Genomic DNA, 53,002 nt, shown 5'->3' with positions numbered 1-53,002 from the left:
CTTCTCGCTGGCACCGATACCCACCGTTGAACGCTGGCGCCACATCTCCTCCAGCAGCAGTTCGCCGCGCTGATTGTAGAAGGCCAGCTGACCTTTAAGGTTCAGGGTCGCGGTAATATTGCCGTTGCGCAGCGTCAGGCTTTCCGCTTCGGCGACAATCTCGGCCTGGCAAGGGGTGGCGGGTAACAGTGCCTGTAAGGCGTCATCAAATGCCGGGGAGCAGGTGGCCCTGACGCGAAGACTGTTTTCTCCCCAGGGTTCGATGCGCAGGATCTGGCGTTCAAAACGCCATTCGATACAGTTGGAATGTTGAATCAGCTCACTCATGGATAATGCGTCCTTCTAAACAGGGTGTTTGGCGAGATGGATGGATTGCATTGTGCTGTCGTCGAGCTTGTACCAGCGCAGCGTGGCAAACGCGCAGAGCGACAAGATGCCAGGTACGACGGTGAAGAGGGCGATGATGCAGTACATGGCCGTGGTAGTTTGTTCCGGGGCATTGGCAACATAGCCGCTTAAGCCCAGCGTCCAGCCAACAATCGCGCCGCTGATCGCCATCCCCAGCTTGAGTACGGCGAGGAAGGTGGAGAAGATCACGCCGTCCATGCGTTTGCCCTGTTTCCATTCGCCGTAATCGGCGACATCCGCCATCATCACCCACATTAGCGTGGTGGTGGCCTGGTAAAGGGTGGAGACGATAAACGTCATGGGCACCAGAATAAGCACCGACTTAGGCGCAAAGAACAGGGCGATGCTGAGTACCCCCGCCAGTACGGAACAATATCCAAACATCTGCACTTTGCTGACGTTCTGCGTCAGACGTTTGGCCAGCGCGCTGCCTGCGGCTTTCCCGAGAATATGCGCGCCGAGCATCCACATAAAATAGCTTGCGCTACCGAGATAATAAGTGACGAAATACATCATTGCGCCAAGGCGAATAACGCCAAAACCAATATTGGTTAATACCAGGACGGCGACAACGCGCCATTGGTCGTTTCGTAATAAATCCCGTAGTTCCGCAAGATAATTATTGTGGGTGGCGGGAGCCTTAATACGTTCACGCGTATTGGCGAAGCAGATCCAGAACATGATGACCGCGACGGTCGCCATAATGGCCATCGCCCAGCGGTAGCCCAGTAATTTATCGTCGCCGCCTAAAAACTCTGCCAGCGGCATCATAAAGAATGTCGACAACGCGCCACCCAGCGTGGCAAGGAAAAAGCGATAAGACTGAAGGGAAATTCGCGCATCGTTGTCGGGCGTAATTACCGCGCCCATGGAGCAATAGGGAATATTGATTGCGGTATACATCAGCATCATCAGGGTATAGCTGACGGTGGCGAAAATCATTTTACCGTGCAGGTCGAGCGACGCCGGCACGGCGTAGGTCAGCAGACAGCTTGCGCCAAAGGGCAGCGCCAGCCACAGCATCCAGGGGCGGAATTTTCCCCAGCGGGTATGCGTCCTGTCTGCGATATAGCCCATCGCCGGATCAATTATGGCATCGGCGGTTCTCGCCAGAAGAAACATAGTGCCCACGAATGCGGCAGGTAACCCCACCACGTCCGTATAGTAAAACGTCAGAAAAATAATGACGTTATCCAGCCCAATATGGCTCGCCATATCGCCTAACCCATAACTGATTTTTTCTTTACGGGTAATTATCTCGGTCATTGTATTCACCTTGCCAGTGTAAGGTTTATTTATGAGGTGCTCCGTAAACAAGGTTAACCATCATGAAAAGGTTAACAATTGCGAGATCTGGCATCGGGGTTACGTAAATTTCTTTTCGTGATACCGGTAACAAATAAAGTATTTAAACAGTGACTTTATACGGGGGAGGGGAGTTAACAGCGAATCGTTTCAGCGAAAAATTGTCATTTCGCGGACGCGTCATTGTCATTTAACTGTCATTATGCGGGAGTAAAAAAAAAGGAAATGGGCAAGGCAGAGGGCATCATGAACGATCCTATGTTTGTCGAAACGCTGATTATCTCCTCATCGTTTTTTATCATCGCGATTATTTTGATTGCTTCCGTGCTGCTGCTGGAAAACGGCTGACCGTTAGCCAGCCTCTGTATTTATTGTTTACGGAACGACACCAGTTCAGGACGGGCGATACGCAGATAGTCCTGGGTATCCATAATCACCGATTTTTCCAGCAGACCGGCGTTAAAGGCGATCTCGTCAAAGCGCTCAAACAGCAGCGGATCGGCGACCAGCGTCAGATCCGGGTGAAAGCTGAAGGGGGGAATGGCGCCGAAAACGCAGCCGGTAAGCGCATCCACTTCGGCCGGACTGGCGAGAGATGCCTTAAGCCCTCCGAAATGGCTGGCCAGCAGGCTCAGATCGGCCTGCCGATCGGCGGCGAGGATTGCCAGAATATGTTTCTTAACGCCGTTGCCTTTTACCTTACAGACCAGCGCTTTTGCTCCCTGGCGGAGATCGGTCCCGCGAATTTCACTGACCGCTTCGCATTTCCCTACGGCCTCATGCGCCACCACACGAAAGTGCGCCTCCTGCTCGGTTAATAAGCTGATTAGCTGCTGATGGGTTGTCGTCCCGGTCACGTCATCAGACATAACGATTTCACCTGTGATTAGCCAATACGTAGCTTGCTACATTAGCACGGGAGGGAGAGGGCTGAAAGAAAACAGCCAGCGGGAGCGCTGGCTGTTGATTCATGCGTTGCTGGTGGAAGACTGTTTCTGGAGCAATTCGCTAAAATCTAAGTGACTGAATTTAATTCGTAAAACTCTTTCCCCAAAACATCCCCAAAATAATTCCCCAAAACTTCCTGTTTAAATCACAACTTTTTTCCATTCTAGACCACGATCATCTCCATACATTACGCTCATTGCTTCGGTTTTATGCCCTAAAAGAGTTTTGACATCTATACCCTGAGCTTTGTATGTTCTTGATGAAAGCGAGCGCTGTTCATGAAACGGCGGAAGGGCAGTGCAATCCTTAGGCCAGGTAATATTTGCTTTATCTCTTGCCTCCTTAAAATATCTTGATATTGTTTTTTCGGGAACGTGAGATCCGGCTTTACCGTAAGCGTGATGCTTAACATGGTGGATCAGATAAGGGCTCACTACTCTATCGCGACACTTACTAATAACATCAGCCAGAGTCAACCCGATTGCATCGCACTTTAAATTTAAGGGGATAGCTAACTTCATTCCGGTTTTATTTTGGGTAACATGAAGGTGATTATCCCAAATGTCACTAAACTTCATCTCGACTATGTCACCTATCCTTTGCCCGGTGACTAAAGCCAAAAGCATAGAATTTTGAGCGCAAGGCGGCAAAGAGCCTGCGCTTTCAAAAATCAATTTCCATTGTTCAATGCTAAGTCTGCTTCGTTTCACTTTGGCTATTGGATTTTTTACAGCTAAGGCTGGGTTGTAGCCAGGATCAACCTCGCCAGCATGCTGCGCCTCTTTGAACACGTCGTTTAGTACGCTTCTTATCAGTTGGCCCATTCTGTGCTTTCCCTCTGCCTTATATTCATCAATAATTTTTGCAATGAGCCTTGTATCAACATCCTTCAGGCGAAGGTTTGGCACTCTATCTGCGAGAATCTGAGAACATAATCGTCTGGATTTTACAGTAGGGTTTTTTATCTCACCGTCACGCAACCTTTCCATCTGAATTTCGATGTATTTTTTAATCCACTCAGAAACACGTATACCTTGATCCTTTTTCCCTGAGCTCTTCATTGCCATATCAATCAGAGCATAAGATTGCTGAGTTTCTTGTTCTGCGGTTATACGGTTCATCTCGATTGCAGCAGCTTTTGCCGCTTCATCATCTGTTCCGAATCCAATAAATGAACCTGTTACAGGGTGGCGATATTGCCAATAAATTTTTGAAGTACGCTTATCTAACTTACAGTAAAGGTTGGGTATTTTGACATTATGTTTTCTGGGGCGAGCTGCCATTTATTGCTTTCTCCACTAACTGGCGGGCCTTGTCTGATAATGATGACGAAATATCAACACTGCCAACCATGCCAACAAAACGAGCATCTTCATCTATAACCCAGCGTCGACCTTGCTTTAAGGCTGGCGGATAAGTCTGTTTGGTCTTTGCTATTTTGTTTAATGCTGAGTTGCTTAATGGATATTTGAATCCATTAGGACCAGATGCCCACTCATGAAGTGTTACTAACTGCCCCATGCGTTTCTCTCCACTTAACCGGCTGCACCCGGCTATCTTTTATAGAAAATGCATGATGAGCACCCACCACGGAGGCCATCATTGCAGGTACGACATCTTTTCGTTTCGTTGTTATAAAGCTGGTTGGCCATCTCCTTTGAAATAAGTACTGGCATAGGAACGCGGATAACCAGCTTTTTGAGCCTGTCGATTTCACCGGCAAGCTCCAGCAGGCGGGAGCGGCAATCCTCTGCCTCTTCGCGCCACCAGGCCACGTCTGCTTTAAGGCGGCGCACGCGCCGCTGTTTGAGTTTGCTCACCATATGCCACACCCGGTCACGGATATCAGCTGACAGATAGCTAGCATCACCACTGTGATAACCAATACTTTGGCAGAAGGCATTATTCGTTCCTCTCTCGGCCCAGGTATGAAAGAGCGCTAATCGCCTTTGGCTTAAAATCATCGCCATAAATCAACTCCTTCAGCTTGTCTAAATCAGCCTGTGATTTTATGCGGAAAGTTAATTGAACTATTCCAGCTAATTGAGCATTACCGTTAACTGCGCAGTAGTGGGAAATGTATCTGTTTTCCATCACTTGACCTCCTGCTGCGGTGCTGCTGCTATCATCCTGCGATAGACATCGTAAGTTCCAAACTGCTCATCACCAGCCTCAAGCATTTCATGGGTAGGCTCGACCGGCACCGCCACCCAACCATCCGGAATCACCGGAGAGTCGAGATCATCCCGCTCTGCAAGGATTTTCTCAGCGTCGATTTCAATGCCGGAGTTGCGAATGGTTTCCACCGCATCGCGCAACTTGTAAGCTGTCGTTACAGGTTCGGCACCCTGAAGGATGGCGGCGCGGCAGGCGTCAAACACCGCATTGTTAAACTTCACACCTTCAAACAAGATTTTTCCATTATGCTCAAACCAGAACTCAGCCTTCTCAGCATCAGGTAAGAGCCCTTTCAGCACATCATCAGGCACAGATACCGGCGCTGGCGTGGCGGTGTAAAGCGGCGTTACTTCTCGCAGCGGGTCGGCATAAGCATTGCCACTATCGAAGCTGACGTTGTTTTTTGCGCCGCCGCCTGACAGTAGCCACGCCACAGGCTCCGCTTCGAGCGATGCCAGCGCCAGCTTCATCGCAGCAAGCGCCCGTGCTGCATCTTCGTTTACTGCTCCGGGCGTCGCATCGCGCTCTTCTTCAAGCTCCGCGATTGTCTTCAGTAGCCATTCTTTGGTAAGGGTAATCATGATGCTGCTCCATGACGCTGAACGGCGATAGCTTTGTGCTCGTCGATGATTTCCACGACTTCTGCATGGACCAATCCTTCGAGATAGATAACACCTGTGTCGCTTATACCCGCCAGGCTGATCAGCTCTACAAGGCGACGCGCTTTCTTAATGCTAATTTCTGGCGCTATAACGCTGCGGGTGACTTTCTTCTTACCTTTGGCAGCAGCAGAAGCTTTATCCTTCTGAAGAACCTCACCGGCCTTTTCGCCAAACTCTTTTACTCGGTCAACGGCCACATCTACAGACACGGTCCCGGACTTAACTTCTTTCTGAACGTCGTGATTGGCTGTGCTAAGAAGCAGAAGCTTTTCGACAGTAGGGACAGACTTGTTGATCAGTTTTGCTATCTCGCTGGTGGTCTGGTTGAAGGCGTTATGTAGCTCCTGAATAACAGCTGCCTGTTCCATATCGGATAGCGGGAGCTGGTTGTTACTGGTCATGATGCGCGCCAGGCGCTGAACATCGCTACCGTTGAACGGCATGATGTGGATGCGGTCTACTGGCTTACCAGCTTCTGCACAGCGCGCATAGCAGCGACGCCGACGGTGGCCTTCAACAACCCACACTCCACCTTCATCACGGGCGATAACCTCCAGCGGGGGAACGGATCCACCGTTCATCAGATAGTTGAAGAGGTCATCATCTGCCTGGCGGGTACGTTCATCATCTTCGCGTTTGTTGAAACCTTCACGCACATGGATTTGGTCAAGGCTGATGAACATCCCGGTATCGGTGCGCTTGATGGTCCCGTCACGTGTCATTTGCTTGAATGAGTTAGCCATCAGAGAGCCACCTCGTTATTTTGGGAAATGACGACGGTAGACAGCTCACGCAGTTCTCGCTGGGCTTCCAGTAAATGAATATTGGTTCTGGTCTTCGTGTGGCGTTCAACAATGCGGTCACACTCTTTGGCCCAGCTTGCGACATCTTCACGCAGGGTAGCGTTCTGGGCATCCAGTTCCTTACGCTGAGCCATCGCTTCACAAAGCGCGACGCTGGTATAGTCCAGGCGGTTAGCCAGTTCGGTCATAATGCCGCGATAAGCTGGCGGAAGGAGAGGGGCGGCCTTACGCGCTGCGTCGATCAGCTGCTCCCGGGTCATGCGTGGTTGTAACTCGGTGACGTTCTGTGTGTTCGTCATGGATAGTTTCTCCGTGTTATACGCGCTCTGCACAGCGCTGAATTTTGGTTGCACGAATCCCTCGCCGATTGGCGACAAAAAATAAAGGGGTTTCGTTTTAATAAGCACCCAACCAGGGCACTTAGTGAAACGGGCGGCTGCCACCGCCAGTTAGCTTCTCCACAATTGAGAGCGCGTTCTCCTGAGTTGATTTAACGACTACGGCCTCTCAAGTTGAACGCTGAACGCGCTTTCAGTTGTGTAAAAGGGGCGGTCGACATTAAGGACATTCAAAACTGCCGACCGCCAAGACTACACACAGCAATCAAAACTTTGCCTGTCTTTTCACCACATCAGGCTCGGTGGATCTGGCTATTCCCCAACAACCAGAGTTCAGTTAATCTGGATATCCCCAGCAACCACATGAGTACTTTTCAATGAAAAATTATTCAGATTATGAAGAGCGGCACATGTCTCCTTTTAAGAGACCTGAGCCACCAAAACCCAACGACGAAGACTGAGGTACCGCATGAACCGCGACGATATAATTTTTGATATTCATTATTCGCACTATCTGGAAAAGATGTTTGCCACCCTTACAGGGCGGATTGACCGAATAATTACGTTCATAATTATTTTGTCCGGGTGCGGCGTATTTGTTTCCGTGACTGGCTATTTTATTGTCGGCGCATTGATAGCTGCGTTGTCGATCTGCCAGGTTGTATTTCAGTTCTCCCGGGCGTCAGGTGTTGCGGCAGAGCATGCAAGAAAATACCTGGCATTGATCACAGATGAGCCAGCACTATCGAATGAGGAATTGTTGTCCCGCTTTAAACTTTTGCAGGATTCCGATTCGGAGCCATGGGGATCGCTTAAACCAGCCGCGCATAAACGCGCTTCAATAGTGCTTGGTCGCATTGACAATTCCCGTGCTCTCACTAGCAAAGAGGCTTTTCTCGCGAGGCTTGGGGGAGATCTTCCAGTATAGGATTTCAAGATGATTGAAAGAGCTGGTGGACATAAGCCAACACAACCACGGCCACCTGTCCAACCAAGTCCCCGCCCGCAGGGTTAGGGATATCCAGATTGTTAAAGAGCAAAGCGTCCTATGGGCGCTTTTTTATTTTCTGAATGCATCCTCGTCTCTTCCGAGGTGTCACACCTGATCGCCATGCTGGTGAAACGTCTCTGGCTGTCGTACACAACTGGCTTGCACATTCCGGCTACCCGCTGGATCGGGATACTGCCTAATGAATCCCCGGACCGCTGCGGCACATGTGCCATATGCCGTACTGCAACTGCTGCCTGTCTTTTCACCACATCAGGCTCGGTGGTATTCTTGGAGTTCTCACACAACCAAGAAGGATATTACAAATGGACGAAGTTAAGTTCTCTTGCCCAGAATGCAGTGGCGAACTCTTCGATAGCACCGCGATACCTGAAGGTTCTGACAGTTTTGCGGGAGCTGTCTGTGGAAATTGTGGTCACGTTGTAACTGAAGACGAGAGCTCTCAGTTCGATGATCAGCTTGCCAATGATTACTTCGACAATCTCACCAGGAACCTTTTCGATTAATGGCAAGTAACGCTTGCTGACCGCCTCAACAACCTGCGTTTGAGCTTTCAAGGCGCTGCAATCTACATGCAGCGTCAATTCGACATAGCCACAGCTCTTACACTTATTGCTAATAGGCGCAAAGGTCTCGCCGGCTGGCAACTTAATCGTCTTTCTTTTTGCGCTTGTGCTCATACTGCCTACCCACAATGTTCGCTGCTGATGGATGTAATATTAGACATCTTACATTTACAGTCAAGTCAATTTTGTAAGTTTACTTACTATTATTTTTTGAGCACTAAAAAGCCCGCGCGAACGGCGGGCTTGTAAGGGTTGGGCTTGGTCTAAAGATCAATGATTATTTGCTTAACTATACCAATTAGATTGGTTTCTTGGTTCACCTCAATGGGTTTGAACGCCGGATTTAGTGGAATCAGGTACGAAAAAGGGGGATCTATCGCTAGTTTTTTTAAGGTCGCCTCACCGCCAGAAACCGTTTGAGCCACGACAATTTTACCGTTTGCTTCATCCACGAAGCCGAACTCGGGCTCAACGATTACAATAGAACCTTCAGGAATACTCAACTCCTTACTGGAAGTCATTGAATCCCCTTTAACCCTCAAAGCAAAGGCTGAATCGGAAAGCTTGCGAGTCGTTTTAACTTGCTCATTGCTTGGATTGCCAATTACTTCAGTCCAATTGCCAGCTTGCACCCAGGATATCAGAGGGACCTCTCTGGCAGACATTAAGTTGATGTTAATGCCATTTTCGATATCGCCTGAACCAAAAAACAACCACTCCGGCGAACACTGAAGGCACTTACACACCAGTATCAAGTTTTCACCAGAAAGTTTAGTTAAATCACTTTCCCACTGGGTCACAGCAGACGCGCTTACTCCAGCCCACTCAGCGACATCGCGCTGGGTTAGTTTTTTCTGCTTTCTTCTGAATCTCAGTCTGCTGCCAACGGTATCCATATAATCTCCTCGGAATGCACGTTAGCAATCTTACATTTTATTGACGTAAGTATGCTGTCCATATACGATGTAAGAATGCTAACTAATGAGGATTCAAACCATGCATAAAGGGACAGTCGTCGACTACTACGGCGGCATTTCTAAAACCGCAGTTGCCTTAGGGGTAACCCACAGTGCCGTTTGTCAATGGGGAGAGGTCATTCCAGAAAAACAGGCTCTTTACATCGAAAGAATTACAAACGGGAAGTTGAAATACGACGCCTCTCTCTACAGCAAATTTAACAATTCTCAACACAAGCAGTAACCACAGAAAAGAGGATATGACCGTGGGTAAAGAACCTGAATGGAAAGTTGAGAAGCAGCCCGCATGGCTGGTGGCTGCAATCAGGAAGACAATTGCCGCTTTGCCAGGCGGATACGCTGAAGCGGCGGAGATTCTGGACGAAACCCAGAACTCACTCTTTAACCGCCTTCGTGCTGGTGGCGACCAGATCTTTCCAATGGGCTGGGCAATGGTGCTTCAAAGCGCTGCTGGAGTAAGTTACATCGCTGACGCGTTCTCTCGTGAAACTGATAACGGAATTCACGTTCCCGGCGCCGTGCCTGATGATGAAAACGAAGAGATTGGCCTGAAACTGGCCGAGCTGGTGGGGAGGCTTGGTGAGCTGGTCAATGCTTACCGCCATTACATTGAAGATGGTGTAGTTGACCGGAGCGAGTGGCAAAGTCTTAACGATATCGCATATCAGTTCAGGGTCACCCTCATGACGTTCCTGAACCTTATTTCCCGTGTTTATTGCCTTCCAGAAATGGGTGAGGCCCGCGAGTGTGCAGCTCCGGGCCCCTTGGCGTGTCGTATCAGTGGAGAAACTAACGCATGAACAGTGTAACGGTAAACAACCGTCTCCCGCAACTCCGTGGTATTCCCGTTGTTGGAACCTCGTCGTTTCGGTATGAGCGGATGGTATCAGGCCGCTGGGTTCCATGTAACCACAGCAGGGCTATGGCGATTGTGGGGGTCTGGCGTCGGAAGGGGAGAGCGCTATGCGAGAACTTAACCGGCGTTTCAGAGATCACTATGGCGTCCCGGTGCGGGTCATCAGATGGGAGCCCGAGACCCGACGCGTTATATACCTCCGCGAAGGGTACGATCATGAGTGCTTCAGCCCTCTTGAGCAATTCCAGCGTAAATTTACAGAGTTAAAGGACGACCATGAGCACTAAATTAACCGGTTACGTTTGGGACGCTTGCGCTTCTTCAGGCATGAAGTTGTCCAGCGTTGCCATCATGGCGCGTCTGGCAGACTTCAGCAGTGATGAAGGGGTTAGTTGGCCTTCCATTGCTACCATTGCGCGCCAGATTGGTGCTGGTGAGAGCACGGTACGCACAGCTATTTCTCAGCTGGAAAAAGACGGTTGGCTGACTCGCCAGCAGCGTCGTAAAGGCAACCGCAATGCATCGAATGTTTACCAGCTCAATGTTTCGAAATTACAGGCAGCTGCCTTTTCTCACCTGTCAGAATCTGACGCGTCAAAATCTGATGCATCAAAATCCGACCCGTCAAAATTTGATGCGTCGAAAAACAGTAATAATGGCAGTTTTCACCCGTCAGAATCTGGTGGGGATCCGTCAGTAAAATCAACTACTGATCCATCAGATAAAAAACCTAATTGTCAGGTTGCGTCGCAACCCGACACTGCATGTGTCAATCAGGTTGATTTGATAACTGGTCAGGCAGTCTTAATCCTCAACCATCTCAATGACGTTACTGGTAAGACATTCCGCAAGGGGAAAAGCTCCCTGGATAATATTCGCGCCAGACTTCGTGAGAACTTCACACACGATGAGTTGCTGTTGGTTATTGATTACAAGCACGAGCAGTGGAAAGACACGAAATACTACGAACACATGCAGCCCACAACTTTGTTCAGGCCAACGAAGTTCGAAGGATATTTGCAGAACGCGTTGCGCTGGAATAGCAAAGGCCGACCTAAGCGTGAGGACTGGGATGCAGTCCGCAAACAAGATCCATTGAAATTCGGTCAGCCAGACAAAGTCATCCCAGCAGGTTTCAGAGGAGCGAACTCATGAGTCTTCTGAAAGATATTCAAATTTTCATCGCTGATAATCCTGGTTTAACGAACAAACAGATTGCAGCATCAATGCCCCAGTACGACGTTCACGCTGTTCAGCGCGGTGTATGCCACCTGGTCAAACTAAATCGCGCAACACGCCAGCATAACGGTAAGTGCTACCAGTATTTTGCCAAAGCACCGGGTGGGGAGATTGGCGAGGGGCGTTCTGCACTGAAAATCAACCGGGCTGATAAACCAGCTGTACCAGAACAGGAAGAAGGTCTGAATCCGGCTGTGACCACAATGATGGATAAGGCTCAAGGCCTGTTTGAAAAAGGTCTCTACCAGCGTGCAGCCACGGTTCTGATGGATGCCTTCAATCGCTCTAAGAACGAAGAGCAGCGGATGAAGATACTGATTGAGCGTCAGCGTTGCTTGAGCATGGCGCCGAAAGTGAAAGCACCCTCTGATGCATGGTGTCTGGCTGGCCGAGCGAGGAATGTCTGATGAAATACTCACTGATTTACGCTGACCCAGCCTGGCTTTATGACAACAAAGCCAGTAACGGTGCAGCAGAAGATCACTACGACACGATGAAACTGATCGACATGAAGCGCTTGCCGGTTTGGGACTTGGCTGCCGATGATGCGGTTCTGGCTATGTGGTTCACCGGTACGCACACCCGAGAGGCTATCGAGCTGGCTGAAGCGTGGGGCTTTAAGGTCCGCACGATGAAGGGCTTTACCTGGGTAAAGTTCAACCCACTGGCAGAGAAGCATATCAACAAAGTACTTCAGGCAGGCCGTGTGGAAGATTTTTACGACTTCCTCGACCTGCTGAACGCACAGACACGCATGAACGGCGGGAACTACACCAGAGCCAATACCGAAGACCTGCTAATCGCCACCAGGGGAAATGGACTGGAACGCAAGTGCGCCAGCATCAAGCAGGTTATCTACAGTCCACTCGGTGAGCACAGCCAGAAGCCAGCAGAGGCGCGTTTCCGTCTGGAGAAGCTTTACGGTGATGTTCCACGCATCGAACTATTCAGCCGTTGCGGTGCGCCTGGCTGGGACCACTGGGGAAATCAATCTGAATCACCAGCTGTTGAGCTTATACCGGCAGTTGCCGTTCCCATGAAAAAACTACAGGAGCGCGCTGCATGAAAAAGCTATCTACCGAGCATGAGAACGCTGTGCGTGATGTAGCCCGTCAATGCAACGATGCCATCAAAAAAGCCCTAAAGCAGAATCCAAAGCCAAGCTGGAATGTCGTAGTGCCTCCGATCCTGAAGGAGTACCACGAGAAGGTTAAACCGATGGGCGTAAGCCTGGTGATGTTCAACAGCGTAATCGGACGCCTGAACGGGCGTTATGGAGTCGAGTCATGATCGAATTAACGCCGCGTCAGAATGAAGTGTTCGAAGCTATCAAGGTTCATATCGAAAAGGCTGGCTTCCCACCTACGATGCTGGAACTTGCCGGATTAATTGGCTGCGCATCACCGAACGCTGCTGTAGCGCACGTGAAGTCACTTAAGAAAAAGGGTTACATCACTGTTGCTCCTGGCGCAGCCAGGGGCATTACCGTCGTCAAAACGGAATGGGATGCAGATCCAGTGACGATCATCAAAGACCTGCTATCCGGTGGAGATAAGGCCAGAGATAACGCTGTTGAATGGCTGAAAAAACAGGGAGTGACGTTATGAAACTGGTGCTCCCGTTCCCACCGAGCGTAAACACATACTGGCGAGCCCCGAATAAGGGGCCATTAAAGGGCCGCCATTTGATCAGCGCTAAAGGCAGGGCATATCAAAGCGCGGCCTGTGTCGCCATTGTCGAGCAGCTTCGCTTCCTTCCAAAGCCATCAACAGCCCCGGCTGCCGTCGAAATTATGCTGTACCCACCAGACGAACGCCGCCGCGACATCGACAACTACAACAAGGCTCTGTTTGATGCGCTTACGCACGCTGGAATTTGGGAGGATGACAGCCAGGTGCAGAGAATGCTGGTGGAGTGGGGGCCGAAGGTACCGGGTGGACGTGTAGAAATATCGATCAAGAAACATGAACCTCAGGCGGGTGCAGCCGCCTGATAAGTGGAGAAGAGCATGAATCAGATGAACATCACCGTAACGTGTCCTACGCACCATGCCGCCGCGATAGGTCAGCAGATAACGATGTCCAGTCGTGAAATTGCGAAGCTGGTCGATTCCCGTCACAGCAATGTCTGCGTAACCATTGAGCGACTGATGAAATCCGGCGTTATTGGGGGGTATGCTGCAATGCAGTACACCCATCCTCAGAACCAGCAGACTTACCATTACTACGAAGTTAACAAGCGAGACAGCTATGTGATCGTCGCGCAGCTGTGCCCGGAGTTTACTGCCCGTCTGGTTGATCGCTGGCAGGAACTGGAGAGCGGGGCCGGGATGGTTGTTCCCCAAACACTCCCTGAAGCGCTCCGGCTCGCCGCTGATCTTGCTGAACAGAAGCAACGTCTGAGTGAAGAACTGGCAATTGCCGCACCGAAGGCTGAATTTGTTGATCGCTACGTCAAAGCCACCGGGTCAATGACATTCCGGCAGGTTGCCAAGCTCCTTAACGCCAAAGAACCCGAGTTCGCGATGTTCCTCATTGAGAATGGCATCATGTACCGCCTGAACCGCGTGCTTACTCCGAAGAGTAAACACATCGAAGCAGGCCGATTTGAAGTTAAGACCGGGACCACCAACCAGACAAACTATGCGTTCAATCAGTCTCGTTTCACTGCGAAAGGGGTGCGCTGGATAGGTGGACTTTGGGCAGAGTATGTCGCTAAGGGGCAAAATGCGTGAGAGCCATACTGACGCCTGAAATTGCGCCGATGTCCGGGGTGGTTCTGTTCCGCCCTGGTACCGAACTGCTCTGGCTATTCCGTCAGGGAAGGGTAGTTATTGAGCCACCATCCGAAGCCATCCAGCATCTGCCGTCCGGAATAATCCCTGAAGCCCACCAACCTCTTACTGATGATGCCAATATGCAGGCCATTTTCGTTAACGAGAGGGTTATTCAGCGAGCTGGTGGGCTGAGTAGCCTTGATGCCTGGCTGGAGAGAAAATTTGAATGTCAGTGGCCTCACACTGACTGGCATGCCAGTGACTTTACGGTGATGCGCCACGCTCCGGGGAGCATTCGTCTTTGCTGGTCTTGTGATAACCATTTACGTGAGCAAACCACTGAAAGACTGGCAGGAATTGCCATGCAGAACCTGGTAAAATGGTTACTCGAAAGGGTGAATATTATGCTGGGATTCAGCGAAGACCACACCCTGACACTTCCGGAGTTCTGCTGGTGGATGGTACGTAACGATTTGGCTGACCTTATTCCTGAATCAGTGGCGAGCAAAGCCCTCAGGATTAAGCCTGAATCGCACACTTCCGTAATGCGGGAAAGCGACATTGTTCCGTCATTACCGGCGACTGAAATCCTCCAGGAGAAGGTTAAAAAGATAGTCTCGGTGAAAGTCGATCCTGAATCACCGGAATCTTTCATGCTGAGGCCAAAGCGCCGCCGCTGGGAGAACGATAAGTACACCCGCTGGGTGAAGTCGCAGCAGTGCTGTTGCTGTAATAACCCGGCAGACGACCCCCACCACCTGATAGGCCACGGGCAGGGTGGAATGGGTACCAAAGCGCATGACCTGTTTGTGATACCGCTGTGCAGAGCGCATCACGACGAGTTACACGCTGATCCCGTGGCATTTGAAGCGAAATACGGCGACCAGTTAACGCTGCTGTTTCGGTTTTTAGATCGTGCGCTGGCAATCGGCGTATTAGCATGAAATGTGGAGAAAACATGCGTGATATTCAGATGGTATTAGAGCGTTGGGGGGGCTGGGCCGCGAGCGATAGCTCTGGCGTGGATTACTCGCCAATTGCTGCTGGTTTCAAAGGACTTCTTCCTCAAACAAGTAAACCCCGCCTATCTTGCTCTGATGACGATGCCCTGATTATCGAAGGGTGTTTGGCTCGGCTTCAAAAACGAAAACCCTATGAACATTCGCTTTTAGTTGCGCATTATCTATATGGCATCTCGAAACGGAAAATTGCGAGAGCTAAAAAGAAGGATGAAAGATTAATACGGATTGAAATACAAATGGCCGAGGGGTTTGTTGATGGATGCCTGGCTATGCTTGACATTCGGCTTGAAATGGATATGTAACCAATATTGCCACCATGTAATGGTGGCATTTGATTATTTTTTAATTAGAGGCAAGAATTTTTCAGCACTAACAAATAGTGGTTTATTTAGCGGTTGCAATAACCCCCCATTGCTATAGATGTCAAAAATAAAACGCATCTCTTTTTCATGCTGAAAATCATCTGGTTTAACCATGTGACCTTCTCGTAGCCAATAAACTATATCATTACATTCTTTATAGAGTTTGGCGTTGTCTATAAATATTTTCCTTGGGGTGTACCATATTTTATTGCAATACCATCTGATTTCTAATGGGTGAGTTATATCATTCGTAGTGAAAATTTCCTCACCACTTCGTACTCTTTTTGATATTTCATCAAGTATGGAACTAGCTAGCGAATCACCAAAAAGTTTTGTTCTGTCCTTGGGGAAGTACCAGTAATCATCATATTTTTCGAATATGTTCTTGCAAAGATCTGGTTTATCTAGTTCAGATATGCAAAATATGTATCTGTTAAATTTTATTAGTGAAGTGGTAGCATGATATTTTTCTGCATATATGTAATTTTTAAATAATGGATTTGGTTGAAGTTTAACTTTTTTTAAATTAAAACTACTTTGGCTATGAAATATTCCATTTAAATCATTGAATAATGGTAATGGCATATGAAAGTGATTTAAGTCGAAGGATAAATCTATCATCCCTTCTTCCTTATCAGCTATTTGTTGCTCTTCTGTATCTCTATATTCTGTTAAAGTGCCTACTTTTATAGTCTTTCTTTTCCTGATGTTATCTCTTTTGAAGCAACTCTTCACGAGGTACATGGTTGTCTCCCTATGCAAAAAAAAATTATCACAAATGCTAACGCGGTCCGCAATATGTTTGTTATTGTGTTAAGAGTGGTGTCTTTGCCACGGACTTAAAACGATTCATAAACCTCGCCACGGCGGGGTTTTGTCAATTTTAGAGGCTACCTTCGGGTGGCCTTTTTTGTTTCCCCTCAACCTTCTGAGAGGATCAACAGCAATAAGAGGGGGCTTAATGTCCGATCCATTAACCGGCACCGGCGCAGTTCTCGGCGGCGGCCTGCTGGGTTCAGTCCTGTACGGCGTCTTTACTCATACAGATTTCGGTGTGGTGTTTGGGGCGTTTGGTGGTGCGGTGTTCTACGTCGCAACAGCAACGAACCTGTCTCGTGCACGACTGGCTGGGTATTTTCTGACGTCGTTTATCGTTGGGGTGCTTGGGGCTGGATTTGTTGGCTCACTGCTAAATGCCGCATCGCGATATGAAAAACCGTTGGATGCACTAGGAGCAGTGATTCTGTCTGCCCTGTGTATCAAAATCCTAACTTATCTTAATAACCAGGATCTGAACAGCCTGTTCAGCTTTTTCTCGCGTTTACGCGGAGGAGGGGGAAATGGCAGGTGAGCTGACTGCATTCTTTAATGCATTTATCTGCGCGGTAATTGTTATCGTTCTGATGTTCTACCAGCGACATGGCGCCCGGCATCGTCCTTTCATCTCTATCATGGCGTATGTAACCGTACTGGTTTATGCCGTTATCCCGTTGCAGTTTATCTTCGGTCTCTATCGTGACTCCAGCTGGCTGGTGGTGGTGGCAAACCTCCTTATCTGCGCCGCCGTTATGAGGGCCCGGGGAAATCTGGCACGTCTGGTAGATCATCTGAGGCACTAATGAACCAAACACAATTTGAAAAGGCGGCAGGTATAAGCGCCGGTCTAGCCGTGCGCTGGTTTCACTATATCGATGCTGCAATGAAGGAATTCGGCATAACCGCGCCGCTCGATCAGGCCATGTTTATCGCGCAGATGGGCCATGAGTCCGGCGGTTTCACCCGGCTGGTGGAAAACCTGAACTATGCGGCAGAAAACCTGGTACCTACGTTCGGCAAGCATCGCATTACTGCACAGCAGGCCGCCGCACTTGGCAGAACGGCAACGCAACCGGCAAATCAGAAAGCGATAGCCAATCTGGTTTATGGCGGTGAGTGGGGCAAAAAGAACCTGGGCAACCAGGTTGCTGGTGATGGCTGGAAATATCGCGGTCGCGGCCTGAAGCAAATCACCGGCCTGAGCAACTACCGCAGTTGTGGCCAGGCGTTGAAACTGGACCTTGTTACCCACCCGGACCTGCTTGAACAGGATGAATACGCCGCGCGCTCAGCTGCATGGTTCTATTCGTCTCGCGGTTGCCTGCTCCATTCAGGCGATGTGGAGCGCGTCACGCTGCTTATCAATGGCGGCAGAAACGGACTGGATAAACGCCGCGCGCTGTTTAACCTGGCGAAATCTGTGCTGGTGTGAGGTCACTATGGGATTTGAAACGGTAATTGGGATTGTTGCAGCAGTCATTGCTGCGATCGCCGGCGCTTTCGGCCTGGGCCATATTCGCGGCACCAGCAAGGCGGAAGCCAAAGCTGATAAGCAGCGCACCGAGGAGAACGCAGCGGCGAGCGTTGCGGTAGCAGAACGTAAAGCTGAAGTCACTAAAGAGGCCAGCAATGTCCAGCAGACTGTTAATCACATGCCTGATGACGATGTTGATCGCGAGTTGCGCGAAAACTTCACCCGCCCCGGTGGTGATTGATACGGGCTGCCTGTGGACCCGGATTATCTACGTGACAAACCACGATATTGACGTCCTGGATAAGCAAACCAAGCGCGACATCCTGGCGCATAACAAAGCGTGGCAGGCTAACTGCCAGAAACAAACCAGAGCCTCGCAATAGCGGGGCTTTTTTATGCGCATCGCACGCGCACATTCTACTCAGAACCTTTCAGGATGACCCTTGAGGAACCGGCTGGCGTCGGAGCCTTCTGAGGGCCGGATCTCCTGTGCGACAAGGTTCATCACTAAAAGGTAATTCCGATGAGCGGACATGTTAGAAATGCAGGGAAAACCTGTTCCGTTAATTCATGTAAGCGGCTAGCGCATTGCAAAGGCATGTGCCAGATGCATTATCTGCGACTCTACAAAACCGGCTCCCTTAAAGCAAAATCACCACTCGATAGATTGAGAAGCAAGTATATGGTCGATGAGTCAACCGGATGCTGGAACTGGCTTGCATACATAAATTCAGATGGATATGGAATGTTCAAACACAAAGGGATGATGGCCCTGGCCCACAAAGCCAGTTATGAGCTGCTGGTCAAGAATGTTCCTGATGGTTTTGAACTTGATCACGCCTGTCATAACCGAAAGTGTGTCAACCCAAAACACCTAAGTGTGGTAACGCACAGAGTAAACGTCTGGAACAGAATAAAGCCAGTTAGCTCCACTGGAGTGATGGGTGTATCTCTCAGGGAAAGCGGAAAGTACAGGGCAAGACTGACGAGAAATGGCGATATCATTCTCCAAAAGGAATTTGAGACATTATCCGAAGCAATGGCTGCGGTTGAAAAAGCACGTTGCGAATTTGAGGGCAAATAATGGACGTCATTGTTGATGGGGTTCCTTATATCCGCGCCGATAGCGTTTCTCACAATAAAATCGGGATCGCGATAACTACGCATAACAGGCCGCAGGTACTCGCAAATTCACTTGAGCAACATCGTAAACATTTACCTACCGGCGCTGTGGTATTCGTCATCGATGACGGGTCCAACCCTCCAGCAAAAGTGCCGGATTGGTGCAAGTTAATCCGGCACGATAAGTCACTTGGGATTGTCGCATCGAAAAATGCCAGCCTTGAATGCCTTATGGACTCAGGATGCGAACATTTATTTTTGTGGGATGACGATGCGTATGCCATCGCTGATAACTGGCACCAGCCTTACATCGATTCACCAGAGCCGCACCTGGCTTACCAGTTCCTCGATCTGGCTGGGCCGCGAAAGATTAACGATATGACCGTTCTGTACCGGGATGATAAGCACATCGCTTACACCGGGCAGCGTGGCGTGATGCTCTACTTCCACCGCAGCGCGATAGAGAAGGTAGGCGGTTTTGATACGGTGTACGGCCGCGGCATGTACGAACACAGTGACCTCGCGCTACGTATCCATAACGCTGGCCTGACGACGTGGGCTTACGGTGATGTGGTCGGTTCAGAAAAGCTAATCCATTCTCTCGATGAGCATGAAGCCGTAGAGCGTTCGGTACCGCGCCCCGACCGACAGGCGCTGGTGGAACGTAACGTGAAGATCCACAACGAACGGCGTGATTCCGGGTTTACTGGTTACGTTGAATACCGTCAGCAGCGCGATGTAGTTATCACAACGCTGCTTACCAGTCAGCCTGACCCGCAGCGCGGCACAAAAATGGCGGCCTCGCCTGACATGCTGGCTAACTGGGCCTCATCACTTCGGAATTGTGGCCGCATAGCGCTGGTAGATGAATTACTGACGGCCCCGGCAGGTGTTGAGCTTTATCGCGTTCCTGACGTGAAGATGAATGTCTACTTTCGTCGCTGGTTGCACATCTGGCAGCACTTGCGAGATCACCCTGAATACCGGTTCGTCTGGTGTACCGATGGTACCGATGTCGAAATGCTTCGCGCGCCGTGGGAAGAAATGGAGGCAGGGAAGGTGTACGTCGGTTCTGAACCAAAGACCTACGTCGATTCCTGGGCAAAGCAGAATCATCCGGAGCGCGTCTATCATGAGTTCATTGAAGAGCACCGCAACGATGTGATGCTTAACGCTGGGCTGCTGGGTGGTACCCGCGCCGATGTAATGGCGTTTGCTCACGGCATCATCCGTCTTTACTACCGGATCGAGAGCTATCGTTTCTGGAAGAAAGAACAGGCTGGCGCCGCGGTGGGTGACATGCTGGCGTTCGGTATCGTCGCGCAGTCATTTGCTGACAGGCTGGTCACCGGTCCTCTGGTTCACACGGTATTCAAAACCAACGGTATCGGTAAAGAATTAGCATGGTTCAAACATAAGTAAGAGAGGAAGTTATGGTAAGCAAAACACTAGCTAAGGGTAAAAGCGGCAACAAATCTAGTTGCCGCAACCATGAATTTTTCAGCCTGCCTACCGGTAAGATATTTATATCTTCTGCAAGGATTGAAAAATTAATTTGTTTTTACGGAGTCAAGAATCTTCAGTAAAGCTTCCTTTGCATGAGTGTGAGCCTCAACCATCGATGGATCACTAACAGAAGTTGATTTAATAAAGTTTGCAATAACTTCTTTGTTGTTTGAGCCAACAACAAATGCGCTGAATGTCTGAGCAAGAAGTTCTGTCAGCGCGTAATTTTTGCGTAAAACGTCATCAATCCGTTCAAACTGTTCTGAAACGCTATATCCACTCATTTCCTTTCCTTCTTCAGAGGTAATCAGCCATCCCTCTGCGCATGTGTGCGCCAGTGTCCCACCACTGACGGGCTGAACCACACACTTTACCCAGGGTTAAAGCGAAGCAACACCCTGATATTCAGACAGTAGCCGCCATCGTGCGGCTTTTTTATTGGAGATTCGCTGGTGGCTGAAGAGATTAAGTTTGTGGTGGTCGGCCATCATACCCGCTTAGGGCCTGCACAACGTCTTGCTGCACTGCTGCATGCTCATCTGCTGGTTGATGACGATAACCACGGCGCGAACTGGAATCATCGTCGCGCTATCGAATGGGCTGCTGAGCAACCTTGCCGGGTAGTGGTGTTAGAAGACGACGCGCTGCCGGTTGAGGGATTCACCGAGACGGTAACGGACTGGATAGCGCGCTTTCCTGACGACATGCTGAGCTTTTATCTCGGTACCGGCCGACCGCCGCAGTATCAGAAAGAGATTGCCGGAATGCTGGTGGATGCGGATCGCGTCTGTGGTGACCACATCGTATTAAGCAAGCTGATTCACGGCGTATGTTATAGCCCTCCTCAGGGCAGGTTGGCGCGCATGCTCAGCACATGGAATAAAACGTTGGCAGCTGATTACGCCGTTGGTGAGGCATTCGGTGGCCGAGTAATTTATCCGTGTTACTCGCTGGTGGATCACGCTGACCTCCCGACGGTTGAGCGTCACCCTGACAACGAGCCGAGGACAGAACGCCGCCGCGCATGGAGGCTGGCATAAGCTGTTGTTTATCCCATCCTTCCTCACTTTGAGCACCGTCACGCATGGAGACTGGCATGAACAAAGAGCCTCGCGTATATGGCAGCCGATGGGATAAGGCCCGCCTGCGTTTCCTGCAGCAGCACCCACTATGTGTGATGTGCGAGCAGCAGGGGCGGATTACCCCAGCAACGGTGGTTGACCATATCGAGCCCCACAAACTTAAAGATGCGCTTAAGTCACGTAACCCGCTGGCTATATCGAAAGCACAGCTCCTGTTCTGGAGTAAAGAGAACTGGCAGCCACTGTGCAAAGCTCATCATGACTCAACGAAACAGAGAATGGAGAAGAGCGGCGCGGTAATAGGCTGTGATGCCAACGGCTACCCGCTCGATCCTGCGTCTCACTGGAGCACGTAATGAAAGACCTCATCATTGAATACCGCGACGGTAAGTTTGTTCAGTTGGCAATTGATGGCGTAGCGATGAAGACTGTTACCTCTATCCAGTTCTCTCACATGGTAGGAGAAAACGTGCCGACGCTGACCTTCTCAGGTCATGTGTGGCCCGAGCATGGGAAAGGCGCTCAGAAACTCGAACAAGTTGATAAACAGACCTCCTGGCATGATGAAGTGAAACAGATAATGAAAGAGTGAAATCATTTCAAATGCAATGAAATCAAATGAGAACGAATCGCATCGGGGCAGGGGGGGGATCAAATCTTCAAAACCTTTGCCCCAAATGACCGCCGCCAAAGTTTGAATTTAACGCTAACCCGATTTTTTTAGTTTTAAGGTGTTGACATATGGCAGATAAACGAACCCGTTCCGACAGTTCGGCGGCAGCGGTTCAGGCCATGAAAAATGCAGCTGTGGACACCATCGATCCGCCGTCCCATGCAGGTTTGGAGAAAAAAGCCGAACCATTCTGGCATGACAATATCAGATCGAAAGCTCTGGACAGCTGGACGCCTGCCGACCTGCTGGCCGCCGTAGAACTTGCTAATAATCAGCTCTATATCACCGTTTTACGCAAGGATTTACGCAAAGAAGAGCGTATACGCGGGGAGGAGCGAGACGAAGGCCTTATTAAAGACCTCCGCAAGCAAATTGTTGAGCTACAACGAACTATCCTGGCTCAGCGCCGCGACCTCCAGATCCATTCCCACGCAACCAACGGCGAAAGTCGCGACCAGAAGAAACGTAATCAGAACGATCGTGATGCACGAAATACCAAAAACGAGCATCAGGACCAGGACGACAACCTGATCGCCTTTCCCAAGCACGGATAAAAGACTATGACGCGAGGTGAGCGTGTAATAGCGTTCATTGAGCGCTTCTGCATCGTGCCGGAAGGCAAGCTTATCGGCCAGCCAATGAGGCTGGACACCTTTCAGAAAGAATTCATCCTGGCGGTTTACGACAATCCAGCCGGAACGGATATGGCGATCCTCAGCATCGCCCGAAAAAACGGTAAAACAGGCTTAATCGCTGGAATCCTCCTGGCTCACTTGGTGGGGCCTGAAGCGGTCCAGAACACGCAGATTGTCAGCGGTGCACTTAGCCGGGAACAGGCGGCCATCGTTTTTAACCTCGCGGTGAAGATGGTCAACTTGAACCCTAAGCTGCAGGAGATTGTTCACATTACGCCAAGCGGCAAAAAGCTGATTGGTTTGCCGTGTAACGTCGAATACAAGGCTTTATCAGCAGAAGGTAAGACGACGCACGGCCTTTCCCCCATTCTGGCCATTCTTGATGAAACCGGGCAGGTAAGGGGACCACAGGATGATTTTATCGATGCAATAACTACCGCGCAGGGGGCGCATGAGAACCCGCTGCTGGTTGTTATCAGTACGCAGGCAGCAAATGACGCCGACCTGCTGAGCATCTGGATTGATGATGCAGTCAAATCGAAAGACCCGCACATCGTGTGCCACGTTTATGAAGCGCCAAAAGACGCTGATATCAGTAAACGCGAGTCCTGGCTGGCCGCGAACCCGGCGCTGGGCACATTCAGGTCAGAAAAAGACATGGCGCGCCAGGCTGAGAAAGCTGGCCGAATGCCAAGCTTCGAAAACACCTTCCGAAACCTCAACCTCAATCAGCGCGTTTCTACCGTATCGCCGTTTATTTCCCGCAGCGTGTGGGAGCTTTGCGGAGAGATGCCGATTAACACCCCGAGGAAGTGGTACGCGGGGCTGGATCTGTCAGCCAGGAACGACTTAACGGCGCTGGTTATAGCTGGTGAAGCAGATGATGGTGTCTGGGATGTTTTCCCCTTCTTCTGGACACCGCAAAAGACTCTTGAAGAGCGAACCAAAACGGACCGCGCACCCTATAACGTTTGGGTGAGGGAGGGGCTGCTGCGCACCACGCCAGGCGCTTCGGTGGATTACTCATTCGTCGTTGCGGATATCGCTGAAATTATCGGTGATTTCGACCTTACCTCGATGGCTTTTGACCGTTGGCGCATTGACCAGTTCAGGAAAGATGCCGATGCCATTGGGCTGAACCTCCCGCTGGTCGAGTTCGGACAGGGCTTTAAGGATATGGGGCCAGCTGTAGACACGCTGGAGTCTCTGATGCTTAACGGGCGTGTAAGGCATGGCATGCACCCCGTATTAACGATGTGTGCTGTGAATGCGGTGGTGGTGAAAGATGCTGCTGGTAACCGCAAGCTCGATAAATCCAAAGCAACGGGCCGTATTGATGGCATGGTCGCAATGACAATGTCCGTTGGTGCTGCTAATGGGGAAGTTACCGAACAGGGTGGTGACTTCGACGACTTCATTTTCCGACCGCTGAGCATGTGATGGAAGAACCTAAATACACGATTGACCTGCAAACCAATAACGGCTGGTGGGCAAGGCTGCAGTCCTGGTTTGTCGGCGGGCGTTTAGTCACCCCAAATCAGGGCTCACAAACGGGGCCCGTTTCGGCCCACGGACACCTGGGCGATTCATCCATTAACGATGAACGGATACTGCAAATTTCGACGGTGTGGCGCTGCGTGAGCCTGATTTCAACGCTCACCTCATGCCTCCCGCTTGACGTTTTTGAAACCGACCAGAATGACAACCGTAAAAAAGTGGATTTGAGCAATCCGCTGGCGCGACTGCTGCGCTACTCGCCGAATCAGTACATGACCGCCCAGGAATTCAGGGAGGCCATGACGATGCAGCTCTGTTTCTTCGGTAACGCGTATGCACTGATTGACCGCAACAGCGCGGGTGACGTGATCAGCCTTCTCCCGCTTCAGTCGGCCAGTATGGATGTGAAACTTGTCGGAAAAAAAGTGGTTTATCGCTATCAGCGCGACAGCGAATACGCCGACTTTTCGCAGAAAGAGATTTTTCACCTTAAAGGCTTCGGCTTTACCGGGCTTGTCGGCCTATCACCCATCGCTTTTGCCTGTAAATCGGCAGGGGTGGCGGTGGCGATGGAGGATCAGCAACGAGATTTCTTTGCCAATGGCGCCAAATCGCCTCAACTCCTCATGACCGGTGACAAAGTTCTCACAGAGCCGCAGAGAAACCAGATTGAAGAGAACTTTAAAGAGATCGCTGGCGGCCCGGTAAAAAAACGCCTCTGGATTCTGGAAGCGGGGTTTACAACTTCACCAATTGGCGTAACGCCACAGGATGCCGAAATGATGGCGTCCCGAAAATTTCAGGTAAGTGAACTGGCGCGATTCTTTGGCGTACCGCCTCACCTTGTCGGCGACGTCGAGAAATCAACGAGCTGGGGATCGGGCATCGAGCAGCAGAATCTCGGCTTCCTGCAGTACACACTGCAGCCCTATATCTCCCGGTGGGAAAACAGTATTCAGCGGTGGCTTATTCCTGCTAAGGATGTTGGCCGCATTCATGCTGAGCACAATCTCGACGGCCTGCTGAGGGGCGATTCGGCATCCCGCGCAGCCTTTATGAAGGCAATGGGAGAGGCAGGGCTACGCACCATCAATGAGATGCGCCGAACGGACAACCTCCCGCCATTGCCGGGTGGAGATGTGGCAATGCGCCAGTCGCAGTACGTGCCGATCACCGACTTAGGAACCAACAAAGAGCCCCGTAATAACGGGGCTTAATTTTTATGGGGGCCGTAATGCCTGAAATCGTAAAAACGCTGTCCTTCGACGAGACAGAAATCAAATTCACCGGTGACGGGAAGCAGGGGATTTTTGAAGGCTACGCCTCTGTTTTTAATAACACCGATTCCGATGGCGACATCATTCTGCCCGGGGCATTTAAAAATGCACTGGCTAACCAGACCCGCAAAGTGGCGATGTTTTTCAACCACAAGACGTGGGAGCTGCCGGTTGGTAAATGGGACAGCCTGGCCGAAGACGAAAAAGGTCTGTATGTGCGTGGTCAACTGACGCCAGGGCACAGCGGCGCCACCGACCTGAAAGCGGCAATGCAGCACGGTACCGTTGAGGGGATGTCGGTTGGTTTTTCAGTTGCGAAAGACGATTACAACATCACTACCACCGGCCGCATTTTTAAGAATATTCAGGCCCTGCGTGAAATCAGCGTTTGTACCTTCCCGGCCAACGAACAGGCTGGCATTTCAGCCATGAAAAGTGTCGATGGCATTGAAACGATCCGTGATGTGGAGAACTGGCTGAGGGATTCAGTCGGGCTCACCAAATCACAGGCAGTTGGGCTAATAGCCCGGTTTAAGTCAGCGATTCGGAGCGAGTCCGAGGGCGACGGAAACGAAGCACAAATCAAAGCTCTGCTTCAGAGCATCAAATCTTTCCCTTCTAATTTAGGTAATTAATTATGTCTGAACTCGCTCTCATTCAAAAAGCTATCGAAGAGTCACAGCAGAAAATGTCCCAGCTTTTCGATGCGCAGAAAGCAGAAATCGAAAGCACTGGGCAGGTTTCTAAGCAGTTGCAGTCCGACCTTGCGAAAGTACAGGAAGAACTGACCAAATCCGGCACTCGCCTCTTCGATCTTGAGCAGAAACTGGCCTCCGGTGCCGAAAATCCGGGTGAGAAGAAATCCTTCTCCGAACGGGCTGCTGAAGAGCTGCAGAAGTCCTGGAACGGCAGCAAAGGCAGCTTCGACGCGAAAACCTTTAACAAGTCGCTGGGCAGTGATTCTGATTCTGCAGGCAGCCTGATCCAGCCGATGCAGGTTCCAGGCATCATCATGCCGGGCCTGCGCCGTCTGACCATTCGTGATCTGCTGGCGCAGGGCCGCATTTCCAGTAACTCCCTGGAATACGTCCGTGAAGAGGTGTTTACCAATAACGCCGATGTGGTGGCCGAGAAAGCGCTGAAACCTGAATCGGATATTACCTTCAGCAAGCAGACCGCGAACGTGAAGACTATCGCCCACTGGGTGCAGGCGTCACGTCAGGTTATGGACGATGCGCCAATGCTGCAGTCATACGTCAACAACCGCCTCATGTACGGCCTGGCACTGAAAGAAGAAGGCCAGCTGCTGAACGGCGACGGCACCGGGGATAACCTGGAAGGTTTGAATAAAGTGGCAACAGCCTATGACACCTCGCTGAATGCCACCGGCGACACCCGCGCTGACATTATCGCTCACGCTATTTACCAGGTGACGGAGTCGGAGTTTAGCGCTTCCGGTATCGTCCTTAACCCGCGTGACTGGCACAACATCGCGCTGCTGAAAGACAACGAAGGCCGCTATATCTTCGGTGGTCCTCAGGCGTTTACCAGCAACATCATGTGGGGCCTGCCAGTGGTTCCGACTAAGGCGCAGGCCGCCGGCACCTTTACGGTGGGCGGTTTTGATATGGCCTCACAGGTGTGGGATCGCATGGATGCCACCGTGGAAGTCAGCCGTGAAGACCGCGACAACTTCGTGAAAAACATGCTGACCATCCTGTGCGAAGAACGCCTGGCGCTGGCGCACTATCGCCCGACGGCAATCATCAAGGGCGCTTTCTCTTCTGGCTCATGATGGAGGGGGCGGGGTGACCCGCCCTTTTAACGTATGGCGATAGATGTTCTGGATGTCATAGGCCTCCGCCTGTTTAAGCAGCAGATTGAGTTTGAGGAAGACGACAGGGACGAGCTGATCACCCTGTACGCTCAGGCCGCTTTTGACTACTGCATACGCTGGTGCGATGAACCAGCATGGAAGGTTGCAGCTGATATTCCTGCAGCCGTTAAGGGCGCCGTTCTTCTTGTCTTTGCTGACATGTTTGAACACCGCACCGCGCAAAGCGAAGTACAGCTTTATGAGAACGCTGCAGCAGAACGCATGATGTTCATCCATCGCAACTGGCGCGGTAAATCTGAACCTGAGGAGGGCTCCTGATGGAACCTGGACGATTCAGGCACAGGGTAAAAATTCTCACCTTCACGACTTCGCGCGATCCATCTGGTCAGCCGGTTGAATCGTGGAGTGGTGGCAACCCGGTACCGGCTGAGGTGAAGGGGATCAGCGGCAGAGAGCAGATGTCTGGCGGTGCGGAAACTGCGCAGGCAACCATTCGCGTCTGGATGCGCTTCAGGGCTGAGCTGAATGCATCTTCGCGTCTGGAAGTGCTCAGCGGCCCGTATAAAGGTCAGGTGCTAAATATCATCGGTCCTCCTGTAGCAAATGCGACCGGCACTCGCCTGGAAATTCTTTGCAAAACGGGAGCCGAAAAATGATTGAGACGAGCCTCGATTTTTCCGGGCTGAATGACATCGCAAAGGATCTGGAGGCGCTTAGCCGCGCTGAAAACAACAAGGTTCTGCGTGATGCCACGCGCGCTGGCGCCGAAGTGCTTAAGGAAGAAGTGATCGCCCGCGCGCCGGTGCGCACCGGGAAACTGAAAAAAAACGTGGTGGTGGTGACCCAAAAAAGCCGCCGCCGCGGGGAAATTTCTTCCGGCGTCCATATTCGTGGTGTTAACCCGCGCACCGGAAACAGCGATAACACGATGAAGGCGAATAACCCGAGAAACGCCTTTTACTGGCGATTCGTTGAGCTGGGCACCGCGAACATGCCTGCACATCCGTTTGTGCGACCCGCTTACGATACTCGCGAGGAAGAGGCCGCCAGCGTCGCCATTGCCAGGATGAATCAGGCTATTGATGAGGTATTGAGCAAGTGAATGAAGATAATATCTACGCCTTGCTTTCTTCCCTGGCAGAAGGACGGGTATACCCCTATGTTGCGCCATTAGGTAGTGACGGGAAACCGTCTGTCTCTCCACCCTGGATTATCTTTTCCATCGTCGATGATGTTTCCGCTGACGTACTGTGTGGCCAGGCAGAGAGCAGGGTTTCCGTTCAGGTCGATGTGTATTCCACTTCGATCGCTGAATCACGATCCCTGAGAGATTTGGTGCTCGCTTCGCTTGAGCCGTTAACCCCTACAGAGGTGGTAAAAATCCCCGGGTACGAGCCAGATTATCGGCTCTACCGTGTCACCCTGGATTTTAAAGTTACCCCCTGACAATTAATTCACCCAACGAACCCGCCTGATGGCGGGTTTTCTTTTTCCAGGAGACAGCTATGTCTGCACTTTATGAAAAATCGCAGCTGACGAAGATCCTTATTTCCTCCCTGCCAGCCACCAAAGAAACGATGGATTCCGCAACCTTCCTCGATCTGAGTTGCACCATCAAAGAAATTCAGTTCACCGGTGGTCAGAAGCAGGATATCGACGTAACAACACTTTGCTCTACCGAGCAGGAGAACATCAACGGCCTGCCTTCTCCGTCAGAAATCTCTCTGTCCGGCAACTTCTACAAGAATCCGGCGCAGGACGCCTTGCGTGAGGCCTATGACAACGATACGACCTACGCTTTCCAGGTTATCTTCCCGTCCGGCAAGGGCTTTAAGTTCCTGGCTGAAATCCGCCAGCACACCTGGTCTTCAGGTACCAACGGCGTAGTGGCGGCAACGTTCTCCCTGCGCCTGAAAGGTAAGCCTGAAAACATCGAGTCTGGCTCCTGAGAGGTCGCATGAAGAATATTAAAAATCTCGCCCTGGCTAAGATGTCGGGATTTCGTCATAAGACGGTCGCCGTTCCTGAGTGGGAAGGCGTCAAAGTGGTTCTCCGTGAGCCGTCAGGTGAAGCCTGGCTGCGCTGGCAGGAAGTGGTGAAAGCGGGTGCTGATGATGAAAATGTGTCAGTATCGGAAAAGGCACACCGTAATCTTTGCGCTGACGTTGTGCTCTTCATTGACGTTCTGTGTGACACCGATAAGCAACCGGTATTCAGCGTAGATGAAGAAGAGCAGGTGCGTGAAATCTACGGCCCCGTCCATTCACGCCTGCTAAAACAGGCGCTTGACCTGATCAACAACGCGGACGAAGCGCGGGAAAAGTCTCAACCCCCGGCGTAAAGTTTCTGATGTCGCTTGCGCTCCGGATGGGGCGCACGCTCTCAGAGCTTCGGCAGAATATGACGGCAAGCGAGCTTCTGATGTGGATTGAGTACGACAGGCAAAGTCCGGTTGGCGATATTCGTGGTGACATTCAGGCCGCCCAGCTCGTCTCTGCCATCTACGGCTCGCAGGGGGCAAAAGTACCGCTGGACGATGCGATCCTGCGCTGGGGTGGTGATGAGCAATCAGAACCGAAGGACCCGTTTGCTGGGCTTGAGGCTGCACTTACTGCCGCGACGCAGTGACTTTTGACCCAGATAATATTAGGATTCTTAGACTGATAATGCTGGGGAACCAAAATGGAAATTTTACTAGTTTCAATTGTTATAGGCTTAATTCCAGCCTTAATTGCTCAAAGCAAAGGAAGATCTTTCTTTGCATGGTGGGTGTATGGTGCTCTGCTATTTATAATTGCTTTTGTACATTCTTTGGTAATAAAGAAGGATGTTGCGGCAGAAGAAAAAGACTTAATTGAAAACGATGGCATGAAGAAGTGCCCATTCTGTGCAGAGTTAATCAAAAGCGAAGCTATTAAATGTAAGCACTGTGGTAGTGATTTAGCAGTCGATTCCCCACCGGTTAAGACTGATGAAGAATACCTCGAAGAAGCCAGGCAAAAGGTCTGGAAACAATAAAAATAAAACCGCTTCGGCGGTTTTTTTACGTCTGGAGTTAGACTAAATGGCAACTTTACGTGAGTTAATAATCAAAATTTCCGCTAACTCGCAATCATTCCAGACGGAAATTTCCCGCGCTTCACGTATGGGGCAGGATTATTACCGCACCATGCAAAATGGTGGCCGTCAGGCTGCCGCTGCCGCCCGAGAGAGCGAAAGGGCGTTATCTGATCTGACCGCTGGGTTTGCATCGGCAGGAAGAGCCGCTGCTGCTGCTACGGCCGCTTTTGCGACTGGTAAGCTCGTGCAGATTGCTGATGAGTGGAATTCAGTAAACGCCCGCCTTAAGCAGGCATCATCTTCAGCTGATGATTTTGCTGCCTCTCAGCGCCAGTTAATGGAAATCAGCCAAAGAACTGGCACCGCGTTTTCAGACAACGCAAACCTTTTTTCACGCGCAGCTGCTTCAATGCGTGAGTTTGGGTATAGCTCTGACGAAGTTCTGAAAATTACCGAAGCTGTTTCTACCGGTCTTAAACTTTCGGGGGCTAATACTCAGGAAGCGAGTTCTGTTATCACTCAATTCAGCCAGGCTCTGGCGCAGGGCGTTCTTCGCGGTGAAGAATTCAACGCCGTTAACGAAGCAGGTGATCGTGTTATCCGCGCACTTGCCGCCGGAATGGGCGTGGCCCGCAAAGACCTGAAGAGCATGGCTGACCAGGGGCAACTTACGATTGATAAGGTTGTTCCTGCATTAATGAGCCAGTTGGGCTCATTACAGGGGGAGTTTGCCAGCATGCCGCAAACTGTTTCCGGCTCCCTGCAAAAAGTCACTAACTCATTCATGGCCTGGGTTGGTGGTGTCAACCAGGCTACTGGTGCTACCGATGCGTTGTCTGGTGGACTGGATAATGTCGCACAGACGCTTGATTCTTTTACCTCATCAGCAGTGAGCGGTGCGCTCAGTGAAGTTGCTGACAATATGTCCACAATAACAACAGTAGCTGGTGCGCTTGTTGGCGTTGGGTTGGCAAGATATCTCAGCGGAGTTGTAACCAGTGCCACGAGTGCAACTGGTGCACTAATATCAGCCGCTAAGTCAGAGGTTGCTCTTGCTGTCGCGCAGGACAAAGCGGCTCAGTCCGCTGTTGCGGCTTCCAGGGCTGAAGTTTATCGGGCTCAGCAAGCAGTACAGAGTTCAAGAAGTGCAGGTGTTCAGGCGGCTCAGCAAGAGAAAGTCGCGGCAGCTGAAGCAAAAGTCACTGCTGCCCATACCAGACTGACTACCGCTCTTGCCAGTGGTACAGCTACGGAAAAAGTGAGAGCCAGAACAGCACTTGAACGTGCGCAGGCAGGGCTGGTAGCAGCTAAAAATGCCGACGCTCAGGCTGTCGCTGAAAGACGGCTGGCTGCCGCTCAGGGTGCCTTAAACCGTAACCTCTCAAATCGTGTTTCGACTCAAAGTAATCTCAATAGCGTGACATCTGTCGGTACCCGGCTCATGAGTGGTGCCCTTGGTCTCATCGGCGGAATTCCTGGTTTGGTAATGTTGGGTGCTGGCGCATGGTATGCGGTGTATCAAAATCAGGAGCAGGCCCGTCGCTCTGCTCTGGAATACGCCAGCACAATAGATGAAGTCAGTAAAAAGTCGAGGGCAATGTCTCTACCTGAAGCTTCAGACAATGCCGAGAAAACGCGCGCAGCATTGAATGAGCAGAATAGGCTGATCGATGAACAAAAAAGCAAGATTGAAAGCCTGAAAGAACAGATAGCTGGTTATCAGTCAGTGATCAGCAACCCCGGCCCAACGACCAGCGGTGGTTTCATGATTAACCACCTGACATCTTTGGACACTGTAACTCGTGGGCTGGCTACGGCTACAGAGCAGTTATCTGTTGAGCAAGAAAGACTTGCTCAGATGCAGGAAAAATCTGCTTCTATTCAACAGGTTCTTGAAGGGCTTGAACATCGGCGGGTGACATTGATTCGGGAGGAGGCCGCCAATCAGAACCGGGCTTATCAATCTCTCCTATTGATGAATGGCCAGCATGACGAATTTAACCGGTTACTTGGTCTCGGTAATCAACTCCTAATGGCACGTCAGGGACTGGCTAACGTCCCGCTCAGACTCCCTCAGGCCGACCTCGACAAAAAGCAAACTGATGCTCTCGAAAAGAGTCGCCGGGATCTGGAATTGTCACGCCTGAAGGGTGAGGCCAAAGAGCGCCTGCGTCTGAGTTATGCAGCCGATGACCTGGGGTTAACCAGTGATCCGCAATTCCATACAGGCCGTCAGGAGTTGATTAATAACGGTCTTGCTGAATGGCGGAATAATGAGGCCAACAAACCTAAGGCGAAGGGTGGTAAAACCGAAGGCGAGAAAACCGAGGATGTGTATAAGCGCCTTATCAAGCAGCAAAAAGAGCAGATTGCCCTGCAAGGCCAGAATACTGAACTGGCGAAGGTTAAATACCAGGTCAGCCAGGGCGAGCTTGCTTCTCTGACAGAAGCCCAGAAAAAGACGGTATTGCAGAATGCTACGCTGATTGACCAGGTTAAATTACGTGAGCAACTGCGAAATTACGAAGCCAACCTTGCCGACAGTAACGCCAGCGCCCGCGCAGCCAATGAAGCGCAACTGCTGGGATACGGGCAGGGAACCAGGTTCCGTGAAAGACTTCAGGAGCAGTTCAATCTGCGTAAGGAGTTTGAGCAGAAGAATACCGATCTTCTCCGCCAGCGTCAGGCTGGTGAAATCGACGAGACGTTCTATCAGCAGGGGCTGGCACTTAATAAGCGCTACCTCGAAGAGCGCCTGCGCGACCAGGAGGGATATTACGCAGCTTCTGATGCGCAGCGTGACGACTGGATGACGGGACTGTCTGAGGGTTATGCGAACTGGGTGGACGAAGCTACTGACTATTCTTCCTTGGCCGCTGACGGCATGAAGCAGGCTATGGGTGGCGCGGTCACCACGATCACCGACATGCTCAATGGCAACGTTGACAGCTGGAAGGACTGGGGCGTGAGCGTACTGAAGATTATCCAGAACGTTCTGGTGAACATGGCTGTTGCTAATGGCGTCAGCTCAATTGGATCACTGTTCAGTTTTGGTGCCTCGTCAGCCGCAACCGCCAGCAGCGGTACCGCTATTCAGAATGCTGGCGCGAACTTCACATTTAACGCGAAGGGTAATGTTTACGACTCTCCGTCCCTGAGCGCTTACAGCAATGGAGTTTTCCAGACGCCTCAGCTGTTTGCTTTTGCCAAAGGTGCGGGGATTTTCGGCGAGGCAGGTCCTGAAGCCATTATGCCACTCACGCGGGCACCTAATGGTGATCTTGCTGTTCGCGCAGTAGGGATGCCGCAGGTCTCTGGTGGCGTGCCTTCAGTTAACTTCGGCGATATCAATATTCAGGGCGGATCTCCACAGGCGTCCAGTCAGGGTACTGCCGGAGCAGCAGGCAGGCAGCTTAAGGATGCCATCACTGGTGTCATTAACGAACAGGCCAGCATGCCGGGCTCGCCTCTGTGGCGATTAATCAAGGGAGTTTAACCATGGCAGTCGAAACCTTCAGCTGGTGCCCAAAGGTTGCCTCTCAGGTTGATACAAGTTTTCGTACCCGAAAGGCGCAGTTTGGCGATGGCTATACACAGGTGGCCGGGGACGGCATCAACCCGGTAACACCTCAGTGGAGCGTGAGCTTTACCGGCGATGAGGCTTACATTCAGGCCATTAAAAACTTTCTGAACAGACATACAGGGTGGAAGTCATTTATCTGGAAGCCGCCGCTTGAGCCTTCAGGTTTATGGCGCGCGGAATCCTTCCAGATATCTACCCACGGCAACAAAAAATACACCCTCAGCAGCACATTCATACAGGCATACCATCCATGAGTATTTCATCTGATGTCCAGAAACTGGAACCGGGTAAGCGCGTCCGCCTGATCGAGGTGGACGGCTCAGCGTTCGGTGCGGGTATTCTTCGCTTTCACAACGAGACAATCCCGCATACCGAGGCGGAAATCATCGCCGCAGGCGGCGACGAGTCAAAACTTGAGCCGAAGTCGGTGTGGTGGCAGGGGCAGGAGTATGGCGCGTGGCCGTATGAACTGACCGGCATATCTGTCAGCAGTGACGGCCAGAGTTCACGGCCTTCTCTCACCGTTGCAAACATCAGCGGTACGATTGGCGCGCTGTGCCGCAGGTTTCAGGGGATGGCTAAAGCAAAGGTGATCATCCATGACACCTTCGCTCACTACCTGGACGCAAGAAATTTTCCTGGCGGGAACCCGACAGCGAATCCCAACGAGGAGCGCAAACAGGTTTATTACATCGACCGTAAATCAGGGTCAGACGATGAAACCGTAGAGTTTGAGCTTTCCAGTCCAGCCGATTTGCGAGGGCAACTCATTCCGACCCGGCAAATTCAGCCAATGTGCACGTGGTGCATGCGGGGCTGGTACAAAACCGGGAACGGCTGCACCTACGCCGGGCAAAACGGCTGGTTCGATAAAGACGGCAATCGGGTGGACGATCCTTCACAGGATGTTTGCTCCGGATTGCTGTCAACGGGCTGTAAACCTCGCTTCGGAGAGAATGAACAGCTGGATTATGGCGGGTTCCCCGGCGCTTCACTTCTGAGAGGATAATCATGCGCGACAAAACAGTTAGCGCCATTCTGGCGCATGCCGCCGCATCCTTCCCCGAGGAGTGCTGTGGCGTGGTTATTCAGAAGGGGCGGGTGGAGAAATACATCCCCTGCAAAAATAATGCTGAGTCACCGACTGAGCAATTTGAACTCAATCCTGAGGATTATGCGGCCGCCGAAGAGCAGGGAACTGTGGTGGCGATCGTCCACAGTCACCCCGGCGACGGGGCAACAACCCAGCCGAGCGAGCTCGACATGCTGATGTGTGATGCCACGGAGCTGCCGTGGATTATTGCATCGTGGCCAGAGGGCGACATTCGCACCGTCATGCCTCGCGGAGACCGCCCCCTCACAGGGCGCCAGTTTGTTCTCGGATATGCTGACTGCTGGTCTCTCATCATGGATTATTTCCGCATCGAACACGGCATTGAACTGCCCAACTACAGCGTAGATCGCCACTGGTGGGAGCAGGGTGAAAACCTCTATATGGACAACTGGCAGGAATGCGGTTTTCGTGAGTACGACGGTCCCGCTCAGCCAGGTGACATGGTTATCATGCAGGTTCAGTCCACCGTCCCGAACCATGCCGGGATTTTGCTTGATGGCAACATGCTACTGCATCACATGTATGGCCAGCTAAGCCAGCGTATTCCCTACGGTGGCTATTACCGTGACCGTACCATCAAAATTCTGCGTTATAAGGATTTGATGTAATGGAAAGAAAAACCGTTATCAAACTCAGCGGCTCAATGGCTCAGCGATTTGGCAGGACACATCGCCGTGCACTAACGTCCGCCAGCGAAGTTTTCAGGGCGCTTTCTAACACCATTGATGGATTTGATTCCTACCTGCGCGAGACCAGAGCGAAAGGGCTGGACTTTGTCATCTTCCGAAACCAAATAAACATAGGCAAGGAAGAGTTTGATCTTCTTGGGCCTGGTGATGAGCTCCGCATTATCCCTGTCATACGCGGTAGTAAAAGGGCGGGGCTCTTTCAAATTGTTACTGCCGCCGCAATTGCGGCCTTTACCTGGTGGAACCCAATAGGATGGGCAGCAAGCACACAAATGGCACTATATGCCGCAGCTGGTTCTATGGCCGTTGGCGGTGTAGTGCAGATGCTCTCTCCTCAGGTTTCAGGTCTGCGAATGCGTCAGGAACCTGATAACAAACCCTCCTATGCGTTTGGTGGTCCCGTTAACACGACGGCATCTGGCAATCCCGTCCCCCTGCTTTATGGGCAACGGGAAATTGGCGGCGCCATTATATCCGCCGGGGTTTATGCAGAAGATCAGCAATAAACCAAACCACGTACTGCAAGCCACCTGACGGTGGCTTTTTTATGGACGCGATATGACGACGACAATCATCAAAGGCCGCGGTAAAGGTGGCAGCAATCAGACCCGAACACCCGTTGAAGCACCGGACAGCATTCAGTCCATTGCAAGGGCAAAGGTGCTGATTGCGCTTGGAGAGGGTGAGTTCGCTGGCGGGCTTGATGGTAAAAACATTTTTCTTGGTGACTCATCTTCCTACACGCCTCTTCAGAACGCCGACGGAAGTTATAACTTCAATAATGTGAAATATGAGTTCCGTTCCGGTACTCAGGACCAGGACTACATTCAGGGCTTCCCCGGCATTGAAAACGAACTTCAGGTTTCATACGAGCTGAAACAGGCTGTGCCGTACGTGCGCGCGGTATCCAACACGCAGCTCTCTGCGCTGCGAATTCGCCTGGGATGGCCAACTCTTTTACTCCAGAAAAACAACGGTGATAAAGTCGGCACCCGCGTCGAGTATGCTATCGATCTGTCGGTCGATGGCGGGCCGTATGAAACGGTGGTTAACGGTGCTGTTGATGACAAAACCACGTCGCTTTATGAGCGCAGTCACCGCGTCAATCTTCCGAAAGCCTCGACTGGATGGCAGTTGCGGGTTCGCAGAATCACGCCGGATTCCACGAGCGTGAATATCGTCGACACCATGCGCGTCGTGGCCGTTACTGAAATTATTGACGCCAAACTTCGCTACGTTAACACAGCGCTGCTGTATGTAGAGTTTGACGCAAAGCAGTTCCCTAATGGCATTCCTCAGGTTGTGTGCAATCCGAAAGGGCGAATCATCCGTGTACCTGATACTTATGATCCCGAAACCCGCACTTATTCTGGTACATGGGAGGGCGTATTTAAATGGGCGTGGACGGATAACCCTGCCTGGATTTATTACGACATCATTCTGAACGAGCGCTTCGGGCTGGGTCAAAGAATCGATGCGACTCAGATAGACAAATGGGAACTTTATCGCATCGCCCAGTATTGCGATCAACTGGTACCAGATGGCAAGGGCGGAAGTGGGACGGAGCCTCGTTTTCGTTGCAACGTTTATATCCAGGACCGTAATGACGCCTGGACTGTACTTCGTGATCTGGCGGGTATATTTCGCGGCATGACGTACTGGGGTGACAATAAGATGTATGTCCTGGCTGATATGCCACGGGATGTGTGGCACATCTATAACCACGCCAGCGTTGTTGAAGGAAAATTTACCTTTGCGGATCCGAGTGAAACCACCCGAAACACTGCCGCGCTGGTGAACTGGTCTGACCCAGCTAACCACTACAAAGACACGCCTGAGCCTGTTTACGATAACGATCTGGCCATGCGCTTCGATTATCGTCAGCTCGAAATGACTGCAATCGGCTGCACCAGGCAGTCAGAGGCAAACCGGCGGGGGCGCTGGGCGCTGCTTACCAACGGTATCGGCGAGGTGGTGACCTTCAGCACGGGCATGGACGTTCCCCCTGTTGGTGAGGTGATCGGCGTGGCTGCTAACGAGCTGGCCGGAAGAACTATCGGCGGCAGGGTGAGCGCGGTTAACGGCCGCAACATAACCCTCGATCGCGCTGCTAATGTGAAAGCCGGTAATAGGCTGTTTTTGAATCTTCCATCAGGCACAGCTCAGGCCAGAACCGTCCAGGCCGTTAACGGAAACACAGTCACTGTCACCACACCCTACAGCGAAACGCCGGAGGCTGAATGTAACTGGGGTGTGGACTCTGACGATCTGTTTATAGCGCTTTTCCGTGTTACGGGAACGCGGGACAACAACGATGGCACTTTCGAAGTCACCGGGACGACTTACAACCCTGACATCTATTCCGCCGTTGATACCGGCGCAAGATTGGACGAGCGTCCAGTCAGTGTCATTCCGCCAGGGGTTCAGGCTCCCCCAGGAAATATTTTCGTAGACAGTTACTCTAAGGTTAACCAGAACATTGCGATTACCACCATGCGCGTTGCCTGGGATGCTGTTCAGGGTGCAGTTGCGTACGAGGCGGAATGGCGGCGTGACAGCGGAAACTGGGTAAGCGTGCCCCGAACGTCTTCTCTCGGCTTTGAAGTGCAGGGTATCTACTCGGGTCGCTATCTGGTCCGCGTCAGGGCGGTGAACGCCAGCGACGTTTCATCAGTCTGGGCGACTTCATCAGAAGTGAATCTTACGGGTAAAGTGGGCAATCCGCCGAAACCGGTCGGCTTCATCGCTTCCGATAATGTGGTATTCGGTATCGAGCTGAGCTGGGGATTCCCGGCGAATACCGACGACACGCTGAAGACGGAAATTCAGTACAGCCTGACCGGTACCGAAGACGATGCGATGCTGCTGGCCGATGTGCCTTACCCGCAGCGCAAATATCAGCAGATGGGCCTTAAGGCAGGGCAAATTTTCTGGTACCGCGCGCAGCTGGTGGACCGCAGCGGCAACGAATCAGGGTACACAGAATGGGTGCGCGGGCAGGCAAGTATAGATGTTTCTGATGTCTCCAGTGTGATTTTGGAGGACATGAAGGAATCTCAGACGTTCAAAGACCTGATCGAGAGCGCAGTGGACGGCAATGCAAAAATTGCTGGTATGGCTGACGATATCAAACAGGCCAACGATGAACTGGCGCAACAGGCGCAGGAAATCGCCAAAAACGCCCAGGATATCGGGAAGGTTCAGACCAGCGTTACAAACCTGTCGAGCACGGTCGGGGGTGTGTCTTCTTCTCTGAGCGAGCTTGAGCAGACCGTTGCGACGGCTGATACCGCGCTGGGCCAGCGAATCGACAGCATCAGTGTGTCTATGGACGGCATGGCGGGGGGAGTGAAGAACTCCGCCATCGCGATTATTCAGGGCAATCTGGCTCAGGTGGCCGCGCGCAAAACGCTGTCTGCATCCGTCGCCGGTAACAGCGCGCAGCTGGATCGCATTGATGAGGTGATCGTCAACGAGAAGGAGGCAACGGCGCGTTCGCTGCTGAGTGTGCAGGCGGAAGTCAACGGGAACAAGGCATCCATCAACAGCCTGAACCAGACGTTCTCCGATTACCAGCAGGCCACGGCCACGCAGATAAACGGAATCACGGCGACCATAAACGGACATACGTCAGCCATTACCACTAACGCTCAGGCCATCGCGAACGTTAATGGTGATCTGAAAGCGATGTATAACATCAAGGTTGGCGTCGCCAGCAATGGACAGTATTACGCCGCAGGGATGGGGATCGGCGTCGAGAACACGCCATCCGGCATGCAGTCACAGGTCATCTTCCTGGCTGACCGCTTCGCCGTAACGCACCAGGCCGGAGCCACGGTGACCCTTCCGTTCGTTATTCAGAACGGGCAGGTGTTCATCAGAGACGCGCTGATAGGTGATGGCACCATCAGCAACGCCAAGATCGGCAACTACATCCAGTCCAATAACTATGTCGCTGGCTCAGTCGGGTGGAGGCTGGATAAGGGCGGTACGTTTGAGAACTACGGTTCGACAGCTGGTGAGGGGGCGATGAAGCAGACTAATCAGACGATTAGTGTCAAGGATGCCAACAATGTGTTGAGGGTGCAGATCGGGAGAATTACGGGAACATGGTAACGGGAGGCCTCTTACGGGGCCTCTTTTTTTCAGGAGAACTGGATGGCGGAATATGGTGTTCAGACATGGGACGCATCAGGCAAGGTAAACAACTATGGCGTTAAACCTGTCAGCGTTTGTGGCTATCTCCAGCTGGCCCAGAACCAGAAAACAGGCTCTTACACAGTAGCGCTTCCACCGGGTTGCAGGCTGACCTATTTTCAGAGCATGAACGGCGATCAGTTTGGTACGAGTCGGAGGAAGATCACCATTTCGGGGGGAACAGCAACAGTGTCAGCAGCAGGTGATACCGACTACTCAGCAGGGACTGAGCCTGCGGCAGCGGCTTATCTCATTTTCCAGATCGAGAGGGCATAAATGGCGGAGTATGGCGTTTTACTGACGACCACGAGCGGGGAAGTATGGGTGACCGCGAACAGCTCGCCAATCGCTCTTCAGGCGCGAAAGACAGCGGCACTTCAGGGAACATCGGGGTTCAATACCAAAGTGACGCACACATTCCCCGCAGGTCAGCCCGTTGTCGCGTTCGTTCATTGCACGGTTGAGGTCGAAATCACTCAGACGATAAGCGGGAACACCATCACGATTGATTTTCTCAGACCGAATGCAACCGGCACAGCGTACGTTTATTTTTTCTCTATTTTCCCGCAGACAAAGCCAGACTACGGGCTGGCTGTGTGGGATGCATCAGGGACGCTGATTTTAACAAACGAAACGCGCACACTGAGCGATGTAATCACCCTCGGTACAGCCGGGGTGGATGCCAGCTCAGGATATAACATCAATACAACTCTGGCGGGGAAGTGGGCCTGTATGCCTGCCATGCTGGGGCTAATTACCGGGGTTGTATCCGCCGGCGGTCAGCCGCAGCCCTACTCGGCCATATACAAAAGCATGGCAAAGCTTGAGGGAAGCAATACGCGGATATTCGCCAGGCCGCAGACAACCCCCGGCGGCAATCTTCAGAACGTTACGTATTCGAATCTGAGGAACGTGATTATGGCCATTAACTGCGCCAATTATGATTGATCGTTTTTAGCGATCAATTTCGAATAATTGATCTATCAAATCAATTATATCCCATTGATTCATATTGTTATTGTGTAGCTTCATGAATGCCCTGGGATATAACCACTATGAAAAATATGATTCTTTGCCTGGCGGTAGCGGTATTGCTCTCCGGTTGCGCTGGCGTTATTGAGAAGCAGCAACCCGTATGCACCGGAACAGCCCTGGTCGGCGGACAGGAAATCAGCGTCCAGATCTACGGAGTCCGCAAGCAAAACAATCAGACGCAGTACCGCGCCGGTTATCCCTTTAACTGGTCATGGGTGAGCGCCAACACATTCACCAGCACCACCTGCCACTAACCCATTCAGTTTTGAACAAACCCCGCTCCGGCGGGGTTTTTTATTGCCTGGAGAAAATATGCTTTATAACACTGGCACCATCGACATTAACGGAAATACAGCCACCGGCACCGGTACGAACTGGACGGCGCCAGCCAGCCAGATTCGGGTTGGCCAGACGTTGTTTGTTCTTTCTAACCCGGTACAGATGTTTCAGATCACCGCCATTAACAGTGCGACGTCATTGACGATTACACCCGCCGCGTCTCCGGCGCTGAGCGGCCAGAAGTACGGCATTCTTGTTACTGATAGTCTCTCGGTCGACGGCCTGGCGCAGAGCATGTCTCAGCTGATCAACGAGTACGACGAGAACATCGGCGCGTGGGAGACGTTCGCCACGACCTCAGCAAACCAGAATATCACCGTTACCATCAACGGCACCGCCGTAACTATCCCTGGCATTGGTAAACTGGCACAGAAAGGGAGCAACGGTGCGCTTGCTGTCGCAGACGGCGGAACCGGCGCAACGAATGATGCAGACGCTCGCACAAACCTCGGTTTGGGAAGCTCTGCAACAAAAAACACAGGAACAACGAGCGACAATGTCATGCAGCCCGGCATGTTTGGGCTTGGTCGTCCGGATGGGGCATTAATATTCAACACAACGAGCCAGGATGATCTTCTTGTTGGATTGACAGGATATGGGCTTACAGTTCTTCGAAATAATGCACAGATACCAGAGCCATGGAATATATGGAACTATTCACCGACAATATTTGCCCGGACAGGTGATACGTATAGCCTTTTTTCAATGCCTTTTCAGTCATCTGGCAAAGTTCGTATTTTTGGTGGTGCAGCAGCAACTGGATGGAATCACAGCAGGATATTATACGATGATAAAAACACAGTCGTGGATAGCAATGGCTTTATAAAGCAGGCATCCCCGGTCGTCAAAATCTTCACTGATGGTAAGTATGAAACTAACGACGAATCAGAAGGCGTCACGGTCACTCGTCTGGATATCGGGCAATATCTTATTGAAGGCTGTAAAGCACTCAACTCAGACGCTGCCTGGGGCGGTATCGACGGAGGATTTGAAATCCCCACAGACAGGAATAAGCAACCGCTCATATGGCTGGATTATGAGGTTAGCGCGGATGGTTCTGTGCTGGTGAAAACCTACCACCGAACTCACCCTGATGCGCCAGCATTTGCCAGGAATGAGCGTGATGGATTGGCAGATGGTGAGCCGGTTGACATCCCGGCTCACCAGTTCGTCAGCGTTCGTGTAGAAATGCCAGTTGACAGCATCTGGAATCAGAAACAAACGGAAGAGGCTTTAAAGCAGGAACAGGGCTCGTAAAAAACCGCCGCCCATTTTGTGTAAGAATGAGCGGCGGCTGATTGCTCAGTGTTCATGCCCGAGCAAACGTCGGGAATATTACCCGAACAATATCTACAGGCCAACCTGGCGAACGGTCGGGAACTCAGAAACCAGCCACATATCGGACTCTTCAAACATCTCCTCCAGCAAGCGGTTCAGTTTTTCCCGATCGCTTTTGCTGGCATCGCTGTTCAGGCCGTTCGCCTGCATCGGCTTCACCTTCACTTCGGCATCAGGGAAAATCTGGTGCACCCGCTTCGTCAGCTCGGCCAGTATGATTCCTCTGGCACCTTCGAGCCCCTCAACATTGCGTTTGTCATAAACCAGTTCAACAAACATACCGATCCTCTTATAAGTGAAAACTGCCTGTGCTTGATCTGTTTTCGTGAAAATACTACTGTATATGCATACAGTCAATGAGCGAGTGAGGGTGCGTTTATGCCTCGTCAACCGAATATTCGTGCTGCTTTTATTGCGGCCATAGAGCTTAACCCAAAGGGCTACCGCTACCTGAGAACAGACCGCTTCATACAAAAGTTGCGTGGTTTTAACTGGCACTTTACCCGTGACGATGCAAACAAGTGGATAGAGCGCAACCAACCTGGTTTCGCTGATAAAACGACAGATGGTAGCGAAAACCGTTACTGGATCTTGCGTAACATGGGGAGGGTTCACTAATGGGATTTGCATCACCTGCGACTGATTACGTCGAGCGCCAGCTCACTCCCGAAATACTGTGTCACATGGGCGCTGATAGCAGGGTGCTCGAAACTGATATGGGGTTTGCGGTCATAGAGCCAGCAACGAAAAAGACGCCTGGAGATGTGTTGTTAATTTTGTGCGACGGCCACACACAATTTGCAAAACTCATGGGCAAGGCGCTCATTACGGATGATGGTGAAGCGATTGAGGGAGCAGCGCTTGAAGAAGTGGAAGTGCTGGGTAGGGTGACATTCTTCATCAATCGTGCATTAGATGATGATTGCCCTGCAATATAGATAAATTTCCCCATGCTTCACTGACGAATAACCAGCCATAAGCGGCTGGTTTTTTTTGTGTGGTTTTGGTCGGCACGATAGGATTTTTCCTCCATCGCATGATGGCCATCCTTAAAGCTCAAAGGAAGTTTATCATTATCACTTCTTCAAAATCGCATTCCCCAAAATAAAAGCTAAGCGAATGAAAAATATAGTGAAAATTAAGAATGAAAATGCAATAAAATCAGCCAGAAAAACATGGTTAACTGGCTGATTAATAACATTTAATTGGAGGTTGTAGAACTCTGTTTCTGGAACAGTTCCCGGAAGACCGGATAGATATCATCCTGGTCTCGAATGTGCTGCATCGCAAAGTTATCGAACATCGCTTGCAGATGCTCATACTCTCGCCACAGCGTCTGGTGGGCGCGACGGGTAATTTCAATGTAACTGTAGTAGCGCACCACCGGCAGGATCTTCTTCGCCAGAATTTCATGACACAGGGGTGAGTCATCCGCCCAGTTATCGCCATCCGATGCCTGTGCGGCGTAGATGTTCCACTGCGCCGGGTCGTAGCGCTCCTTTACCACCTCATCCATCAGCTTCAGGGCGCTCGACACGATGGTGCCACCGGTCTCCTGCGAGTAGAAAAACTCATGCTCATCCACCTCTTTCGCCTGAGTGTGATGGCGGATGTAGACCACCTCCACGTTCTTATACGTTCTGCTCAGGAACAGATAGAGCAGAATATAAAAACGCTTAGCCATATCCTTGGTGGCCTGATCCATTGAACCTGACACGTCCATCAGGCAGAACATCACCGCCTGGCTGGAAGGCTCCGGACGTTTTTCGTAGTTCTTGTAGCGCAGGTCGAACGTGTCGATAAACGGTACCCGGTCGATCTTCGCCCGCAGTTCGGCGATCTCTTTTCGCAGGCGCTCCTCTTCCAGTAGTTGCGCCGGTTCGGTATTTTCCACCACTTTCAGGCTGGTTTCCAGCTCGCGCAGTTCGCGCCGTTTGCCTGCCGTCATCGCCGTGCGTCGCGCCAGCGAGTTTTGCAGTGAACGCACCACGCTGATGTTGGCGGGCACCCCGTTTGCGGTATAACCCGCGCGATGGGTTTTGTATTCGTTGAGCTGACGGTGCTGATTCTTTCTCAGATTCGGCAGGGCCAGATCCTCAAACAGCAGGTCGAGATATTCGTCTTTTGAAATCTGAAAGACGAACTCATCCTGGCCTTCACCGTCCTGGCTGGCTTGTCCCTGACCGCTGCCAGAACCGCCGCCTCCGCCTTGTGGCCGCTCGATTCTGTCATTCTGGACGAAGTGGTCATTACCTGGGTGCACGCGATGGCGAAGACCGCCACGCCCCTGATGAAACATCGGTTCGCTGATGTCATCGTTGGGAATGGAGACGGATTCGCCGCTGTCGACGTCGGTCACCGAGCGTTTGTTGATGGCCTCGGAGATCGACTGTTTAATTTGCGCTTTATAACGGCGCAAGAAGCGCTGGCGATTCACCGTGCTCTTGTTTTTGCCGTTAAGACGCCGGTCAATAAACCAGGTCATATATCCCCCGTACTGCATTTGCCAACTTGCAGCGTCCGTAAGTGCCGGACATTTTGTTGGCCCGGTAAGCGCGTTACCGGGCACTTGTTTTAAGACGATTTACGCACGCGCAGATACCATTCACAAAGCAGGCGGACCTGTTTGCGCGTATAGCCTTTTTCCATCATACGGTCGACAAAATCGTCGTGCTTTTTCTGCTCGTCGGTTGAGGTTTTGGCGTTGAACGAGATAACCGGCAACAGCTCTTCCGTGTTAGAGAACATTTTCTTCTCTATAACCGTGCGTAGTTTTTCGTAGCTGGTCCAGTTTGGATTGCGGCCGTTGTTATGCGCTCTGGCGCGCAGCACGAAGTTCACAATCTCGTTTCGGAAGTCTTTCGGGTTGCTGATCCCGGCCGGTTTCTCAATTTTTTCCAGCTCTGCGTTCAGGGATTCACGGTCAAACAGCTGGCCGGTATCCGGGTCGCGGTACTCCTGATCCTGGATCCAGAAGTCAGCGTAGGTGACGTACCGATCGAAAATGTTCTGGCCGTATTCGGAATAGGATTCCAGGTAGGCGGTCTGGATCTCTTTGCCGATAAACTCGGCGTATTTCGGGATCAGGTAGCCTTTCAGGAACTCCAGGTAGCGTTCAGCCTGCTCCTGTGGGAACTGTTCACGTTCAATTTGCTGTTCCAGCACGTAGAACAGATGAACCGGGTTGGCGGCCACCTCCGCGTGGTCGAAGTTAAAGACGCGGGAGAGGATCTTAAACGCGAAACGCGTCGACAAACCGTTCATCCCTTCGTCGACCCCGGCGTAATCGCGGTATTCCTGGTACGATTTCGCTTTCGGGTCGGTATCCTTCAGGCTTTCGCCGTCATAAACGCGCATTTTGGAGTAAATGCTGGAGTTTTCCGGCTCTTTCAGGCGCGACAGAATCGAGAAGCGCGACAGCGTTTCCAGCGTTCCCGGTGCGCAAGGGGCATGGACCAGCTCACTGTGGTTGAGCAGTTTTTCGTAAATCTTGATCTCCTCGGAGATCCGCAGGCAATAAGGCACTTTGACGATGTACACGCGGTCAAGGAACGCCTCATTGTTTTTGTTGTTACGGAAGGTCACCCATTCAGATTCGTTCGAGTGGGCGAGGATAATCCCGTTAAACGGCAGGGCGGAAATACCTTCCGTCCCGTTGTAGTTCCCCTCCTGGGTGGCGGTCAGCAGCGGATGCAGCACTTTGATCGGTGCTTTAAACATCTCGACAAATTCCATAATCCCCTGGTTGGCGCGGCACAGCGCACCGGAATAGCCGTAGGCATCCGGGTCGTTTTGCGCGTGATGTTCCAGCTTACGGATATCGACTTTACCCACCAGCGCCGAGATGTCCTGGTTGTTCTCGTCACCGGGTTCAGTTTTAGCAATGGCGATCTGCTCGAGGATAGACGGCCACACTTTCACGACGCGGAATTTGGTGATGTCCCCACCAAACTCGTGCAGGCGTTTTGCCGCCCACGGCGACATGATCGTACCGAGATAGCGATGCGGAATGCCAAACTCTTTTTCCAGAATTTGCGCATCCTCTTGCGGATTAAACAGGCACAGCGGATGGTCATTGACCGGGCTGCGCTCGCCGTTGGCGCTCAGCACATAGATCGGCACGCGCTGCATCAGCGCTTTCAGCCGTTCAGCCAGGGAGGATTTACCCCCGCCGACGGGACCCAGCAGGTAAAGGATCTGTTTCTTCTCTTCCAGCCCCTGAGCGGCATGCTTCAGGTAGGAGACGATCTGCTCAATGGCATCTTCCATACCATAGAACTCTTCAAACGCCGGGTATCGGGCGACTACCCGATTCGAAAAAAGACGGGAAAGCCGTGGCTCCAGGGCAGTATCAACCATGTTTGGCTCACCGATAGCCATCAATAGCCGTTCTGCCGCATTGGCATAGGCACTGCGATCTTGCCGACAAATGGTAAGAAACTCCTGCAGTGTGAACTCTTCGTCCTTGGCAGCTTCGTAGCGCTGGCGATAGTGATCGAATATATTCATGGCATGCCGTCCTTTCGTTTTTTAGCACAGGATAAGAGCCGTTCGTATGAGTAGTGGAGGCTCCCGGAAGAGAATCTTTCGCACCTCACTGCCAGAGCAGCAACCTGTGTGCCAGGTCGAAGGCTATGAACCGCAGGGTGTTCAGCAAAACCTCTTCTTAAATTAAAGCGTAGATGGCAATTGCAAAACTTGCATACGGATAAAATCTACTTTCAATGACATATCAATAACTCATCCAAAAATTTCCACTGCGGTTATAAGCGAAAAGGGGGTTTTTCATTTATCGGTCACATAAATGAAAGCGGGATGTCATCTGAAAAATGAAAAATAACGGGTTAATCAAATGGATTCGCGCGCAAAAAATTTTGGGATGTACGGGAATGGCGGTTACACTTCACCCGCTGATTATTTGACTACAGGAAAGAATGGATTGTGACCAAACTCAAACTTCTGGCATTGGGCATCCTTGCCGCTACCGCAGCGAGCACCGTACAGGCTGAGAGCCAGTGGACTGTTGGCGCGGGTGCTGGCGTGATCAACAGCCCGTACAAGCAGTATGACCGCGACGTTTATCCTGTCCCCGTTGTCACCTATGAAGGCGATAACTTCTGGTTCCGTGGATTGGGCGGCGGCTACTATCTGTGGAACGATACGGCCGATAAGCTCTCCATCATGGCCTATTACGACCCAACGTACTTTAAACCAGGCGACAGCGACAGCAATGCGCTTCGTCAGCTGGACAAGCGCAGAAGCTCACTGATGGCCGGGCTTTCTTACGTCCATAATACCCAGTATGGCTTCCTGCGCACGGCGCTGGCGGGCGATACCCTGGACAACAGCAATGGCTTCATCTGGGATCTGGCGTGGCTTTATCGCTATACCAACGGCGCGGTGACCCTGACGCCGGGTATCGGTGTGCAGTACAGCAGCGAGAATTACAATGACTACTACTATGGCGTGTCTAAGGCTGAGTCTCGCCGCAGTGGTCTGAAGAGCTACAGCGCTGATGATGGCTGGGATCCGTACCTGGAACTCACCGCCTCCTATAACTTCCTCGGCGACTGGAACGTGTACGGTACTGGCCGTTATACCCGTCTGAGCGACGAAGTGAAGGACAGCCCGATGGTCGACAAGTCCTGGTCCGGCATCTTCTCCGTGGGTGTGACCTACAAGTTCTGACCAGAACGTGATGTATTAAAACGGGGCGCTTGCGCCCCGTTTGTTTTTTATGGTGCCTGATAAATATTAGCGCTTCACAATCTTGATCGTTTGGCCTAAGCGGGACGGTTTTTCTTCGCTGGTTTTCTGCGGGGCGGTCACGCACGCGGTTTCCACACACACGAAGGTCTTGTAACCGTCATCCGGGATATCAGCCATGCTGACGGAAAGGGCAGGGCCCGGGTTCCAGCCCACCACGTTGCTATGGTGGTGGTGAACCACGTCAATGCCGCGGTTCAACGCGCTGTCGTGGATGACGCTACAGGCTTCCGGGTGCAGATACACGCGGTCGGTACGGTCCGGGAAGCTCTGAACGCCGTCGTCCAGCCTGCCTTCTTTCGCGTTGTCCACTTTGTCGATAAAGGTATCGCCAAGTCCGCTCACCTTAACGGCCTGAATGTCGCCTACGTTGAAATAGGTGTGCAGGGCGGACGTTGTTTCGAATTCGCCGTGCGCTTCCAGTTCAATCTCGCAGGTTTTACCCAGCTTGAAGCGGGCATAGAGGGTGAATTCATGTGGCCACAGGGCGCGCGTTTCATCATTTGCCTGAAGTTCAAAGGTCAACACCGCGCCGTTATCATCTTCGTTGTGGGCTTTCAGCGTCCACTGCTGGTTACGGGCGAAACCGTGAGACGGCAATCCCTGCTGCGCTGACGGACCAAACCATGGCCAGCAGATCGGTACGCCGCCACGGATCGCCGCCCCTTTTTTGAACGAGGTGGCCTCGCTCAGCCACAGGCCTTCTTCTTCGCCTTCTGGTTTCCAGGAGAGCAGGTGGGCGCCATTGAGCGCTACGGAGGCTTTAACGCGCGGATGATCGACGACGATGATATCGGCGCCGTCAATCTGACGGCGGGAGAGCACAGGGGTAAGTTGTTCGACTACCGGAAGTGCAAAAATTTTATTAATCATTAAGCAATCCTCTGTCTAAAAACAATAAAAAAGGCGACCGAAGTCGCCTTTTAGGATCAAGCACTCATCTCAACTTATTTGGAGATGTGAGCGATCAGGTCCAGTACTTTGTTAGAGTAGCCAGTTTCGTTGTCGTACCAGGAAACCAGTTTCACGAAGTTGTCGTTCAGTGCGATACCTGCTTTAGCATCGAACACGGAAGTGCACACTTCGCCGTTGAAATCGGTAGATACAACGTCGTCTTCGGTGTAACCCAGAACGCCTTTCATTGGGCCTTCGGAAGCAGCTTTGATTGCTTTCTTAATTTCTTCGTAAGAAGCAGCTTTTTCCAGACGAACGGTCAGGTCAACAACGGATACGTTAGGAGTTGGAACGCGGAACGCCATACCAGTCAGTTTGCCATTCAGTTCTGGCAGTACTTTACCTACTGCTTTAGCAGCACCGGTAGAAGATGGGATGATGTTCTGAGCCGCGCCACGGCCGCCGCGCCAGTCTTTGTGAGACGGGCCATCAACGGTTTTCTGAGTAGCGGTGGTAGCGTGAACGGTAGTCATCAGACCTTCGATGATGCCGAAGTTGTCGTTGATAACTTTAGCCAGCGGTGCCAGGCAGTTGGTGGTGCAGGATGCGTTGGAAACGATGTCCTGGCCAGCGTAAGTTTCGAAGTTTGCACCGCGAACGAACATTGGGGTGTTGTCTTTGGAAGGACCAGTCAGAACAACTTTCTTCGCACCCGCAGTGATGTGTTTACGTGCAGTTTCGTCGGTCAGGAAGATACCGGTAGCTTCAGCTACAACGTCAACACCGATTTCGTTCCATTTCAGGTTAGCTGGGTCTTTCTCAGCAGTAACGCGGATGGTTTTGCCGTTAACAACCAGGTGGCCGTCTTTCACTTCAACGGTGCCGTCGAAACGACCGTGAGTTGAGTCGTACTTCAGCATGTACGCCATGTATTCAGCGTCCAGGAGATCGTTGATACCAACGATTTCGATGTCAGAACGTTTCTGAGCAGCACGGAAAACAATACGGCCGATACGGCCAAAACCGTTGATACCTACTTTGATAGTCATATATTCCACCAGCTATTTGTTAGTGAATAAAAGGTTGCCTGTAAAATTACAAAAACCTTACGCAGCGTCAAGCGGAATCGTGTCAATCATTGCGACAAATCAATCCTGTGACTAACGTTTGTGCGACTGACTCGCCTCACTTTCCCTTTGAGCTAGCAACCACATGGGGGCTGCGCCCGGAATTTTAAAGGCCTCGCAGGATTAAAATGTGAAATTGATCACAATTGCCTGACCGCCTTTTCGCGACACATAAGTTTAGATCAAAAGTGCACGCGCGGGTGTTAATGTTTTGTTAGAATCTGGGTTAAAAGAGGTCTGTTTCAACAGCGAGATGTAAGCATATGTCGAACCAACATAACCCCGACGATTTGAAAAAAAACCTTACAGAGATGCAGTTTTACGTAACGCAAAATCACGGCACGGAACCGCCGTTTACCGGGCGTTTGCTGCACAATAAACGGGAAGGCGTCTACCACTGCCTGGTGTGTGATGCACCGCTGTTTAACTCCCAGACTAAGTACGATTCTGGCTGCGGCTGGCCAAGCTTTTACGAGCCTGTCAGCGATGATGCGATCCGCTATCTGACGGACTCCTCGCACGGCATGGTGCGCACCGAAATTCGTTGTGGGAATTGCGACGCCCATCTCGGGCATGTCTTCCCGGATGGCCCGCAGCCGACGGGGGAGCGTTTCTGCGTAAATTCGGCTTCGATGAGCTTTACCGATGACGAAAACGGCGACCAGACCAAGGGTTGAAAAAACGATTCAGCAAATTATTCCTTTGAAAGGGAGAGATCGTGAATATTGATGACATGATTGCAGGCATGACCCCGGCGGTTTATCAGCGCCTGGTGACGGCCGTTGAGCTGGGAAAATGGCCGGACGGTGTGGCGCTCACACCTGAGCAAAAAGAGAACAGCTTGCAGCTGGTGATGCTGTGGCAGGCGCGTCACAATACCAACGCCCAGCACATGACCATCGACACTAACGGTCAGATGGTGATGAAAAGTAAGCGCGAACTGAAAGAAGACTTCGGCATCACGCCGAAGCCGATTGCAACCTTCAAATAAATCTCCCATGTAGGCCGGGTAAGGCGAAGCCGCCACCCGGCACACTACACCTTAGTGCGGGATCCCAAGCGACTCCGCCAGCTGCTTCGCTAACTGGTTGTTGTCATCCGCGCCATACTCCCAGAACATCGCCCCGGCGAGACCTTTCTCCTTGATGTAATCTGCTTTAATCGCCACGGAACGCGGGTTCTCATAGGAGATCGCAAACAGCGCCTTCCCGTCGGCGGATTTTACCGACAGCCACGGCACCTTCGCCTGTTCGTCCCAGTGCTCGGTAAAGCGTTTCTGCGGATCGTTTAGCAGTTTGCGGACGATATCGTTGTATTTCACGTAGGTATCTTTGGTCAGGTCATAGCCAAGCGATTTGAACAGGCCCAGTTCCTGCGGCCCGAAGTAGGGCTGGGTGACCGGATTGTTTTGCGCGTCCGGTTTACTCCAGTCGATACCCGGTTCAACGGCGCGCTTCGGTACACGACCGTAAAAACCGATTCCGAGGTTCATTTGCTGCGGCTTTAGGCCGGCGGCCAGATAGTTATTCACCACAAAATCAACGCTGTATTTGTCTGCGGCAGCCACCGTTGGCCAGGCGCTGGAGTCATACAGATTCGCGTTAAAATACTGCGTCCCGTACGCCATGTCGTAGGTCATCAGGTTGATGTAATCGAGCAGGGGGGCAATGGCCTTCACATCCACCCAGCTTTTCGGACTTTCTGCATTTGCGCCCACCGCAATCGTGACCAGTTTTTTCTTACCAAACGCGTCACGCATCTCTTTTAACAGCGCGGTGAAATTATCCCTGTCGGCTGGGGTGCTCTCGACCAGTCCCCACGCGCCGTTGACCGGGAACTCCCAGTCGAGATCGATCCCGTCCAGGCCGTATTGACTGACGATCTGCTGCGCGGAGCGAATAAACACCGCGCGGCTCTCTTTGGTAGCCGCTGCGCCAGAAAAACCACGTGCGCCCCAGCCGCCAACGGAAAGCAGCACTTTTAAATTCGGGTTTTGTTTACGAAGCTGAGGAAGTAACGCCAGGTCGGATGCCACCTTGGGTGATAACCAGATTTGATGCAGTTTTGCCGGATCTTTCAGTGCAGGGTTGGTTTCGTCTTTCTCGTTGTTATAGACCAGACCAAACGAGTAGTTGAGGTGTGTGATCTGACGGACATCGAGTTTATTGATATCGCCACCCGGTCCGGCGGTAACATCGCCACCGCCATTGAAGTAGCCCACGGACATCAGGGGCGCGGCGGAAGCCAGTGACGCGCAAAGCAAGGGTAATGCTGCCAGCAAGGGCAAACGTTTCATATAAGTTCCTCTTTGACTGAATAAAAATAACCACGCCACAGAAAAGGCGTGGCGAAAAAACAGCCTGAAGAGAATACCATCGCCGCCTCGCTTGTGATGCGAGGGAGTTCACTTTATGGGAGATCGGGGAGGGGGTTTTGCCGGGAGGCGGCTTCGCCTTACCCGGCCTACAAAACCAGAGAAAGTAGGCCGGGTA

70 protein-coding genes and 1 pseudogene (1 of these 71 cut by a window edge) are annotated in these 53,002 nt (G+C 51.6%); 53 read left to right on the top strand and 18 right to left on the bottom strand.

Annotation, left to right across the window (positions count from 1 at the left end; genetic code table 11):
- Both ACOT1A_RS16010 and ACOT1A_RS16005 read right to left on the bottom strand, forming a co-directional pair.
- Nucleotides 1-327, bottom strand: partial view of a glycoside hydrolase family 31 protein gene (locus tag ACOT1A_RS16010; RefSeq protein ID WP_276170102.1) — the beginning only. The gene continues 1,710 nt to the left of window position 1, outside the view; only the first 327 of its 2,037 coding nucleotides appear in the window; it begins with the start codon at nt 325-327; its stop codon lies beyond the left edge, outside the window.
- A 15-nt stretch (nt 328-342) separates the two neighbouring features.
- On the bottom strand, nt 343-1,674 hold the full coding sequence (locus tag ACOT1A_RS16005; protein WP_023299825.1) for a glycoside-pentoside-hexuronide (GPH):cation symporter: 1,332 nt from the start codon (nt 1,672-1,674) through the stop codon (nt 343-345).
- Nucleotides 1,675-1,959: 285 nt separating this feature from the next.
- Here ACOT1A_RS16005 and yoaI point away from each other — a divergent pair, with 285 nt between their 5' ends.
- Nucleotides 1,960-2,061: a small membrane protein YoaI gene (gene yoaI / locus ACOT1A_RS16000; RefSeq protein ID WP_017384693.1), complete on the top strand. Its 102-nt coding sequence runs from the start codon at nt 1,960-1,962 to the stop codon at nt 2,059-2,061.
- A gap of 20 nt (nt 2,062-2,081) precedes the next feature.
- On the opposite strand, the gene ACOT1A_RS15995 is transcribed toward yoaI, so the two are convergent.
- The 7 genes from ACOT1A_RS15995 to ACOT1A_RS15965 all read right to left on the bottom strand — a co-directional run bounded on the left by ACOT1A_RS15995 (nt 2,082) and on the right by ACOT1A_RS15965 (nt 6,603).
- Nucleotides 2,082-2,582 (bottom strand): YbaK/prolyl-tRNA synthetase associated domain-containing protein, encoded by a 501-nt coding sequence (locus tag ACOT1A_RS15995; RefSeq protein WP_023299826.1) that lies wholly within the window; start codon nt 2,580-2,582, stop codon nt 2,082-2,084.
- A gap of 219 nt (nt 2,583-2,801) precedes the next feature.
- A complete protein-coding gene (locus tag ACOT1A_RS15990; RefSeq protein WP_032103854.1) occupies nt 2,802-3,944 on the bottom strand; it encodes a phage integrase Arm DNA-binding domain-containing protein in 1,143 nt (380 codons plus the stop codon).
- Nucleotides 3,919-4,182, bottom strand: a complete 264-nt coding sequence (locus ACOT1A_RS15985) for an excisionase (RefSeq protein WP_022650818.1) — start codon at nt 4,180-4,182, stop codon at nt 3,919-3,921. The genes ACOT1A_RS15990 and ACOT1A_RS15985 overlap by 26 nt, the downstream gene beginning before the upstream one ends.
- A 32-nt stretch (nt 4,183-4,214) precedes the next feature.
- A complete protein-coding gene (locus ACOT1A_RS15980) occupies nt 4,215-4,631 on the bottom strand; it encodes a hypothetical protein (protein ID WP_233176676.1) in 417 nt (138 codons plus the stop codon).
- Between the two features lie 123 nt (nt 4,632-4,754).
- Nucleotides 4,755-5,417, bottom strand: coding sequence for a hypothetical protein (locus ACOT1A_RS15975; protein WP_421625529.1), 663 nt, complete (start codon nt 5,415-5,417; stop codon nt 4,755-4,757).
- The gene (locus ACOT1A_RS15970) at nt 5,417-6,244 is read right to left on the bottom strand and encodes a hypothetical protein (RefSeq protein WP_047746053.1); all 828 of its coding nucleotides are present in this window, start codon (nt 6,242-6,244) and stop codon (nt 5,417-5,419) included. The genes ACOT1A_RS15975 and ACOT1A_RS15970 overlap by 1 nt, the downstream gene beginning before the upstream one ends.
- Entirely contained in the window at nt 6,244-6,603 is a 360-nt protein-coding gene (locus tag ACOT1A_RS15965) for a hypothetical protein (RefSeq protein ID WP_421625527.1), read from the bottom strand. Before ACOT1A_RS15965 ends, ACOT1A_RS15970 begins: the two co-directional genes overlap by 1 nt.
- A gap of 508 nt (nt 6,604-7,111) precedes the next feature.
- On the opposite strand from ACOT1A_RS15965, the gene ACOT1A_RS15960 reads away from it, so the two are divergent.
- The gene (locus ACOT1A_RS15960; RefSeq protein ID WP_022648914.1) at nt 7,112-7,570 is read left to right on the top strand and encodes a hypothetical protein; all 459 of its coding nucleotides are present in this window, start codon (nt 7,112-7,114) and stop codon (nt 7,568-7,570) included.
- A 287-nt stretch (nt 7,571-7,857) separates the two neighbouring features.
- Nucleotides 7,858-8,157: an ECs_2282 family putative zinc-binding protein gene (locus ACOT1A_RS15955; RefSeq protein ID WP_415347652.1), complete on the top strand. Its 300-nt coding sequence runs from the start codon at nt 7,858-7,860 to the stop codon at nt 8,155-8,157.
- Nucleotides 8,158-8,480: 323 nt separating this feature from the next.
- Here ACOT1A_RS15955 and ACOT1A_RS15950 read toward each other — a convergent pair whose 3' ends face one another.
- Nucleotides 8,481-9,113 (bottom strand): LexA family protein, encoded by a 633-nt coding sequence (locus tag ACOT1A_RS15950; protein ID WP_421625526.1) that lies wholly within the window; start codon nt 9,111-9,113, stop codon nt 8,481-8,483.
- A 100-nt stretch (nt 9,114-9,213) separates the two neighbouring features.
- On the opposite strand from ACOT1A_RS15950, the gene ACOT1A_RS15945 reads away from it, so the two are divergent.
- From ACOT1A_RS15945 to ACOT1A_RS15890, 12 genes are all read left to right on the top strand, one after another.
- On the top strand, nt 9,214-9,417 hold the full coding sequence (locus ACOT1A_RS15945) for a Cro/CI family transcriptional regulator (RefSeq protein ID WP_032637917.1): 204 nt from the start codon (nt 9,214-9,216) through the stop codon (nt 9,415-9,417).
- Nucleotides 9,418-9,439: 22 nt separating this feature from the next.
- Nucleotides 9,440-9,994 carry a YmfL family putative regulatory protein gene (locus tag ACOT1A_RS15940; RefSeq protein WP_047359615.1) on the top strand — a complete coding sequence of 185 codons (555 nt, stop codon included), beginning with the start codon at nt 9,440-9,442 and terminating at the stop codon, nt 9,992-9,994.
- A 163-nt stretch (nt 9,995-10,157) separates the two neighbouring features.
- The gene (locus ACOT1A_RS15935; RefSeq protein ID WP_032619902.1) at nt 10,158-10,337 is read left to right on the top strand and encodes a DUF4222 domain-containing protein; all 180 of its coding nucleotides are present in this window, start codon (nt 10,158-10,160) and stop codon (nt 10,335-10,337) included.
- Nucleotides 10,327-11,205, top strand: coding sequence for a conserved phage C-terminal domain-containing protein (locus ACOT1A_RS15930; protein ID WP_045338880.1), 879 nt, complete (start codon nt 10,327-10,329; stop codon nt 11,203-11,205). The genes ACOT1A_RS15935 and ACOT1A_RS15930 overlap by 11 nt, the downstream gene beginning before the upstream one ends.
- Complete coding sequence (locus tag ACOT1A_RS15925; protein WP_150320511.1) at nt 11,202-11,696, top strand: hypothetical protein; 495 nt, start codon at nt 11,202-11,204, stop codon at nt 11,694-11,696. Before ACOT1A_RS15930 ends, ACOT1A_RS15925 begins: the two co-directional genes overlap by 4 nt.
- The gene (locus tag ACOT1A_RS15920; RefSeq protein WP_150320512.1) at nt 11,696-12,355 is read left to right on the top strand and encodes an MT-A70 family methyltransferase; all 660 of its coding nucleotides are present in this window, start codon (nt 11,696-11,698) and stop codon (nt 12,353-12,355) included. Before ACOT1A_RS15925 ends, ACOT1A_RS15920 begins: the two co-directional genes overlap by 1 nt.
- Nucleotides 12,352-12,579 carry a hypothetical protein gene (locus tag ACOT1A_RS15915; RefSeq protein ID WP_023305905.1) on the top strand — a complete coding sequence of 76 codons (228 nt, stop codon included), beginning with the start codon at nt 12,352-12,354 and terminating at the stop codon, nt 12,577-12,579. The genes ACOT1A_RS15920 and ACOT1A_RS15915 overlap by 4 nt, the downstream gene beginning before the upstream one ends.
- Nucleotides 12,576-12,896, top strand: coding sequence for a LexA family transcriptional regulator (locus ACOT1A_RS15910; RefSeq protein ID WP_045325141.1), 321 nt, complete (start codon nt 12,576-12,578; stop codon nt 12,894-12,896). The genes ACOT1A_RS15915 and ACOT1A_RS15910 overlap by 4 nt, the downstream gene beginning before the upstream one ends.
- A complete protein-coding gene (locus ACOT1A_RS15905) occupies nt 12,893-13,282 on the top strand; it encodes a RusA family crossover junction endodeoxyribonuclease (RefSeq protein ID WP_047746043.1) in 390 nt (129 codons plus the stop codon). The genes ACOT1A_RS15910 and ACOT1A_RS15905 overlap by 4 nt, the downstream gene beginning before the upstream one ends.
- Nucleotides 13,283-13,306: 24 nt before the next feature.
- Complete coding sequence (locus ACOT1A_RS15900) at nt 13,307-14,023, top strand: phage antirepressor KilAC domain-containing protein (protein WP_058647135.1); 717 nt, start codon at nt 13,307-13,309, stop codon at nt 14,021-14,023.
- On the top strand, nt 14,020-15,009 hold the full coding sequence (locus ACOT1A_RS15895; protein WP_150320514.1) for a DUF968 domain-containing protein: 990 nt from the start codon (nt 14,020-14,022) through the stop codon (nt 15,007-15,009). Before ACOT1A_RS15900 ends, ACOT1A_RS15895 begins: the two co-directional genes overlap by 4 nt.
- Nucleotides 15,010-15,023: 14 nt before the next feature.
- Nucleotides 15,024-15,389: an antiterminator Q family protein gene (locus ACOT1A_RS15890; protein ID WP_150320515.1), complete on the top strand. Its 366-nt coding sequence runs from the start codon at nt 15,024-15,026 to the stop codon at nt 15,387-15,389.
- A 33-nt stretch (nt 15,390-15,422) separates the two neighbouring features.
- Here ACOT1A_RS15890 and ACOT1A_RS15885 read toward each other — a convergent pair whose 3' ends face one another.
- Nucleotides 15,423-16,193: a hypothetical protein gene (locus tag ACOT1A_RS15885; protein ID WP_154825786.1), complete on the bottom strand. Its 771-nt coding sequence runs from the start codon at nt 16,191-16,193 to the stop codon at nt 15,423-15,425.
- A 217-nt stretch (nt 16,194-16,410) separates the two neighbouring features.
- On the opposite strand from ACOT1A_RS15885, the gene ACOT1A_RS15880 reads away from it, so the two are divergent.
- The 7 genes from ACOT1A_RS15880 (at nt 16,411) to ACOT1A_RS15850 (ending at nt 20,283) form a co-directional block, all read left to right on the top strand.
- Nucleotides 16,411-16,800 (top strand): phage holin family protein, encoded by a 390-nt coding sequence (locus tag ACOT1A_RS15880; RefSeq protein ID WP_023306759.1) that lies wholly within the window; start codon nt 16,411-16,413, stop codon nt 16,798-16,800.
- On the top strand, nt 16,790-17,068 hold the full coding sequence (locus tag ACOT1A_RS15875) for a phage holin family protein (protein ID WP_023306758.1): 279 nt from the start codon (nt 16,790-16,792) through the stop codon (nt 17,066-17,068). Before ACOT1A_RS15880 ends, ACOT1A_RS15875 begins: the two co-directional genes overlap by 11 nt.
- Nucleotides 17,068-17,697 carry a glycoside hydrolase family 19 protein gene (locus ACOT1A_RS15870; RefSeq protein ID WP_417635035.1) on the top strand — a complete coding sequence of 210 codons (630 nt, stop codon included), beginning with the start codon at nt 17,068-17,070 and terminating at the stop codon, nt 17,695-17,697. Before ACOT1A_RS15875 ends, ACOT1A_RS15870 begins: the two co-directional genes overlap by 1 nt.
- A gap of 7 nt (nt 17,698-17,704) precedes the next feature.
- Complete coding sequence (locus ACOT1A_RS15865) at nt 17,705-17,980, top strand: hypothetical protein (RefSeq protein ID WP_048206693.1); 276 nt, start codon at nt 17,705-17,707, stop codon at nt 17,978-17,980.
- The gene (locus ACOT1A_RS15860; RefSeq protein WP_192479838.1) at nt 17,931-18,122 is read left to right on the top strand and encodes a hypothetical protein; all 192 of its coding nucleotides are present in this window, start codon (nt 17,931-17,933) and stop codon (nt 18,120-18,122) included. The genes ACOT1A_RS15865 and ACOT1A_RS15860 overlap by 50 nt, the downstream gene beginning before the upstream one ends.
- Before the next feature lie 224 nt (nt 18,123-18,346).
- A complete protein-coding gene (locus ACOT1A_RS15855; RefSeq protein ID WP_190322269.1) occupies nt 18,347-18,823 on the top strand; it encodes an HNH endonuclease signature motif containing protein in 477 nt (158 codons plus the stop codon).
- Nucleotides 18,823-20,283 (top strand): glycosyltransferase family 2 protein, encoded by a 1,461-nt coding sequence (locus ACOT1A_RS15850; RefSeq protein ID WP_213790639.1) that lies wholly within the window; start codon nt 18,823-18,825, stop codon nt 20,281-20,283. Before ACOT1A_RS15855 ends, ACOT1A_RS15850 begins: the two co-directional genes overlap by 1 nt.
- Nucleotides 20,284-20,411: 128 nt before the next feature.
- Here the strand turns inward: ACOT1A_RS15850 and ACOT1A_RS15845 are convergent, their stop codons facing one another.
- On the bottom strand, nt 20,412-20,732 hold the full coding sequence (locus ACOT1A_RS15845; RefSeq protein WP_180239557.1) for a hypothetical protein: 321 nt from the start codon (nt 20,730-20,732) through the stop codon (nt 20,412-20,414).
- Between the two features lie 87 nt (nt 20,733-20,819).
- Here ACOT1A_RS15845 and ACOT1A_RS15840 point away from each other — a divergent pair, with 87 nt between their 5' ends.
- The 26 genes and pseudogenes from ACOT1A_RS15840 to ACOT1A_RS15715 all read left to right on the top strand — a co-directional run bounded on the left by ACOT1A_RS15840 (nt 20,820) and on the right by ACOT1A_RS15715 (nt 42,642).
- Entirely contained in the window at nt 20,820-21,407 is a 588-nt protein-coding gene (locus ACOT1A_RS15840) for a hypothetical protein (RefSeq protein WP_419879691.1), read from the top strand.
- A gap of 56 nt (nt 21,408-21,463) precedes the next feature.
- The gene (locus tag ACOT1A_RS15835) at nt 21,464-21,805 is read left to right on the top strand and encodes an HNH endonuclease signature motif containing protein (RefSeq protein ID WP_213790641.1); all 342 of its coding nucleotides are present in this window, start codon (nt 21,464-21,466) and stop codon (nt 21,803-21,805) included.
- Nucleotides 21,805-22,041 carry a hypothetical protein gene (locus ACOT1A_RS15830; RefSeq protein ID WP_213790643.1) on the top strand — a complete coding sequence of 79 codons (237 nt, stop codon included), beginning with the start codon at nt 21,805-21,807 and terminating at the stop codon, nt 22,039-22,041. Before ACOT1A_RS15835 ends, ACOT1A_RS15830 begins: the two co-directional genes overlap by 1 nt.
- A gap of 149 nt (nt 22,042-22,190) precedes the next feature.
- Entirely contained in the window at nt 22,191-22,676 is a 486-nt protein-coding gene (locus ACOT1A_RS15825) for a hypothetical protein (RefSeq protein WP_058663679.1), read from the top strand.
- Nucleotides 22,677-22,682: 6 nt separating this feature from the next.
- Complete coding sequence (locus ACOT1A_RS15820; protein WP_421625525.1) at nt 22,683-24,197, top strand: terminase large subunit; 1,515 nt, start codon at nt 22,683-22,685, stop codon at nt 24,195-24,197.
- On the top strand, nt 24,197-25,471 hold the full coding sequence (locus tag ACOT1A_RS15815; protein WP_421625524.1) for a phage portal protein: 1,275 nt from the start codon (nt 24,197-24,199) through the stop codon (nt 25,469-25,471). Before ACOT1A_RS15820 ends, ACOT1A_RS15815 begins: the two co-directional genes overlap by 1 nt.
- A 17-nt stretch (nt 25,472-25,488) precedes the next feature.
- On the top strand, nt 25,489-26,166 hold the full coding sequence (locus ACOT1A_RS15810) for an HK97 family phage prohead protease (protein ID WP_048206707.1): 678 nt from the start codon (nt 25,489-25,491) through the stop codon (nt 26,164-26,166).
- 2 nt (nt 26,167-26,168) lie between these two features.
- A complete protein-coding gene (locus ACOT1A_RS15805) occupies nt 26,169-27,326 on the top strand; it encodes a phage major capsid protein (protein WP_128111312.1) in 1,158 nt (385 codons plus the stop codon).
- A gap of 33 nt (nt 27,327-27,359) precedes the next feature.
- Entirely contained in the window at nt 27,360-27,686 is a 327-nt protein-coding gene (locus ACOT1A_RS15800; protein ID WP_016063563.1) for a head-tail connector protein, read from the top strand.
- On the top strand, nt 27,686-28,024 hold the full coding sequence (locus ACOT1A_RS15795) for a phage head closure protein (protein WP_022648751.1): 339 nt from the start codon (nt 27,686-27,688) through the stop codon (nt 28,022-28,024). The genes ACOT1A_RS15800 and ACOT1A_RS15795 overlap by 1 nt, the downstream gene beginning before the upstream one ends.
- Nucleotides 28,021-28,470: an HK97-gp10 family putative phage morphogenesis protein gene (locus ACOT1A_RS15790; protein ID WP_006809157.1), complete on the top strand. Its 450-nt coding sequence runs from the start codon at nt 28,021-28,023 to the stop codon at nt 28,468-28,470. The genes ACOT1A_RS15795 and ACOT1A_RS15790 overlap by 4 nt, the downstream gene beginning before the upstream one ends.
- The gene (gene gp17, locus ACOT1A_RS15785) at nt 28,467-28,814 is read left to right on the top strand and encodes a tail completion protein gp17 (protein ID WP_063922089.1); all 348 of its coding nucleotides are present in this window, start codon (nt 28,467-28,469) and stop codon (nt 28,812-28,814) included. The genes ACOT1A_RS15790 and gp17 overlap by 4 nt, the downstream gene beginning before the upstream one ends.
- 59 nt (nt 28,815-28,873) lie before the next feature.
- Nucleotides 28,874-29,293, top strand: a pseudogene (locus tag ACOT1A_RS15780) (phage tail tube protein); the annotation flags it as partial.
- A gap of 32 nt (nt 29,294-29,325) precedes the next feature.
- Nucleotides 29,326-29,709: a phage tail assembly chaperone gene (locus ACOT1A_RS15775; protein ID WP_001549114.1), complete on the top strand. Its 384-nt coding sequence runs from the start codon at nt 29,326-29,328 to the stop codon at nt 29,707-29,709.
- 8 nt (nt 29,710-29,717) lie between these two features.
- Complete coding sequence (locus ACOT1A_RS15770) at nt 29,718-29,996, top strand: phage tail assembly protein T (RefSeq protein WP_006809154.1); 279 nt, start codon at nt 29,718-29,720, stop codon at nt 29,994-29,996.
- A 54-nt stretch (nt 29,997-30,050) separates the two neighbouring features.
- Nucleotides 30,051-30,386, top strand: a complete 336-nt coding sequence (locus ACOT1A_RS15765; RefSeq protein ID WP_016240210.1) for a zinc ribbon domain-containing protein — start codon at nt 30,051-30,053, stop codon at nt 30,384-30,386.
- 46 nt (nt 30,387-30,432) lie between these two features.
- Complete coding sequence (locus ACOT1A_RS15760; protein ID WP_421625523.1) at nt 30,433-33,924, top strand: phage tail tape measure protein; 3,492 nt, start codon at nt 30,433-30,435, stop codon at nt 33,922-33,924.
- Nucleotides 33,925-33,926: 2 nt separating this feature from the next.
- On the top strand, nt 33,927-34,265 hold the full coding sequence (locus ACOT1A_RS15755) for a phage tail protein (protein ID WP_022648882.1): 339 nt from the start codon (nt 33,927-33,929) through the stop codon (nt 34,263-34,265).
- The gene (locus ACOT1A_RS15750) at nt 34,262-35,020 is read left to right on the top strand and encodes a phage minor tail protein L (RefSeq protein ID WP_016240208.1); all 759 of its coding nucleotides are present in this window, start codon (nt 34,262-34,264) and stop codon (nt 35,018-35,020) included. Before ACOT1A_RS15755 ends, ACOT1A_RS15750 begins: the two co-directional genes overlap by 4 nt.
- A gap of 2 nt (nt 35,021-35,022) precedes the next feature.
- Nucleotides 35,023-35,733 (top strand): C40 family peptidase, encoded by a 711-nt coding sequence (locus ACOT1A_RS15745; RefSeq protein ID WP_023296258.1) that lies wholly within the window; start codon nt 35,023-35,025, stop codon nt 35,731-35,733.
- A complete protein-coding gene (locus tag ACOT1A_RS15740) occupies nt 35,733-36,320 on the top strand; it encodes a tail assembly protein (protein WP_000440211.1) in 588 nt (195 codons plus the stop codon). Before ACOT1A_RS15745 ends, ACOT1A_RS15740 begins: the two co-directional genes overlap by 1 nt.
- A gap of 52 nt (nt 36,321-36,372) precedes the next feature.
- On the top strand, nt 36,373-39,930 hold the full coding sequence (locus ACOT1A_RS15735; protein WP_421625522.1) for a host specificity protein J: 3,558 nt from the start codon (nt 36,373-36,375) through the stop codon (nt 39,928-39,930).
- A gap of 42 nt (nt 39,931-39,972) precedes the next feature.
- The gene (locus ACOT1A_RS15730; RefSeq protein WP_017382568.1) at nt 39,973-40,287 is read left to right on the top strand and encodes a hypothetical protein; all 315 of its coding nucleotides are present in this window, start codon (nt 39,973-39,975) and stop codon (nt 40,285-40,287) included.
- Complete coding sequence (locus ACOT1A_RS15725; RefSeq protein ID WP_023305937.1) at nt 40,288-40,959, top strand: hypothetical protein; 672 nt, start codon at nt 40,288-40,290, stop codon at nt 40,957-40,959.
- Between the two features lie 107 nt (nt 40,960-41,066).
- Nucleotides 41,067-41,300 (top strand): phage exclusion lipoprotein Cor, encoded by a 234-nt coding sequence (cor, locus tag ACOT1A_RS15720; RefSeq protein ID WP_063959193.1) that lies wholly within the window; start codon nt 41,067-41,069, stop codon nt 41,298-41,300.
- A gap of 58 nt (nt 41,301-41,358) precedes the next feature.
- A complete protein-coding gene (locus ACOT1A_RS15715; protein ID WP_421625521.1) occupies nt 41,359-42,642 on the top strand; it encodes a phage tail protein in 1,284 nt (427 codons plus the stop codon).
- A gap of 93 nt (nt 42,643-42,735) precedes the next feature.
- Here ACOT1A_RS15715 and ACOT1A_RS15710 read toward each other — a convergent pair whose 3' ends face one another.
- Nucleotides 42,736-43,002: a DinI family protein gene (locus ACOT1A_RS15710; RefSeq protein ID WP_047359570.1), complete on the bottom strand. Its 267-nt coding sequence runs from the start codon at nt 43,000-43,002 to the stop codon at nt 42,736-42,738.
- A gap of 99 nt (nt 43,003-43,101) precedes the next feature.
- Between ACOT1A_RS15710 and ACOT1A_RS15705 the strand changes: the two genes are divergently transcribed.
- Both ACOT1A_RS15705 and ACOT1A_RS15700 read left to right on the top strand, forming a co-directional pair.
- Nucleotides 43,102-43,341, top strand: coding sequence for a hypothetical protein (locus ACOT1A_RS15705; RefSeq protein ID WP_001137970.1), 240 nt, complete (start codon nt 43,102-43,104; stop codon nt 43,339-43,341).
- Nucleotides 43,341-43,661, top strand: a complete 321-nt coding sequence (locus ACOT1A_RS15700) for a hypothetical protein (RefSeq protein ID WP_000505182.1) — start codon at nt 43,341-43,343, stop codon at nt 43,659-43,661. Before ACOT1A_RS15705 ends, ACOT1A_RS15700 begins: the two co-directional genes overlap by 1 nt.
- 263 nt (nt 43,662-43,924) lie before the next feature.
- Here the strand turns inward: ACOT1A_RS15700 and ACOT1A_RS15695 are convergent, their stop codons facing one another.
- The gene (locus ACOT1A_RS15695) at nt 43,925-45,208 is read right to left on the bottom strand and encodes a YeaH/YhbH family protein (RefSeq protein ID WP_023299884.1); all 1,284 of its coding nucleotides are present in this window, start codon (nt 45,206-45,208) and stop codon (nt 43,925-43,927) included.
- Nucleotides 45,209-45,297: 89 nt separating this feature from the next.
- Nucleotides 45,298-47,232: a protein kinase YeaG gene (yeaG, locus tag ACOT1A_RS15690; protein ID WP_006809140.1), complete on the bottom strand. Its 1,935-nt coding sequence runs from the start codon at nt 47,230-47,232 to the stop codon at nt 45,298-45,300.
- Between the two features lie 432 nt (nt 47,233-47,664).
- Here yeaG and ACOT1A_RS15685 point away from each other — a divergent pair, with 432 nt between their 5' ends.
- Nucleotides 47,665-48,411, top strand: a complete 747-nt coding sequence (locus ACOT1A_RS15685; RefSeq protein WP_023299885.1) for a MipA/OmpV family protein — start codon at nt 47,665-47,667, stop codon at nt 48,409-48,411.
- Nucleotides 48,412-48,477: 66 nt separating this feature from the next.
- On the opposite strand, the gene ACOT1A_RS15680 is transcribed toward ACOT1A_RS15685, so the two are convergent.
- Complete coding sequence (locus ACOT1A_RS15680) at nt 48,478-49,362, bottom strand: D-hexose-6-phosphate mutarotase (protein ID WP_022647789.1); 885 nt, start codon at nt 49,360-49,362, stop codon at nt 48,478-48,480.
- Nucleotides 49,363-49,436: 74 nt separating this feature from the next.
- Nucleotides 49,437-50,432, bottom strand: a complete 996-nt coding sequence (gene gapA / locus ACOT1A_RS15675) for a glyceraldehyde-3-phosphate dehydrogenase (protein ID WP_006809136.1) — start codon at nt 50,430-50,432, stop codon at nt 49,437-49,439.
- Between the two features lie 341 nt (nt 50,433-50,773).
- On the opposite strand from gapA, the gene msrB reads away from it, so the two are divergent.
- Nucleotides 50,774-51,187, top strand: a complete 414-nt coding sequence (gene msrB, locus ACOT1A_RS15670; protein WP_022647790.1) for a peptide-methionine (R)-S-oxide reductase MsrB — start codon at nt 50,774-50,776, stop codon at nt 51,185-51,187.
- A 41-nt stretch (nt 51,188-51,228) separates the two neighbouring features.
- Complete coding sequence (locus ACOT1A_RS15665; RefSeq protein ID WP_165715758.1) at nt 51,229-51,501, top strand: YeaC family protein; 273 nt, start codon at nt 51,229-51,231, stop codon at nt 51,499-51,501.
- 51 nt (nt 51,502-51,552) lie between these two features.
- Here the strand turns inward: ACOT1A_RS15665 and ACOT1A_RS15660 are convergent, their stop codons facing one another.
- Nucleotides 51,553-52,806 carry a glycoside hydrolase family 18 protein gene (locus tag ACOT1A_RS15660; RefSeq protein ID WP_022647792.1) on the bottom strand — a complete coding sequence of 418 codons (1,254 nt, stop codon included), beginning with the start codon at nt 52,804-52,806 and terminating at the stop codon, nt 51,553-51,555.
- Nucleotides 52,807-53,002: the final 196 nt, after the last annotated feature.

The organism is Enterobacter cloacae complex sp. SYL003, assembly GCF_049236925.1.
Lineage (GTDB): Bacteria > Pseudomonadota > Gammaproteobacteria > Enterobacterales > Enterobacteriaceae > Enterobacter > Enterobacter intestinihominis.
The sequence above is the reverse complement of the archived record's forward strand: the minus strand, read 5'-3'. Positions and strand labels throughout refer to the sequence as shown.

What these genes read in the sequence shown, in the direction of transcription:
- ACOT1A_RS15745 (WP_023296258.1), top strand. Translation starts at nt 35,023, where the DNA reads ATGCGCGACAAAACAGTTAGCGCCATTCTGGCGCATGCCGCCGCATCC.
- ACOT1A_RS15995 (WP_023299826.1), bottom strand. Translation starts at nt 2,582, where the DNA reads ATGTCTGATGACGTGACCGGGACGACAACCCATCAGCAGCTAATCAGC.
- ACOT1A_RS15795 (WP_022648751.1), top strand. Translation starts at nt 27,686, where the DNA reads ATGGAACCTGGACGATTCAGGCACAGGGTAAAAATTCTCACCTTCACG.
- yeaG (WP_006809140.1), bottom strand. Translation starts at nt 47,232, where the DNA reads ATGAATATATTCGATCACTATCGCCAGCGCTACGAAGCTGCCAAGGAC.
- yoaI (WP_017384693.1), top strand. Translation starts at nt 1,960, where the DNA reads ATGAACGATCCTATGTTTGTCGAAACGCTGATTATCTCCTCATCGTTT.
- ACOT1A_RS15815 (WP_421625524.1), top strand. Translation starts at nt 24,197, where the DNA reads ATGGAAGAACCTAAATACACGATTGACCTGCAAACCAATAACGGCTGG.
- ACOT1A_RS15880 (WP_023306759.1), top strand. Translation starts at nt 16,411, where the DNA reads ATGTCCGATCCATTAACCGGCACCGGCGCAGTTCTCGGCGGCGGCCTG.
- ACOT1A_RS15925 (WP_150320511.1), top strand. Translation starts at nt 11,202, where the DNA reads ATGAGTCTTCTGAAAGATATTCAAATTTTCATCGCTGATAATCCTGGT.
- ACOT1A_RS15700 (WP_000505182.1), top strand. Translation starts at nt 43,341, where the DNA reads ATGGGATTTGCATCACCTGCGACTGATTACGTCGAGCGCCAGCTCACT.
- ACOT1A_RS15865 (WP_048206693.1), top strand. Translation starts at nt 17,705, where the DNA reads ATGGGATTTGAAACGGTAATTGGGATTGTTGCAGCAGTCATTGCTGCG.
- ACOT1A_RS15890 (WP_150320515.1), top strand. Translation starts at nt 15,024, where the DNA reads ATGCGTGATATTCAGATGGTATTAGAGCGTTGGGGGGGCTGGGCCGCG.
- ACOT1A_RS15765 (WP_016240210.1), top strand. Translation starts at nt 30,051, where the DNA reads ATGGAAATTTTACTAGTTTCAATTGTTATAGGCTTAATTCCAGCCTTA.
- ACOT1A_RS15930 (WP_045338880.1), top strand. Translation starts at nt 10,327, where the DNA reads ATGAGCACTAAATTAACCGGTTACGTTTGGGACGCTTGCGCTTCTTCA.
- gapA (WP_006809136.1), bottom strand. Translation starts at nt 50,432, where the DNA reads ATGACTATCAAAGTAGGTATCAACGGTTTTGGCCGTATCGGCCGTATT.
- ACOT1A_RS15775 (WP_001549114.1), top strand. Translation starts at nt 29,326, where the DNA reads ATGAAGAATATTAAAAATCTCGCCCTGGCTAAGATGTCGGGATTTCGT.
- ACOT1A_RS15905 (WP_047746043.1), top strand. Translation starts at nt 12,893, where the DNA reads ATGAAACTGGTGCTCCCGTTCCCACCGAGCGTAAACACATACTGGCGA.
- ACOT1A_RS15900 (WP_058647135.1), top strand. Translation starts at nt 13,307, where the DNA reads ATGAACATCACCGTAACGTGTCCTACGCACCATGCCGCCGCGATAGGT.
- ACOT1A_RS15820 (WP_421625525.1), top strand. Translation starts at nt 22,683, where the DNA reads ATGACGCGAGGTGAGCGTGTAATAGCGTTCATTGAGCGCTTCTGCATC.
- ACOT1A_RS15805 (WP_128111312.1), top strand. Translation starts at nt 26,169, where the DNA reads ATGTCTGAACTCGCTCTCATTCAAAAAGCTATCGAAGAGTCACAGCAG.
- ACOT1A_RS15910 (WP_045325141.1), top strand. Translation starts at nt 12,576, where the DNA reads ATGATCGAATTAACGCCGCGTCAGAATGAAGTGTTCGAAGCTATCAAG.
- ACOT1A_RS15760 (WP_421625523.1), top strand. Translation starts at nt 30,433, where the DNA reads ATGGCAACTTTACGTGAGTTAATAATCAAAATTTCCGCTAACTCGCAA.
- ACOT1A_RS15810 (WP_048206707.1), top strand. Translation starts at nt 25,489, where the DNA reads ATGCCTGAAATCGTAAAAACGCTGTCCTTCGACGAGACAGAAATCAAA.
- ACOT1A_RS15990 (WP_032103854.1), bottom strand. Translation starts at nt 3,944, where the DNA reads ATGGCAGCTCGCCCCAGAAAACATAATGTCAAAATACCCAACCTTTAC.
- ACOT1A_RS15725 (WP_023305937.1), top strand. Translation starts at nt 40,288, where the DNA reads ATGGCGGAGTATGGCGTTTTACTGACGACCACGAGCGGGGAAGTATGG.
- ACOT1A_RS15770 (WP_006809154.1), top strand. Translation starts at nt 29,718, where the DNA reads ATGTCGCTTGCGCTCCGGATGGGGCGCACGCTCTCAGAGCTTCGGCAG.
- ACOT1A_RS15825 (WP_058663679.1), top strand. Translation starts at nt 22,191, where the DNA reads ATGGCAGATAAACGAACCCGTTCCGACAGTTCGGCGGCAGCGGTTCAG.
- ACOT1A_RS15730 (WP_017382568.1), top strand. Translation starts at nt 39,973, where the DNA reads ATGGCGGAATATGGTGTTCAGACATGGGACGCATCAGGCAAGGTAAAC.
- ACOT1A_RS15935 (WP_032619902.1), top strand. Translation starts at nt 10,158, where the DNA reads ATGCGAGAACTTAACCGGCGTTTCAGAGATCACTATGGCGTCCCGGTG.
- ACOT1A_RS15735 (WP_421625522.1), top strand. Translation starts at nt 36,373, where the DNA reads ATGACGACGACAATCATCAAAGGCCGCGGTAAAGGTGGCAGCAATCAG.
- ACOT1A_RS15680 (WP_022647789.1), bottom strand. Translation starts at nt 49,362, where the DNA reads ATGATTAATAAAATTTTTGCACTTCCGGTAGTCGAACAACTTACCCCT.
- ACOT1A_RS15870 (WP_417635035.1), top strand. Translation starts at nt 17,068, where the DNA reads ATGAACCAAACACAATTTGAAAAGGCGGCAGGTATAAGCGCCGGTCTA.
- ACOT1A_RS15875 (WP_023306758.1), top strand. Translation starts at nt 16,790, where the DNA reads ATGGCAGGTGAGCTGACTGCATTCTTTAATGCATTTATCTGCGCGGTA.
- ACOT1A_RS15885 (WP_154825786.1), bottom strand. Translation starts at nt 16,193, where the DNA reads ATGTACCTCGTGAAGAGTTGCTTCAAAAGAGATAACATCAGGAAAAGA.
- ACOT1A_RS15855 (WP_190322269.1), top strand. Translation starts at nt 18,347, where the DNA reads ATGCATTATCTGCGACTCTACAAAACCGGCTCCCTTAAAGCAAAATCA.
- ACOT1A_RS15950 (WP_421625526.1), bottom strand. Translation starts at nt 9,113, where the DNA reads ATGGATACCGTTGGCAGCAGACTGAGATTCAGAAGAAAGCAGAAAAAA.
- ACOT1A_RS15965 (WP_421625527.1), bottom strand. Translation starts at nt 6,603, where the DNA reads ATGACGAACACACAGAACGTCACCGAGTTACAACCACGCATGACCCGG.
- ACOT1A_RS15945 (WP_032637917.1), top strand. Translation starts at nt 9,214, where the DNA reads ATGCATAAAGGGACAGTCGTCGACTACTACGGCGGCATTTCTAAAACC.
- ACOT1A_RS15970 (WP_047746053.1), bottom strand. Translation starts at nt 6,244, where the DNA reads ATGGCTAACTCATTCAAGCAAATGACACGTGACGGGACCATCAAGCGC.
- msrB (WP_022647790.1), top strand. Translation starts at nt 50,774, where the DNA reads ATGTCGAACCAACATAACCCCGACGATTTGAAAAAAAACCTTACAGAG.
- ACOT1A_RS15830 (WP_213790643.1), top strand. Translation starts at nt 21,805, where the DNA reads ATGAAAGACCTCATCATTGAATACCGCGACGGTAAGTTTGTTCAGTTG.
- ACOT1A_RS15750 (WP_016240208.1), top strand. Translation starts at nt 34,262, where the DNA reads ATGAGTATTTCATCTGATGTCCAGAAACTGGAACCGGGTAAGCGCGTC.
- ACOT1A_RS15985 (WP_022650818.1), bottom strand. Translation starts at nt 4,182, where the DNA reads ATGGGGCAGTTAGTAACACTTCATGAGTGGGCATCTGGTCCTAATGGA.
- ACOT1A_RS15660 (WP_022647792.1), bottom strand. Translation starts at nt 52,806, where the DNA reads ATGAAACGTTTGCCCTTGCTGGCAGCATTACCCTTGCTTTGCGCGTCA.
- ACOT1A_RS15980 (WP_233176676.1), bottom strand. Translation starts at nt 4,631, where the DNA reads ATGGCGATGATTTTAAGCCAAAGGCGATTAGCGCTCTTTCATACCTGG.
- ACOT1A_RS15960 (WP_022648914.1), top strand. Translation starts at nt 7,112, where the DNA reads ATGAACCGCGACGATATAATTTTTGATATTCATTATTCGCACTATCTG.
- ACOT1A_RS15920 (WP_150320512.1), top strand. Translation starts at nt 11,696, where the DNA reads ATGAAATACTCACTGATTTACGCTGACCCAGCCTGGCTTTATGACAAC.
- cor (WP_063959193.1), top strand. Translation starts at nt 41,067, where the DNA reads ATGAAAAATATGATTCTTTGCCTGGCGGTAGCGGTATTGCTCTCCGGT.
- ACOT1A_RS15860 (WP_192479838.1), top strand. Translation starts at nt 17,931, where the DNA reads ATGTTGATCGCGAGTTGCGCGAAAACTTCACCCGCCCCGGTGGTGATT.
- ACOT1A_RS15850 (WP_213790639.1), top strand. Translation starts at nt 18,823, where the DNA reads ATGGACGTCATTGTTGATGGGGTTCCTTATATCCGCGCCGATAGCGTT.
- ACOT1A_RS15710 (WP_047359570.1), bottom strand. Translation starts at nt 43,002, where the DNA reads ATGTTTGTTGAACTGGTTTATGACAAACGCAATGTTGAGGGGCTCGAA.
- ACOT1A_RS15695 (WP_023299884.1), bottom strand. Translation starts at nt 45,208, where the DNA reads ATGACCTGGTTTATTGACCGGCGTCTTAACGGCAAAAACAAGAGCACG.
- ACOT1A_RS15715 (WP_421625521.1), top strand. Translation starts at nt 41,359, where the DNA reads ATGCTTTATAACACTGGCACCATCGACATTAACGGAAATACAGCCACC.
- ACOT1A_RS16005 (WP_023299825.1), bottom strand. Translation starts at nt 1,674, where the DNA reads ATGACCGAGATAATTACCCGTAAAGAAAAAATCAGTTATGGGTTAGGC.
- ACOT1A_RS15800 (WP_016063563.1), top strand. Translation starts at nt 27,360, where the DNA reads ATGGCGATAGATGTTCTGGATGTCATAGGCCTCCGCCTGTTTAAGCAG.
- ACOT1A_RS15705 (WP_001137970.1), top strand. Translation starts at nt 43,102, where the DNA reads ATGCCTCGTCAACCGAATATTCGTGCTGCTTTTATTGCGGCCATAGAG.
- ACOT1A_RS15915 (WP_023305905.1), top strand. Translation starts at nt 12,352, where the DNA reads ATGAAAAAGCTATCTACCGAGCATGAGAACGCTGTGCGTGATGTAGCC.
- ACOT1A_RS15755 (WP_022648882.1), top strand. Translation starts at nt 33,927, where the DNA reads ATGGCAGTCGAAACCTTCAGCTGGTGCCCAAAGGTTGCCTCTCAGGTT.
- ACOT1A_RS15790 (WP_006809157.1), top strand. Translation starts at nt 28,021, where the DNA reads ATGATTGAGACGAGCCTCGATTTTTCCGGGCTGAATGACATCGCAAAG.
- ACOT1A_RS15835 (WP_213790641.1), top strand. Translation starts at nt 21,464, where the DNA reads ATGAACAAAGAGCCTCGCGTATATGGCAGCCGATGGGATAAGGCCCGC.
- ACOT1A_RS15955 (WP_415347652.1), top strand. Translation starts at nt 7,858, where the DNA reads ATGTGCCATATGCCGTACTGCAACTGCTGCCTGTCTTTTCACCACATC.
- ACOT1A_RS15740 (WP_000440211.1), top strand. Translation starts at nt 35,733, where the DNA reads ATGGAAAGAAAAACCGTTATCAAACTCAGCGGCTCAATGGCTCAGCGA.